This window comes from Sporosarcina sp. FSL K6-6792, assembly GCF_038004885.1.
Taxonomy (GTDB): Bacteria; Bacillota; Bacilli; order Bacillales_A; family Planococcaceae; genus Sporosarcina; species Sporosarcina psychrophila.
Genome location: NZ_JBBOSA010000001.1, coordinates 3,704,214 through 3,761,884, shown reverse-complemented (window position 1 = coordinate 3,761,884; position 57,671 = coordinate 3,704,214). Strand labels below are relative to the sequence as shown.

Annotated in this window: 43 protein-coding genes (2 of these 43 cut by a window edge); 9 read left to right on the top strand and 34 right to left on the bottom strand. The window is 38.4% G+C overall.

Translation table 11 applies throughout. From position 1 onward, the window contains the following. From esaA to MKZ26_RS18205, 14 genes are all read right to left on the bottom strand, one after another. Positions 1-1,982, bottom strand: partial view of a type VII secretion protein EsaA gene (esaA, locus tag MKZ26_RS18270; protein WP_340767068.1) — the 5' portion only. 847 nt of this gene lie to the left of the window's left edge; 1,982 of the gene's 2,829 nt are visible here — the first part of the coding sequence; its start codon is at positions 1,980-1,982; its stop codon lies off the left edge, out of view. After that, complete coding sequence (gene essC, locus MKZ26_RS18265) at positions 1,979-6,460, bottom strand: type VII secretion protein EssC (protein WP_340767067.1); 4,482 nt, start codon at positions 6,458-6,460, stop codon at positions 1,979-1,981. The genes esaA and essC overlap by 4 nt, the downstream gene beginning before the upstream one ends. 45 nt (positions 6,461-6,505) lie before the next feature. Continuing rightward, the gene (gene essB, locus MKZ26_RS18260) at positions 6,506-7,861 is read right to left on the bottom strand and encodes a type VII secretion protein EssB (RefSeq protein ID WP_340767066.1); all 1,356 of its coding nucleotides are present in this window, start codon (positions 7,859-7,861) and stop codon (positions 6,506-6,508) included. A 13-nt stretch (positions 7,862-7,874) separates the two neighbouring features. Then, positions 7,875-8,114 (bottom strand): EsaB/YukD family protein, encoded by a 240-nt coding sequence (locus tag MKZ26_RS18255; RefSeq protein WP_067212643.1) that lies wholly within the window; start codon positions 8,112-8,114, stop codon positions 7,875-7,877. 80 nt (positions 8,115-8,194) lie between these two features. Beyond that, the gene (locus MKZ26_RS18250) at positions 8,195-8,488 is read right to left on the bottom strand and encodes a WXG100 family type VII secretion target (RefSeq protein ID WP_067212644.1); all 294 of its coding nucleotides are present in this window, start codon (positions 8,486-8,488) and stop codon (positions 8,195-8,197) included. 145 nt (positions 8,489-8,633) lie between these two features. Continuing rightward, on the bottom strand, positions 8,634-8,984 hold the full coding sequence (locus MKZ26_RS18245; protein WP_340767065.1) for a hypothetical protein: 351 nt from the start codon (positions 8,982-8,984) through the stop codon (positions 8,634-8,636). A gap of 17 nt (positions 8,985-9,001) precedes the next feature. Beyond that, positions 9,002-10,969 (bottom strand): DUF6792 domain-containing protein, encoded by a 1,968-nt coding sequence (locus MKZ26_RS18240; protein WP_340767064.1) that lies wholly within the window; start codon positions 10,967-10,969, stop codon positions 9,002-9,004. 48 nt (positions 10,970-11,017) lie between these two features. Continuing rightward, on the bottom strand, positions 11,018-11,680 hold the full coding sequence (locus tag MKZ26_RS18235; RefSeq protein ID WP_340767063.1) for a hypothetical protein: 663 nt from the start codon (positions 11,678-11,680) through the stop codon (positions 11,018-11,020). A gap of 645 nt (positions 11,681-12,325) precedes the next feature. Further along, positions 12,326-12,988 (bottom strand): hypothetical protein, encoded by a 663-nt coding sequence (locus tag MKZ26_RS18230; RefSeq protein ID WP_340767062.1) that lies wholly within the window; start codon positions 12,986-12,988, stop codon positions 12,326-12,328. Positions 12,989-13,203: 215 nt separating this feature from the next. Continuing rightward, entirely contained in the window at positions 13,204-13,857 is a 654-nt protein-coding gene (locus tag MKZ26_RS18225; RefSeq protein WP_340767061.1) for a hypothetical protein, read from the bottom strand. A gap of 162 nt (positions 13,858-14,019) precedes the next feature. Continuing rightward, positions 14,020-14,682 carry a hypothetical protein gene (locus MKZ26_RS18220; RefSeq protein WP_340767060.1) on the bottom strand — a complete coding sequence of 221 codons (663 nt, stop codon included), beginning with the start codon at positions 14,680-14,682 and terminating at the stop codon, positions 14,020-14,022. A gap of 231 nt (positions 14,683-14,913) precedes the next feature. Continuing rightward, positions 14,914-15,795 (bottom strand): DUF1672 family protein, encoded by an 882-nt coding sequence (locus MKZ26_RS18215; RefSeq protein ID WP_340767059.1) that lies wholly within the window; start codon positions 15,793-15,795, stop codon positions 14,914-14,916. A gap of 678 nt (positions 15,796-16,473) precedes the next feature. Next, positions 16,474-17,754, bottom strand: a complete 1,281-nt coding sequence (locus tag MKZ26_RS18210) for an aminotransferase class V-fold PLP-dependent enzyme (protein WP_187045874.1) — start codon at positions 17,752-17,754, stop codon at positions 16,474-16,476. Positions 17,755-17,779: 25 nt separating this feature from the next. After that, positions 17,780-19,042 carry a dicarboxylate/amino acid:cation symporter gene (locus MKZ26_RS18205; RefSeq protein WP_187045875.1) on the bottom strand — a complete coding sequence of 421 codons (1,263 nt, stop codon included), beginning with the start codon at positions 19,040-19,042 and terminating at the stop codon, positions 17,780-17,782. Positions 19,043-19,172: 130 nt separating this feature from the next. On the opposite strand from MKZ26_RS18205, the gene MKZ26_RS18200 reads away from it, so the two are divergent. Then, positions 19,173-20,081 (top strand): LysR family transcriptional regulator, encoded by a 909-nt coding sequence (locus tag MKZ26_RS18200; protein ID WP_187045876.1) that lies wholly within the window; start codon positions 19,173-19,175, stop codon positions 20,079-20,081. A 507-nt stretch (positions 20,082-20,588) separates the two neighbouring features. Here the strand turns inward: MKZ26_RS18200 and MKZ26_RS18195 are convergent. Continuing rightward, positions 20,589-22,157 (bottom strand): glycoside hydrolase family 10 protein, encoded by a 1,569-nt coding sequence (locus MKZ26_RS18195; protein WP_340767058.1) that lies wholly within the window; start codon positions 22,155-22,157, stop codon positions 20,589-20,591. A 244-nt stretch (positions 22,158-22,401) separates the two neighbouring features. On the opposite strand from MKZ26_RS18195, the gene MKZ26_RS18190 reads away from it, so the two are divergent. Next, on the top strand, positions 22,402-22,500 hold the full coding sequence (locus MKZ26_RS18190) for a YvrJ family protein (RefSeq protein ID WP_340767686.1): 99 nt from the start codon (positions 22,402-22,404) through the stop codon (positions 22,498-22,500). 478 nt (positions 22,501-22,978) lie between these two features. Here MKZ26_RS18190 and MKZ26_RS18185 read toward each other — a convergent pair whose 3' ends face one another. The 3 genes from MKZ26_RS18185 to MKZ26_RS18175 form a co-directional block, all read right to left on the bottom strand. Continuing rightward, positions 22,979-26,731, bottom strand: a complete 3,753-nt coding sequence (locus tag MKZ26_RS18185) for a DUF6359 domain-containing protein (RefSeq protein ID WP_340767056.1) — start codon at positions 26,729-26,731, stop codon at positions 22,979-22,981. A gap of 41 nt (positions 26,732-26,772) precedes the next feature. Continuing rightward, positions 26,773-30,264 carry an S-layer homology domain-containing protein gene (locus tag MKZ26_RS18180; RefSeq protein ID WP_340767055.1) on the bottom strand — a complete coding sequence of 1,164 codons (3,492 nt, stop codon included), beginning with the start codon at positions 30,262-30,264 and terminating at the stop codon, positions 26,773-26,775. A 909-nt stretch (positions 30,265-31,173) separates the two neighbouring features. Next, positions 31,174-32,517, bottom strand: a complete 1,344-nt coding sequence (locus MKZ26_RS18175) for a cyclic 2,3-diphosphoglycerate synthase (protein WP_340767054.1) — start codon at positions 32,515-32,517, stop codon at positions 31,174-31,176. Between the two features lie 874 nt (positions 32,518-33,391). Here MKZ26_RS18175 and MKZ26_RS18170 point away from each other — a divergent pair. From MKZ26_RS18170 to MKZ26_RS18160, 3 genes are read left to right on the top strand one after another with little or no spacing between them, the layout of a single operon-like run. Then, complete coding sequence (locus MKZ26_RS18170; RefSeq protein WP_340767053.1) at positions 33,392-35,608, top strand: EAL domain-containing protein; 2,217 nt, start codon at positions 33,392-33,394, stop codon at positions 35,606-35,608. Positions 35,609-35,631: 23 nt separating this feature from the next. Then, positions 35,632-37,266, top strand: coding sequence for a thiamine pyrophosphate-binding protein (locus MKZ26_RS18165; protein ID WP_340767052.1), 1,635 nt, complete (start codon positions 35,632-35,634; stop codon positions 37,264-37,266). A 1-nt stretch (position 37,267) separates the two neighbouring features. After that, positions 37,268-37,642, top strand: coding sequence for a carboxymuconolactone decarboxylase family protein (locus MKZ26_RS18160; RefSeq protein WP_340767051.1), 375 nt, complete (start codon positions 37,268-37,270; stop codon positions 37,640-37,642). Between the two features lie 216 nt (positions 37,643-37,858). Here MKZ26_RS18160 and MKZ26_RS18155 read toward each other — a convergent pair whose 3' ends face one another. From MKZ26_RS18155 to MKZ26_RS18135, 5 genes are all read right to left on the bottom strand, one after another. Next, the gene (locus tag MKZ26_RS18155; RefSeq protein WP_445683466.1) at positions 37,859-38,782 is read right to left on the bottom strand and encodes an ABC transporter substrate-binding protein; all 924 of its coding nucleotides are present in this window, start codon (positions 38,780-38,782) and stop codon (positions 37,859-37,861) included. Between the two features lie 186 nt (positions 38,783-38,968). After that, the gene (locus MKZ26_RS18150) at positions 38,969-40,552 is read right to left on the bottom strand and encodes a helix-turn-helix domain-containing protein (protein WP_340767049.1); all 1,584 of its coding nucleotides are present in this window, start codon (positions 40,550-40,552) and stop codon (positions 38,969-38,971) included. 1,095 nt (positions 40,553-41,647) lie between these two features. Beyond that, positions 41,648-42,088, bottom strand: coding sequence for a cell wall hydrolase (locus tag MKZ26_RS18145; protein ID WP_340767048.1), 441 nt, complete (start codon positions 42,086-42,088; stop codon positions 41,648-41,650). 217 nt (positions 42,089-42,305) lie between these two features. Next, positions 42,306-42,626 carry a histidine kinase dimerization/phospho-acceptor domain-containing protein gene (locus MKZ26_RS18140; RefSeq protein ID WP_340767047.1) on the bottom strand — a complete coding sequence of 107 codons (321 nt, stop codon included), beginning with the start codon at positions 42,624-42,626 and terminating at the stop codon, positions 42,306-42,308. A gap of 28 nt (positions 42,627-42,654) precedes the next feature. Then, on the bottom strand, positions 42,655-43,860 hold the full coding sequence (locus MKZ26_RS18135; RefSeq protein ID WP_340767046.1) for a hypothetical protein: 1,206 nt from the start codon (positions 43,858-43,860) through the stop codon (positions 42,655-42,657). A gap of 1,109 nt (positions 43,861-44,969) precedes the next feature. Here MKZ26_RS18135 and MKZ26_RS18130 point away from each other — a divergent pair. After that, entirely contained in the window at positions 44,970-45,419 is a 450-nt protein-coding gene (locus MKZ26_RS18130; protein ID WP_340767045.1) for a DDE-type integrase/transposase/recombinase, read from the top strand. A 196-nt stretch (positions 45,420-45,615) separates the two neighbouring features. Here the strand turns inward: MKZ26_RS18130 and MKZ26_RS18125 are convergent, their stop codons facing one another. The 6 genes from MKZ26_RS18125 to MKZ26_RS18100 form a co-directional block, all read right to left on the bottom strand. Beyond that, complete coding sequence (locus MKZ26_RS18125; protein ID WP_340767044.1) at positions 45,616-46,797, bottom strand: amidohydrolase; 1,182 nt, start codon at positions 46,795-46,797, stop codon at positions 45,616-45,618. Between the two features lie 68 nt (positions 46,798-46,865). Continuing rightward, positions 46,866-47,003, bottom strand: a complete 138-nt coding sequence (locus MKZ26_RS18120) for a hypothetical protein (protein WP_340767043.1) — start codon at positions 47,001-47,003, stop codon at positions 46,866-46,868. A 365-nt stretch (positions 47,004-47,368) separates the two neighbouring features. Then, the gene (locus MKZ26_RS18115; protein ID WP_340767042.1) at positions 47,369-48,379 is read right to left on the bottom strand and encodes an ABC transporter substrate-binding protein; all 1,011 of its coding nucleotides are present in this window, start codon (positions 48,377-48,379) and stop codon (positions 47,369-47,371) included. A 10-nt stretch (positions 48,380-48,389) separates the two neighbouring features. Further along, positions 48,390-49,151 (bottom strand): ABC transporter ATP-binding protein, encoded by a 762-nt coding sequence (locus MKZ26_RS18110; protein ID WP_067212740.1) that lies wholly within the window; start codon positions 49,149-49,151, stop codon positions 48,390-48,392. A 3-nt stretch (positions 49,152-49,154) separates the two neighbouring features. Beyond that, a complete protein-coding gene (locus MKZ26_RS18105) occupies positions 49,155-50,204 on the bottom strand; it encodes a FecCD family ABC transporter permease (protein WP_445683465.1) in 1,050 nt (349 codons plus the stop codon). A 361-nt stretch (positions 50,205-50,565) separates the two neighbouring features. After that, positions 50,566-51,162 (bottom strand): class I SAM-dependent DNA methyltransferase, encoded by a 597-nt coding sequence (locus tag MKZ26_RS18100; RefSeq protein WP_340767040.1) that lies wholly within the window; start codon positions 51,160-51,162, stop codon positions 50,566-50,568. A gap of 286 nt (positions 51,163-51,448) precedes the next feature. Here MKZ26_RS18100 and MKZ26_RS18095 point away from each other — a divergent pair, with 286 nt between their 5' ends. Continuing rightward, complete coding sequence (locus MKZ26_RS18095; protein WP_340767039.1) at positions 51,449-52,228, top strand: acetoin reductase; 780 nt, start codon at positions 51,449-51,451, stop codon at positions 52,226-52,228. A 223-nt stretch (positions 52,229-52,451) separates the two neighbouring features. Here MKZ26_RS18095 and MKZ26_RS18090 read toward each other — a convergent pair whose 3' ends face one another. The 5 genes from MKZ26_RS18090 to MKZ26_RS18070 all read right to left on the bottom strand — a co-directional run bounded on the left by MKZ26_RS18090 (position 52,452) and on the right by MKZ26_RS18070 (position 55,960). Beyond that, positions 52,452-52,778, bottom strand: a complete 327-nt coding sequence (locus tag MKZ26_RS18090; RefSeq protein ID WP_340767038.1) for a nuclear transport factor 2 family protein — start codon at positions 52,776-52,778, stop codon at positions 52,452-52,454. 30 nt (positions 52,779-52,808) lie between these two features. Then, positions 52,809-53,612 (bottom strand): SDR family oxidoreductase, encoded by an 804-nt coding sequence (locus MKZ26_RS18085; protein WP_340767037.1) that lies wholly within the window; start codon positions 53,610-53,612, stop codon positions 52,809-52,811. A gap of 85 nt (positions 53,613-53,697) precedes the next feature. Beyond that, the gene (locus tag MKZ26_RS18080; RefSeq protein ID WP_340767036.1) at positions 53,698-54,615 is read right to left on the bottom strand and encodes a helix-turn-helix transcriptional regulator; all 918 of its coding nucleotides are present in this window, start codon (positions 54,613-54,615) and stop codon (positions 53,698-53,700) included. Between the two features lie 461 nt (positions 54,616-55,076). Continuing rightward, entirely contained in the window at positions 55,077-55,784 is a 708-nt protein-coding gene (locus MKZ26_RS18075; protein WP_340767685.1) for a DNA alkylation repair protein, read from the bottom strand. Further along, the gene (locus tag MKZ26_RS18070; protein WP_340767035.1) at positions 55,784-55,960 is read right to left on the bottom strand and encodes a hypothetical protein; all 177 of its coding nucleotides are present in this window, start codon (positions 55,958-55,960) and stop codon (positions 55,784-55,786) included. Before MKZ26_RS18070 ends, MKZ26_RS18075 begins: the two co-directional genes overlap by 1 nt. Before the next feature lie 446 nt (positions 55,961-56,406). Here MKZ26_RS18070 and MKZ26_RS18065 point away from each other — a divergent pair, with 446 nt between their 5' ends. After that, the gene (locus MKZ26_RS18065; RefSeq protein ID WP_340767034.1) at positions 56,407-57,576 is read left to right on the top strand and encodes an acyltransferase family protein; all 1,170 of its coding nucleotides are present in this window, start codon (positions 56,407-56,409) and stop codon (positions 57,574-57,576) included. Between the two features lie 54 nt (positions 57,577-57,630). Further along, positions 57,631-57,671, top strand: the start of a protein-coding gene (locus MKZ26_RS18060) for a YveK family protein (protein ID WP_340767033.1). The gene runs 706 nt beyond the window's last position; the window shows 41 of its 747 coding nt (coding positions 1-41); the start codon lies at positions 57,631-57,633; its stop codon lies off the right edge, out of view.

Here is a 57,671-nt window from a genome sequence, read left to right as displayed (position 1 = left end):
CCTTCACTTGTTGCTGCAACAGGTTCGCCTGCAGTATTTTGAATCTGGCTAAGCAAAACGTTTGCTTGCTCATCAATCAAACTCAAATCATTCAATAGCGCAGCATGCTGCTCTTGCACTGTTTCTTTGTAACCGGACATGATTGCAGCAAACGTTGTACTCAACTCGCTCATACCGAGCTCAGTTTCAGGGATACCGTCTCCTACAGAAGTCCAGCCTTCGAGTTCAATTTCATTCATCTCGACAACGTTTTTCAATAATGCGGTTAAGATTTCATCTTTTAGAACGCCATCTTTATGCGTACTTTGCCCCTGCTCGTCAAGGGTAAAACCAAATTGTTCGAGCGTTGCATAATAGGTCAACAATGTTTTTGTATCCGTGCTAGCAGCACCTTTCGCAAACAAGTCTGCTAATCTATTCCGTTGATCCCCCGACAATCCATCGTGCTTAAGAAGGGATGCTTCTTTTTGCTTTATTTGATAAATCATCTGCGCTGTATCTGCAGGGGCTGAATTCAAAATTTGTTGAATCGATTCATATTCCTTGTTCAATACATCATAATCACCAACTAGATCCTTGTAGTCGGTGGATGCTTTTACATAATCATCCGTTCCTTCTTTCTTTGTACCGCTCCAAAGTGCTTCCTTTTCTGACATGACTGCGTTCATCGATGATAGCTCGCCTTCAAGCTGTTCCAATTCACTTATGAATGTAGAATCGGGAGTCGCTTCGGCAACACTAGCTTTCATCGCGGTCAATGCTGCTAAAATCGCAGTCACTTTATTTTGCTCTTCTTCGAGCCCTGGCAATGCAGCTGCGAGCTTAGCACCGGCTTTGCGGTCCATTTCTTCTTTGATCGCGTTCATTTGTTGCTGATCAGCTGTTGGATTAGTTGTACCACCTACAGCCGATCCGTCTTTTCCAGCCGCAATTCCTTTTTCCAAATTACCTAAAATCGAATTATTATAGCGGTCAATCGCAGTTCCTTGGACGACAAGAAGGTCCACTAGTTGTCGATCGACTTCGTTTTTACGCAAATCGGACAGTGCATTGAATTTTTCTTTATTCGCGTCAATTTTTTCATTCACTTTGACAATTTCACCGTTTAACTTTTCGTTATTTTCTTCAAGCACCTGGACCGATTCGTTAAACTGGCTCGATTGAGTTGCCGCAGCAGCGTGAATCTTAGCTAAACTGTCATCTTGGACTTGTTGAAGAATATTTTTTTGCTGTTGCTGAAATTCTTTATACTGCTGTACATATGTGATGAAACCGTTCATTTGCTGTCCGAATGAGTCTGCATTTTCAATTCGGGCATTATGACCATTATTTGCATCACTGATTACGGAGCGCAGTCCTTCCATTTGTTTTTTCTGGCTCTTCATCTCTTCCGCTAGCTTCTCGGACCCTGGTTTATAATAGTCGGACATCGCAGTAAGGAATTCCGTTTCCTTGCCAAGAATAGTTGTGAACTCTTTTTTAATATGATCCATTTCTTGTGCAACATAACTCCAATAGAGTGTCGAAACCTTTTCGTTTACACGGTTTGTGGCCGTTTCAATTTCATGGAGTACTTTTTCTTTTTCTGAACCCGCTTTTTGGCGTTGTACTTCATAGGAGAATTCCGCTTGCTCAGGATTCTGCTGATCATATGACATGATGCTTTCCGAGAAGTCTGAAGGAATATACACAATCGCTTCATGCTGATTCGATTTTAATCCGTTAACGGCAGTACCACGGCTCATGACTTTCCATTCATACTTCGAATCTTCGGCTAGAATGGAAACAACCTCTTCTCCCATATCGACGGTTTCATCATCCTTGGACATACCTTGGTCTTCATTGACAATCGCTATAATTCGTTTATTGGAACTATCCGCGTTAAACAGATTCACACCTAGTAGTTGAAAAAACAAAATGGGAACAGCTAGTATCAGTACAATTCCCGCACCAATTTTCAGTAAACTCTTATTCGTTTTCATTGCAGAATCTTCCTCTCAATCTCACTTAACGGAATTTGTATTTTACTAGCATTGCCATTCAAAATATAATGTGCAAATCCTAACGGAAGATCCATTTCTTTGCGTTCGTACGCAACAGTATATAATGTCTGCTCCGATTTTTTCATGAAGATAAGCGCTTGGCGAACCAGCTTCAATTCATTCGTAAATGCGTCGTAGCCTTTCGTGATTTCCGCATTATTTCCTGAGATAATGACATTAAACCCTAAGTGGGAATACTTTTTCATCAGCTTCGATAAGCGATCTTGTATGCCAATATCTGCTACTTGTAAAAACCGTGTATAGCCATCGATGATGAAATAAGAGGGTACAAGTTCAGCTGCCCTATTTCCTGACTGGACGGTTTCCAGATACGCATTTTCAGCCTGAATGTAGAATTGTTCAGCTTGCGTTAACCACTCCATGAGACGTTCTTTCGTTTCCAAGTAGTCGACTTTCGGGTCTCCAGAAAACATGGATAAGCCCCGGTCAAATGAGTCAAATATCGCGATGAAGCCAACGTCTTGCTCCATCAGCGTATGAAGGATCCACTTCAATGTATTTGTTTTCCCACGCTGTACTTGTCCAACTAGCAGACAATGGCGATTTTTCCTGAAGTCGATCTTTATCGGCCGTACTGTTTCTTCATCCAATCCGATTGCAACAAGTCCATTTTCCTGTTCCCCTGATACATAAGAAGGGAAAATGGTTGACGTCAATTCGAACGGCAACATCGGAATCGGTTGAGGAAGTTCCTCGCCACGGTATTTCTCCTTCAGTTCTCGAGCAATCATTTTAATCGCTTCCAGGACTTCGAAATCATTTGCCCCCGGCGCCGGAAGGAAAACTTGCGCGAAATGTGGATCCTCTTTTTTGATAATGGCCCTGCCAGGGAACGGCTCCAACTCAAATGGGACACGTCCAATGACTGTAAATGATTCTGTCGCATCCATTAAATAATGAACAACTTTCGTTTTCAAATTATTCATGAGTGATTGTCTAACTGACTGCACGCGCGTCGCAGCGATAAACAGATAGATACCAAGCGACTGTCCGTCACGCCCGAATTGGATCAGTTGCATTTCGAGCTCTTCCATCTCTTCACGGATGATATCGTAATTATCGACAACCATGTAGATCAGCGGCAAACGATGCGCAGACAATTCGTTGTACATATTAATATTGCTGACTTCCGCTTGTTGGAATGCTAATTTCCTTTTCGTAATCTCATCTTTCATCAACTTAACGAGTTTTTCCCGCTTCAACTCTTCATCCAGCGTGAAATAGTCAGCTGTATGTGGTAGTTGCCGGAGTGGTAGTAGCGATCCATTGCCGAAGTCCAAAATATAAAAGTTCGCTTCGCTCGGCGGTAGATGATCAGCTATTCCCAGAACTGCCGTCAGCAGTGTATACGACTTTCCATACCCTGATGATCCGAAAACACCCAGATTGCCATCCTTCGTCCAATCATAACCAATTGGTGTTTGACTTTGTTTTTCTGGCTCATCAATCATCCCGAGCGGAAAGCCAACTTGTATTGCAGAACGATCTTCCATCGTTTCGATTCGCATTGCCAGCGGCGGTAACCACGGACTCGCTAACTTCCGGATGGACATATCCGCTTGTGTTTGTGCAATTTTTGCTGTTACGGCTTCCATTTCCGTTAGACCGCTTCTTTTCTTGCTGATATTTGTTTCGATACCGGAAAGAGAATGCAGACCAAGGTCCGTGACAATCGCAATGTCATCTTCGCCCTCCAATGTTTCCTCCATATACGGCGCGCCGCTCCAAGCAGATTGAAACAATTCATAGACTTCATTGTTCCCCACTTGTAAATAGCCTCGACCGGTTACAGTAATTGTGGCAGCATCGCCATTTTTCAAAATCTCTTTACTATCCGATGCATCCTGTACTTTCAATGCGACACGGAAACGGGCATTACTCCAAATCTGTTCGTCGATGATACCGCCCGGTTTTTGTGTTGCCAAAATAAGATGGACACCCAGGCTTCGGCCAATTCTGGCGGTACTAACTAGCTCGCGAATGAATTCAGGTTCTTCACTTTTCAACTCTGCGAATTCATCTGAAATCAGGAACAGATGCGGTAAGGGTTCAGCTGCATTTCCTTCCTTATAGAGCGTCGTGTAATCATCGATATGTGTGACAACATATTGGTCGAATAAACGCTGCCGCCTTTTCAGTTCACTATTAATAGAAGTAAGTGCACGCATACTGAAGTTTTTACTGCCTTCAATGTTTGTGATGGTACCTAATAGATGAGGAATATTTCTAAACGGTTGTGCCATTCCTCCACCCTTATAGTCAATCAATAGAAAAGCGACTTCATGGGGATGGAAATTGACGGCAAGCGATAGAATATACGTTTGAAGAAATTCACTTTTCCCTGAACCCGTCGTCCCTGCCAGCAAGCCATGAGGACCATGCGCTTTTTCGTGTAGATTCAAATGGACAAGTTCCTCTTTTCCTTTGAAACCGATTGGAACGGCAAGTGACTTCGAAGATTCGTTCGTCAGCCAATTGCGTCCAATCGGAACATCTTTAACATCCTTCACCCCGAACATTTCAAGGAAACTGACCGAACTCGGTATCGAATTCTTCATACCAATCTGATGATTGAGCGACTTCAGCATTCGGGCAAAGCGTTCATTCGTTTTCTCATCATAGGCATCCAGTTGAAATGGCGTATTAACTGCTTTTCCAGCATTGATGAGGATATCGCCTTCCCAGTCATTTACGTAACGGACAAGCGTATGAACATTTTCAGTCATACGCTCTTGTGCCGACTCAGCAAATATGACAGAAATGCCGAGATCCTCATTACTTTTCCCTTCCAAGTACTCTAGAATGACATGCTCCGCAATTAACGGGTAATTGGAAACGATGAATACGAGATGTGGTGTGAATCTCACTTTCCCTTTCATGTCATCCATATCGCGTTCGCGAATTATTTCATAGAGTGACGACAGCAACTGATCGCGCGTCTCTTCATTATGAATCAATCCTTTTGCATGCATATTTGGAAGTGTGAAATGTGGCAACCATTTCATCCATTCAATGTCTGCGTAGTCCTTGTTGTTAAAGATGTAGATGAAACGTGTATCATGGTAACTATGAGAAAAAGCGAGTTGCCCAACAATCTGGCGTAATTCACGCTTAATAATCGATGCTTTTCCGATAAGTCCTAAAATCCCTTGCGATATACGGGCAGTGATTGGGGCACCTGGAATTTCCTTATAGACCGTTTCCATGCGCTGTGCTTGTTCCAACAAATCATCGACTTCTCTATTCGCCAAATCCCCCGATGACAACTTAATGTCATAACTAGCGGGCACATTGCCGGTACCAAGTCTAAATTCCAGAAAGTCATGACTTTCCAATGTCTTTTCCCAAATTCTACCCGACAACTGATTCGTCAATTGCTTCATCTGTTCAAACGGTGGAAAATGATAGTCCAATACTTCTTTTTGCTTTTTGGATAATTCATATAGTTCTTGACGCATATTTTGCAAGTAGATTGTGTAGACACGGCGTCTTTTCGCTTCATTTACCTTACGTCTTTTCCGATCTTTAAAAAATTGCACAGTTGAAGTGACCAAGGTCATGAGGAACATGGAAATAGAAATGATGATGAAAATCCCACGGGGTATCAAAATGGCAACAAGCCCCATGACGATGAGCATAACTAGCGGCGGTGCAATAATAAGCAAAAGACCGCGTCCTGAATCATCACTTTCCTGCGTTGGAAAGGATAGTGACACTTTGTCTTCAGGCAAGTCGTAGATCATTCTGGGTGTCCGTCTGTAATCGGGATACATCGTAACGAGTTCAGACTGTGGTACGTCAATTTCTGACAGTCGGGTTTCGTACTGGGCAGCAGTAACGACTTCTAAAATGTCTTGTTCGATTAATTTCATTTCCATGAACGCCCACTGAACTACATCTCCGATTTGAAGGGGCTCATTCATGTCAACTCGTTTGCCATTCACATAGAGCGGGCAACTGTAATTTTTCTTAATAATCCAGCCAGCCAATGTCTTATTCAATGAAAAATGACCGGATTCTACATTTGAAAAAGTAACTTCTTCCCGATTGAATGTTGCAGTTTCAAGTCGACTATCAAACGAAACTTCATTTTCATAGTCGAGATAGTACGTTTTTGTAGAAGCGGGAGCAGTTAAGACATATAAATGAAGAATTAGTTCTTTTTGTTCAATCGACAAACTCCCTTTGTCCGATATTCGACCGACGTGATCGACTCCATCATGAACCGTAAAACCATCCTTTTCCTTCGCTACTGTGAAATGGCCCGATGTAAATGGGTACGACAGGATTGTGATATCATTTTCGATAGCTGGCCCGATAGTTAGCGAAGTAAAAGAATTTTCATCCAAATCGATACGTTGATAATGTTCCCCGTAAAACACCCATAGTTGTTTCATCATGTACACCTTCTTTTTTTAGTTCCTAGTTTTCGCTTACAAATTTCATTCCTTATCTACTGTTTCAACTTTGTCTACCTTCTCTTGCTTTTCAACTTTGTCTGCTTTATCTTGTTTTTCTACTTCGGCTGCCTTTTTTTGTTTCTCTACTTTGTCTAGCTTTTCTTGTTCCACTACTTTAGCTGCCTTTTCTTGCTTTTCTATTTCTGCTTCGGCTTCGGCTTTTTCTGCCTCGTCTTCTTCATTCTGCTCCATCAATTTTTCATACTCTTCCACTTCTCTATCTACTTCTTCTAACAGATATTGTTTCTCTTCGCCTGTAAGCGTGTGATCAGCTTGGATTTCTTCACGTCTTTTAAGTAATCCAAAAGTGATGAGTTCACCATCTTCCATTGACCTAGCCAAATCAACCGCATTCGCGGCTTCCCCCCGGCCAAGATAAATCCAATACTTCAAGTAGTCCGAATCTGTTTGCAATGTGATATTCGACAGCACATTTCTTTTTTGTTCTTCATCCAATTTTTCGTTTGTCACGAACGAATGAGCCAGTTCATACAGCATCACATAAGGCATCGACTTTATGCTGTACGGGCTTAGTACGGTGACGACCTGACTATAATTTCGCTGCAAAAAGTATTCATGGCTATCAATGTACGCTTCATTTTTCGGCTTTTCGTGTATGAAATAAATAAATGCAAATAGTAGTGCTGGAATAAGTAGCACGCTAAGACCGATAGATAACCATTTAGTCATTTTCCACTTTTTACGCGGTAATTTCACAAAGCTTTGTTCTTTGATATCCAAATTTTCAAGTTGTTGCTCAATATAGTCGAGTAGCGCTCGGCTATTCTGAATGGACATCACTTTCGCACTTGTCTCATTAAGCTCCAGGACCTCGTTATACTTTAAATATTCTTCATATGTGAATGAGCCATCTACTGCCGCAGCTACTGCCGCCCTCGTTTCCAGCCAGACGCGCTCTGCATCATTTCTAAATGGCGGCAAACTCTCCATCACCCCGTAATAGATGAAAACAGGGGCCATGCCTTTGCTATACACTATATTTTCGGGACAAACGATCAGATTTAGACGGGGGTATGGATGGGCATCAACCTTTTCTACAAGCTGATGAGCAAATATCCATCTTGACTTAGCATCTTCCGATTGAATTTCATCAAACTGCTTCAACGAACTTGGTATGTCTGCTTGTATGATTAACTCGTCATCTGTTATGACAATTTCTTTTCTGATTTCAGGATTGACTTCTTTTAAAAAGACAATCTCAGTACTTCTTTTAAAACCGAAACGTTCTTTTTGGAAGATGAATGTTCTTTTGTTCTCTTCTTCATTGATCTCTACACCTATCAAATCTTTTAAATATGTATGTACATGAGTCGGCATCTTTTTTTCTCCTTCAAATGATTTCAATACGGTCACCTGTCCTAATCCCACAATGTGCCAGTGTCAAATGCCCTGGAAATAGCTTGTCTTTATTAACTACCCGTATCCAGTGACCTTCACGCGGATTTATTGAAATAGAATTTGCCTGCCAAGCAATGTCTATCATTTTTTTCATAGTATAGTAATCGGATAATCTAAGATCGATTATATCGCCCTCGTAATTTGAAAGATCTACAGTAATTTCGATATACATAATTTCCACCTCAATGAAGGAAAAGCGCCTTCCTTTTAGGGAATGACGCTCCACTATTTTCAACTTCTGAATCTGAACAATTAGCCGCGAATTTGACCAGCGATTTGCTGATCCGCGTCTTGTAATGCTTGTCCTGCACGGCTTAACTGTACGCCGACTTCGCTTAATAATTCACGCATTTCGTTAAAACTTGGCTTAAGGCGCTCATATTGCTCCGCAAACGCTGCACTAGAAGCCCCTTCCCACATGGATTGCAATTCACCAATCATTCCGTCCAAACGGCCGATTTGTGAAGCAACCTCCCCTGATTCGTGATTGTAGCGTGATGCCATTGCATCCAGTTCTGCTGGTGTTACGCGAATAATTCCTGACATTCCAAACATCTCCCTTTTCCTTGAATTTTAGTGCATGTATAAAATAACTGTATAAATAACGACAATTTCTTATCGCAATACAGAAACTTCTGAATTTAGACTCGCGTTTTTTGCGGCATCACCTCCTTTCCGTTTCGATGAGCGATTATGGTGCAAGAATCATCGATGTAGTCTCTACTGTTTCCCTAATCCGATAAGTGATTGTGATTGGTTGAGTCGCAAGGTCATTGTAAATCGTGTTATATTCCCGTGTTGCACCTGTCACAAAATACTTTTGAAAGTTGCTGATATTAACTTGTTCAATCGCTCGTTCATCGACTTCAGCTATTATTTTTTCAACAATAGTGCCTTTTGCATGCTGTAATTCCGCATCAACCAACCGATTCAATCGAAGCGCCAATTCTTCCATTTCGCCCAGCAGACCATTCACATATACACCACTGGGCTGCATGTCTTCGTTTGGTAAAAAACAATAATCCATATTGATTTGTCCCAATTTCAACTCCCCCTCCATTAGCGAAGCTCAAACATCACAGTAAGTTGCTGATCTTCAGTAAAAAGTTGAATAATTGCATCCTTCATTTGACTGAATAACAGCTTCCCTTTTTCTATATCGGCTGCGTAGAAACTTTGAATTCCATCCATCACATTTGTAATTTGTGACGGCATGGGCGGAATGTGTTCTTGAACAGAAATACCGATCATCTCGCGATCACCACCGCCAAGCAAATAACTGTATGAATGAGGATTCGTTTCCATATAGCCTATTTGAGTTAGTATGTCTTTTCGTCTGGACTCGTAAGGTTGTTCAAACTTCTCGATATAAGCACGTTGTATACGCTGGATGACATGGCTCTTTTCTTCGTAGTTATCCAATCCCATCCAATACAACCGGGTCGCAGAAGATACATTCACCTCGATAATGGAAGCTCCCCCTCCTGCGGAATAAATGAGGTCATTCCCTACATAGCGCCGATTCGGTTGGGAAAGCCCGTTGATAAGAGCCTCTAATGCATGCGCATCGAATGATCCTAATACATCTGCTAGAAGGTCCTTCCCTGATTCCCATAAAAGATGAAAGTCAGATACGATACCATCCAATTGTTGAATCGCATACTTAATTCCCTTGAAGCTATCATTGAACCCTTTTATTGTCGTGATATCAAAAGTCGAAATTGCAAGCAACACATTCGACACCTTCTCCGCACGCTCCTGTATGCTTCTCAAATAATCTGAAATCCGTTGTCCCTCTTCCCCCGACATTGCATCGGCAATCACTATAAGCGTCGGAAGCTGCTTGATCAACGTTAGCAGCCGTTCTTGAATAACAGGAATTTGGTTAACAATTCCCTTGAAAGCCGCATGCCGATTCTTTGCCGCCTTGAATGGATTGGAGATTGTAAATTTCGCAATGTTTTTCAGGCTTAAAGCCCCTTCACTTTCGGGATCTCCAGTCAGCAAGACATTAACATTTTGAAGGAAGTTATTATCGATGCCCGTTGCAAAGTAGAATAACCCATCCATCCCCGCCTCCTCATAGTAAGGTGCCGCTGTCGCTACGTACTTTTGCAATGATTGCAACTGCTTATCCGGAATTCTACTGATTACATCGTGAAGTCCTGTTATGTTAGGGTCCGTATCGACTACTTGTTCATTTCCAAAACGTATAAATCCTCTGGTAAGATGTAAGGGATAGAGCGCATCTTCTTCAGATGTAATATGCTCGATGTGTTTGCCCTTTGATTTGTAGTAATTTAATGCGAAAGTACGGAGTTGATTTGGGTCGAGTTCGTATAGTTCATCGACATCTTGGAAGTGTTGTCCGAACCTTTTTTGAATTCCATTAAAAAAGTCCGTGTCATTTGCAGCAAGTTGATAGACGGTCGGCGCTGCATCATTTAATGCATAAACTCCGTCAAAATCTGCCCCCATTAAATTCAGCATTTGAATGTGGTTGCCGCCTAGCGAATGGCCTATGCCAATTTTTCTTAGTTCTGGAATACTCATATCGTTTTCACTCGTATTTCTCGTTTTAATTACCTTATTTATTTCTTCGCTTGCCCATTTCTCGAAATCCTTCGCATCTTGCAATTGATCATTTACTTTCCCAGTGAAAATACCTAACCCATTGTATATCCAGTCGAGTGGTTGCCCGTCTCCCTCTCCACCACTCTCTGCGTGCTCAGAGCCACGAGGTATCGTATAACTTTGATTAACGCCCTTCTCTGGATCGTAGAAATGAATGACCGTCCCATCGAAACCGCTATCTCTACCCTCTCTTTTGAAATCATCGGATTTATATAAAGTAATCGCACTTGGTGGTTCTGCACCTGTTTCTTCAATATAAATACGACGTATTTCCTCTACCGTAATTGAAGTGAATTTCCCATCATCTATAGTTCCATATTCTAATTGCGCAATTCGCGCTTTAAGAATAGCGGAGTTGAGTACGTCTAATTGTTCGTCATTTGGTTTATTCATCTTGTCCTCCCCTCTAGTAAGACTTGGATAGTAAATACACGATCTGCTTTAATTCTCAAATTTTACTGATTTGACTAGTTTCCAAAAATGTTCTTCAATACTTTTTGTATCTGCATTACAATTTGTAGTCCAGTCACTGCAATGGTGATTTAAAAAAACACCTAATGCTTTATCACTGTTTTTATGTTTAATGAAGCCTATATGTGAATAGACCGGAATTTTTTCTTCTCCTTCTTCTCCAACCTCAGAAATTCTTTTACCATAGTAATAAATATTATTCTTATCTTCACTTTTACTATATTCCCCCTCAAATTTAGAGAAGTCAGACAAGTGTTCTAAACCTATCTCCTCAGAGTCTGGGCGATCTTCAAACTGCGCAAATAAGCCATAGGAAAGATTTTCTTCGTTATCTAGCCATGCATATGAAAAGCGTTCCCAGTGCTTTTCTCGCTTTTCATAAAACCCTTCGGATAGTTTAGCATCCACAGGTATCCACATCGTATATGCCTCTGTCCATGGCTTAAAAGCATAATGCCCTTCTGCCACTTCGTCAGTTGAAACGAGGAAAGTACGTGTAAACCCATCTTGTGCTGCAATTGTATCTGGAAGTTCCGTCGTTGTTTCCTCATTATCGCCCGATTTCTCCATACCTGTGCAGCCCCCTATCAATATCGAAAAAACTATCAAGATTGTCATTTGTAATCGTTTCAACTCATAGTCTCCTTCCAATTGAACCCTTCATCTCTTAGTTGGTTGCATGTGTTTTTCATGATGGAATTCAATCTTGCCGGAATACGGCTTCGTATAAGAAATCTTATAACTTCGGAGGACGCCGCTTAGATTATCCAGCCAATTTTACTAAGTCTTTATCGCTAGCCGACGAATATGTTACTCGATTGATTTTTACTGACTCTTTTATTTGCTAAAAATTCATTTTAATTAATTCCCATAGGTTTCCATTATATTAATAAATAACACTTGGATAAGCCGCTGTCAAAGAACACCAATTTTCAGCAAATTAGACTCAGCCCTTTAAGCCCACTTAACTATTTAAAATCTATTTTTCGGAGTAATAATTGGTTGATATCAATCTAGTTAAGTGGTTATTATTTAATAGATAATCAAGATTTCCATTCCGAATCTATTACTTTAGATTCATTTTAAGTTTTTGAAAATTAAAATAATATCTCGATATAAAGATGCTTGAAATGAAGGGATGTATTTGATTTGGAAATTGACTGAGGGTTTTTATTCATGGGGCATAGCGGAATTGAGTTTATCTAGTTGTTCGTCATTCGATTTATTCATCTTGTCCCCCCCTCTAACAAGACTTGGATAATTAATTTATGATCTACTTTAATCCTCAAATTTCACTGATTTGACCAGTTTCCAAAAATGGTCTTCAATACTTTTTGTATTTGCATTACAATTTGTGGTCCAATCACTGCAATGGTGATTGAATAATATCCCCAATGCTTTATCACTGTTTTTATGTTTAATGAAGCCTATATGTGAATAGACGGGGATTTTTTCTTCTCCTTCTTGACCAGACTCATAAATTCTTTCACCATAATAATAGATATTGTTTTCATCTTCGCTCTTACTATATTCACCCTCAAACTTTGCAAAGTCAGACAGGTGTTGTAAACCTACTTTCTCGGAGTCAGGTCGATCCTCAAATTGACCGTAAACTCCATAGGATAAATTTTCTTCGTTATCTAGCCACGCATATAAAAATCGTTCCCAGTGCTTTTCTCTTTTCTCATAAAAGACAGAATCCAATGTTGCATCTGTCGGAATCCACATCGTATATGCCTCTGTCCAGGGCTTAAAGGCATAATGCCCATCCGCAACTTCGTCAGTTGAAATGAGGAAAGAGCGTGTGTATTCATCTTGTACGGCAATCGTATCTGGAAGGTCTGTTTTTGTTTCCCCATTATCGCCCGACTTCTCCACGCCTGTGCAGCCCCCTATCAAAATCGTAACAACTATCAAGATTGTCATTTGTAATCGTTTCAACTCGTAGTCTCCTTCCAATTAAACCCTTCGTTTCTAAGTTGGTTTGTATGTATTTTTCATCATGGGAATAAATCCCGCCGGAACACTATATTCAATAGACATTCTACGAACTACGGCGTACACTGTTGGATTTATTTATCTAATTATTCGTCATTTGATTTATTAATCTTGTCCTCCCCTCTAGCAAGACTTGGATAATTAATTCATAATCTATTTTAATCCTCAAATTTTACTGATTTGACCAGTTTCCAAAAATGATCTTCAATACTTTTTGTATCTGCATTACAGTTTGTGGTCCAATCACTGCAATTCCGTTCATATATTATTCCAATCGATTTATCACTTTCTTTATGTTTAATAAAACCCATATGAGCATATACAGGTATACTGTTTTCTCCAACTTCAAAAATATCAGTTGCATAGTAATAAATATTATCGCCTTCTTCGAAACGTTCGTAGTTTCCTTCATATTTTGCGTAGAAAGACAGGTGATCCAAACCTACTTTTTCAGAATCAGGTCGTTCTTCAAAAAGGCCATACAATAGGTAGGAAATGTTTTCTTCCTCTTCTTCCCATGCATATAAGAATCGTTCAAAATGTTTTTCCCTTTTTTCATAAAATGTAGAATCCAATGTTGCATCTGTCGGAATCCACATCGTATATGCCTCTGTCCATGGCTTAAAGGCATAATGCCCTTCTGCCACTTCGTCAGTTGAAACGAGGAAAGTACGTGTAAACTCATCTTGTGCTGCAATTGTATCTGAAAGGTCCGTTGTTGTTTCATCATTATCGCCCGATTTCTCCATGCCTGTGCAGCCCACTATCAAAACCGAAAAAACTATCAAGATTGTCATTTGTAATCGTTTCAACTCGTAGTCTCCTTCCAATGGAACCCTTCGTTTTTTAGTAGGTTTGTATGTGTTTTTGATGAAGGGAATACAATATAGCTGAAATACAAATTTGCAAAATAAATCTAATAACTGCTGAGTTCATCCTTTAGATTCCTCATGCTAGTTAATCCATGATTTAGCTTAATCCTCAAATTTTACTGATTTGACCAATCCCCAAAAATGATCTTTAATACTTTTTGTATCTGCATTACAATTTGTTGTCCAATCACTGCAATGGTGATCAAATAATATCCCCAATGCTTTATCACTGTTTTTATGTTTAATGAAGCCTATATGTGAATAGACAGGAATTTTTTCCTCCCCTTCTTGTCCAGTCTCATAAACACTTTTACCATAATAATAGATATTGTTTTCATCGTCACTTTTACTATATTCACCCACATACTGAGCGTAGTCAGACAAATGTTCTAACCCTACCACTTCAGAGTCAGGTCGATCTTCAAACTGCGCAAATAAGCCGTAGGAAAGATTTTCTTCGTTATCTAGCCATGCATAAGAAAATCGTTCCCAGTGCTTTTCTCGCTTTTCATAAAACCCTTCGGATAGTTTAGCATCCACAGGTATCCACATCGTATATGCCTCTGTCCATGGCTTAAAAGCATAATGCCCTTCTGCCACTTCGTCAGTTGAAACGAGGAAAGTACGTGTAAACTCATCTTGTGCTGCAATTGTATCTGGAAGGTCCGTTGTTGTTTCTTCATTATCGCCCGATTTCTCCATTCCTGTGCAGCCCACTATCAAAATCGTAAAAACTATCAAGATTGTCATTTGTAATCGTTTCAACGCGTAGACTCCTTCCAATTGGCCCCTTCGTTTCTAAGTTGGTTTGTATGAGGTTTTCATCATGGAATTTAATCTTGCCAGAAATAAAAAATCCAAAATACAAGGGAGTACTCAGCTTAGATTAACCAGTCAATTCGACTAAATCTTTATCGCTATATAAAGTTAATCTTCAATCAGAGGGAGGGTTCTTCATCCACCGAATATGAGACTTGAGGGATTTTTTCTACCTCCTCATTCTTTCAAAATTTCATTTGGATTCATACTTTCCAGCGTATTATCCTTTGTTCCGATACCTCTTCTTTTATCAATCAAGTTATCATTCAAAATAATTGTATACGCACCTCTAGGTATACCTTCCATCTCATTAATATCTGAAACGATTTTATCAAAGACCGCCTGATCGGGTTCCGTGTCAGATTCTTTCATAAATAATTCTATGAGAATCAACATTTGATCGGGCTTGAAATCAGCTTTACTCAAATTCTTTTTTATTTCTTCTTTACTAATTTCCGGGTTTTCTAAATACATATCATATATCCCTTGAAATTCGTTACCGAGCTTGCTTGTTCTGTACACTGAACTCGAGAATCCAGAACCTCCGACTTTTTCTATTGCCTCTATTGGTACTCCGACAACAGGGTATTTTTGAAGTATACTATCCAAGTATTCATCTAGCGTTGTAAATTCTTGTTCATAAATCATTGCATATAATGCGCCTTGAATCGCATTTTCAACTTGCCCTTCTTCGGACCAGACTTCATCACTTTCCACGGTTTCACTATCCACATCGATTGGTATAATTGCATACGTATAAAAATGGGGTTCACCTACTGATTCCACAAATACGGTTGCACCATCGACTGCCCCGATGATGTTATGGACAATCACTTCTGTTTTATAGGTGCTTAAGAAATACTTTTGGACCGCTTCTTCGATTTCTCCCCGGTGTTCTTCAACCAGTTTTCCTGTTTCTGGTCTGCTGTCGCGCAATTTATAACCTTCACCGGTGTAGTCCTGTACACGTACGAAGTTCTCTATTTCGTACGCATTTCTCTTGTTTTCAGTCGACGGTTTCTTGACCTCAATTTTTTCATTGTTGGTTAAATTATCCATACCCGTACATCCTCCTACTAGTAATGAGGAGCTCAATGTTAGTGCCAGTATGTTTTTATAGCCAATATTCAATGAATACACCTCAAATGTCTATAGTAGATTGTTGTCCCTCTTCTATATAAAAAGCGCTATCAATGATTTACATGAATTTTCCATAATACTAATAGATACCACTAGGATAACCAACTGTCAAAGAAAGACAATATACAATGATATAAGCTTAGATCATTTAACCCACACGAAATATGCCATTCCATTTAAACAAGTAACAATTGTCTGCTATTAGTTGATACCATTCTAGTAAACTGTTACTAATACAGTAAGATACCTTACGGACTGCCTCGTAACCATTACTTTAGGTTCATTCTCCCTATTTTCAAGAATCGGAAAATACCTTGATATGAAGGTATTTATGTGGTTAGTAGATAATTGGATTTCTGTTTGTTGGACACTTTACTGATTTGATTGGACACTCCAACCTTTGCTGGACGCTTCCGCGGATTCATTGGATACTAACCCAAGAATGGTTAGATTCTTACGGTGTCACCTAACCAAATTCGACATTATCACATCTTCGAACCCTAATAAAAACAGCTTCAATCCAGATATAAAGTCTGAATTGAAGCTGTTTTTATTTTAGCGCCCTCGCGTAATACAGAGTTTATTTCCAGTCCCCTTTCACCGTATTATTTCAGAAATCTTCTGTGTGATTTCAAGGAATTTATCTACATCTGTAGACGTATGGCAATGAATTGGAGAGACTCGAACAATGGCATCCAAATTCACTGCATCCAGAATTCTTTTGGAGTAGTGGCTGCTCGACTCCCTTGCGTAGACCAAAATATTTTGTTCTCCATATAATTGGACAGCCTCCTCGCAAGATATATTATCGAAGGTCAATGCCAAAATAAGATCTTGTCTAATTCCATTCGCTTCTTCGAAATGTACTGTAACATTCGAAATATCCTTTATACCTGGCCTTTCATTCGATCCGTTAATCAGCCGGTTTAAGATAGCCTGCTCTTGCAAATGGATTCGATTCATCCCTTCCGTAATTAATGTTCTACGATCGTCAGACGAGTTGAAATAACTGCCTATTTCGCAAATATAATCAATTACTTTAGAGAAACTTGCAAATTGTGCAGGTGTCGGACTACCAATATTCCAGTTATCATCATCTGTCGCAAGTAATCTATGATGCGGAAGCGAAGCAATGCGATTAGAAAGATACGCATATCCTACACCGCGATTGCCGAACATTTTATATGGAGCAATATTTAGAGCATCAATTTTCCATTTATCAACATCAATTGGACCATGGGGGGCTCCCTGTACGGCATCTACCACTATAATAGTATCAGGATTTTTCAGACGTATCGCATCCGCATAGCCTTTAATATCATGCATGGCTCCTGTAATATTGGAGGTTAAAATAACGGATACAAGAACTGTTTCTTCGTCAATCAGCTTCAGAATATTTTCCAAAGGAATGCTGCCTGACTTTGGATCAGCCTTAGCAACCCGCAACTCATGTTTGTACTGCTCTGCTGAAAACTGACATGCGTCATAAGATGAAGGATGTTCAATGTCTGTTGTTACAATGTTACCACTAGACTTATCCATTGCAATGGTCGTAATTATTTCAAACATCAACTTGGATGCAGTGAGGGACGTTGCAATCGAACCATCCTTGGCATTCAGAATAAGTCGGATATCTTCCGTTCCTTTTTCAATTACTTTCCGAATGTCCATTGCTATATCATGCGTACGCTCAGGACAGTCCGGCAACGAGGATAACTGTGTTTGTGCGTCAACAGCAGATTTTAATCTTAACGATCCCCCTGCATTTTCAAAAAATAGCCGATCATTCCCGTAAGCATCCTCATTTACGTATAAGAAACTGTCAGATATCAACTTTTGTAATTGTTGTGGAAAAAAATTAGTATTGCGTTCTAACATAACAGCACGACCTCCCAGTGATATATTAAAAGACTTCTTGTTCATCCGTCTTTATTTTATTATTTTTCGCATTGAATATTTCTTCATCCAAATCGTCGTTCTTCTTGGCAACGATTGTTGTACCTGTCAAATCACCGGCAATGTTCAATGTTGTATGTCCCATATCAATTACTGGCCAAATTGCTGCTAAAATTGGAATAATCAATAGTGGCATCCCTAATGCTTCCAAAAGGACAATAGACATGACAATTCCCGCACCACGCACTCCTGCGGCACCTATTGACAAGACCAATCCTAATAAAACGAATTGTACTATTAAACCAAATGTAATTTCTATTCCATATAGATTTGCGGCAAATACAGAAATGATCCCAATTGCAACCGCAAAACCATCCATATTCGCCGTTGCACCAAACGGAATTGTGAATCCAGCAGTTTTTTCAGAAATTCCCAAGTTCCTTTTTGTAACTTGGAGTGAAACCGGAATGGTAGCAGAACTTGTAGATGTCGTAAATGCAAAGAGCATCGATGGATATATGTTTTTATAGAATTGAATCGGATTTAAACCGGTTGTAAATTTTAACATGATCGGATAGACAACTAGCAATACAACCATCAATGCAATATAGTCTGCAACTACAAATTTCACAACAGCAGATAACATTTCTGACCCGAATGTCCCTACCAGATTTGCAAGCAGTGCAAGTATTCCATAAGGCGCTAATTGAATAATATATCCCGTTAATTTCAGCATGAGGTTCGCACCTTCATTAACAAACTTTGTAATAGTCGGAACCTTTTCTTCACCAAGGGTAAGCATGACAAGTCCAATGATCACTGTAAATACAATGATTTGGAGCATCTCCATATTCGCCAATGATTGGAATATATTATTAGGCACCCACGATAGAAAGTGTTCTACGAAATCGAACTCCACCGTTTCAACCTTTTCTCCATGATTTAATAATGATTGTAATCCTTTACCTGGTTTTAGTATAAGCGCAACAATTACCCCAATCGTTGTTGCAATGATACTCGTAATGATCAAATAGACTAAAAAAGAACCGCCGACTTTACCAACTGATTTTGCATCTTTCATACTTAATATCCCAGCCAGAACCGACGTGATAACCAGCGGTATAATTAACATTTGGAGCAAGCGAATAAATAACGTCCCCAAAGGTGCTATGTATTTTGCATTCTCCCCTAAAATAAATCCAAGGATTATTCCAAGTATCCCCCCGATTGCGATTTGCGTGTACAATGGTAATTTAAGCCACCGTTTCATTTCAATTCCCCCTTTTTGAAATATTGTGAAAGCCCTTTCATAGTTTTAAGTGTAACAAGCAAGATATATATAGTAAAATTAAATATATAACTATTAATTATCGATAAATTAGATATATAGGGGGCATTATATGAATCTTAGTCAAGTCGAAACTTTCTTGTCTATTGTCAGACTGGGTAGTCTTTCGAAAGCGGCGAATCATCTTTATGTTTCTCAATCAACAATAAGCCAGCGTTTGAATAACATTGAAAAAGAATACAGTGTCATATTATTGGAACGTGAAAAAGGTGTAAAAAGCGTTTCACTGACAAATGAAGGTGAACGATTTTATCAAATTGCATTGAAGTATGAATCCTTATTATTGGAAGCGAAAAATTTGAAATCGATGAGCACGGAAGCTACCATCACAATTGGGGCTGTCGATAGTGTGCATAATTATATATTGAATACCATATATCCATTGATTTCTCAGCAAAACTCCCATATCCGTATTGCTATTCACACACATCAATCCAATGAAATTTATTCCTTGATTGATCGTAGAGAAATCGATATAGGCTTTTCTTTACAAGATCGTATTCTGCGTAACGTAAAGGTAAGTCTATTGTTTGAAGAACAAATGGTATTGATTCGAAGTAAGGAAAATGACTTTATCGATCGCATTATTCCCAATAATGAACTTATCCCGGAAAATCAGCTTTATATTAATTGGGGAATCGATTATCATATTTGGCATGAGAAACATTGGGGGCCACCTACTAATACATATATTCAAATCGACACTGCAAAAATGCTACTGGAGTTCCTATCTAAAGGGGATTATTGGGCGGTTGTTCCTGTTTCAATTGCCAGGAATTTTCATAAACAAGGGTGGATTGACGTCTGCTTACTCGAAGATCCACCGCCATTTAGGAATTGCTACCAGGTTGAAAGAGAAGGTCTAAACATCCATGCACAACAGGTCAGTGAATTCATTTTTCAATCAAAAACAAGGATTGAGCAAATAGTAAGACCTTGGGAAAATCAAATTGGTTACTAACTATTGTCCGATTACATAACTGGGACTGTTTGATATTGGTTTCAATCTACCGAAGGATTATTTTTTATTTTGTCGAGACTAAAGGAAACAGGAATCAGATATTGACTAACATGATTTTTCATGGGATGAATAACTAGGTTATGTGGAACACCTGGAGGGATTTTTCTCTTTGGAGTTTTTGGTGTGGATTGATGACGTCGGGTTGGGAATGGTTGGAGGCTTTCCTGAGTTTGTTGGACACTCCTTCGTTGGTTGGGCGCTTTCCGTGAAAGATTGAACACTTTCGGCGATTCGTTGGAGACCCCACCAATTTTATTACTCACATTAACTTGTCTCTATCATCAAAACACAAAAAGCCCTTTGATTGCTAAAAGGGCTTTTCTGTTTGCTATGAATGACTAACTTTTCTTTGGTTACCGAAACACCTGTAGGCTCAATATAGCGTACCTACACTTCGTTTATTCCAGGTATTCATCTGTCCAACCTATACAAATTAGCGTTATTTCCCTAGCGCCTAACCTCTTCAGACGTCACAACATATGCATTCTCACTCTCAACGCCAGTGGCGGATACGGAAGTAATTCCATAGGTGTATTGTTTGTTGCGGTTTGCTGTCTTATCTAAAAATACGGTATTCCCTTTTGTATTATAGACAACATCTACTATGCTATGAGGATTTTCATAGGATCCTACTTGGTTTCCTTCAAAACGGTAGATCACATATTTTCTTGGTTGCGTAGTCGTTTGATCCTGGATAACTAACTTCATTCCAGCTATATCCTTGTTAGCTTGTACCCATGTTGGTTCTGCTGGAATGGCCGCGTTGCTCCAAGAAGTTGCTGGCGTTAAAGCAGTATAATTATAAAGTTGTTGCTTCAGGATTGTTGCATAACCAAGCTGATTTTTTTGGATGCTCTTTAAAGAAAAGTGCATTTGACCCGTAGCTATTTGGTTTGCTCTGTTAGCTATTACTTGGTTTGGTAACTCCATTTTGTTCTTCCATGCTTTATCGGCGTCAACGCCAACTTTATAATCAGCTAGACCAATATATAGATTAACAGGATGTTTGTCAGCATAGGTGTCTACTTCTTTACTCCACCAATCTAATAGAGTTGAATACTTAGCCACTGACAGTGTTTTAGACCAGTAGATTTGTGGCGTAATATAATCAATACTGCCGTCTTTAATCCATTGTCTTGTGTCTGCATATAAGTCATCATAATTTGTTACACCAGCTCGCGTACTGCTGCCAGTAGGATCCATTGATTGATTGCGCCACACTCCAAATGGAGAAATCCCAAATTGCACATGCGGTTTAGTTGTTTTAATTGATGAATAAACCTTTTTGACGAGTTGGTTGACATTATCTCGACGCCAATCGGCTATTTTTTTGAAAGAAGATCCATATTTCTTAAATGCAGCTTGATCGGGAAAAGTTTCATTTTTAATTTTATAAGGATAAAAGTAATCATCCATATGAACAGCATCAATATCATATTTAGCTACTAATTCTTTAACTGTAGCTATTAAATAATTTTGTACTTCAGGAAGTCCAGGATTCAAATAATATTGCTTACCATATTTAACTACCCAGCCAGGATTTGTACGGGCTACATTACTAGGCGCAAGGCTTGCCAATGTTTGGCCAGGCATTGTAACTCGGTAAGGATTGACCCATGCATGTAGCTCCATACCACGCTTGTGCGCTTCATTAACCATTATTAATAAAGGATCGTAACCAGGGCTTTTCCCTTGTTTCCCCCCTGTTATATAGGATGACCATGGCGCCAATTTAGAAGGATATAACGCATCATTTGTTGGTTTTACTTGATAAATAACTGCATTGAATTTATTAGCTTTCAAGTGATCCAATGTTTTCTGTACCCAAGCAGTATATTGAGCTGCATTCATGCCTGGTTTCATATCCACATTTTGAACGGTTGCAATCCAAGCCGCACGCATCTCGTTTTTAGGGGGAGTCACGCTTGCTCCTTTAACCTGTAACGGTAGGAGTGAAATAAGTAAAACGAGTGTTATAGCCGCTGATAATGTAGCTTTAAATAGATGTTTTTTCATTATAAATAACTTCCTTCCTTACCCTATGTAATGGTTTTTCTAGTATTTCGAGTAGTTGTCCATCTTTTTGACTTCTTTATTTCCATTTCCCCCTGTATCCTTATCCTATTCTAATTGTATCCAATTATAGGTAAATATGAAAGGAGTAATTCCCCAATTAAAGTATCCACAAGAACTTCCGTATTTTATCTACTCAAAGAAAGAAGCTGACGAGATGGAACAATGGATGAGTTTTATATAAGAAATCGGTTTTCCGATATTTGTATCATTCTTTCTTTTGCACCAGCTCGAAAAGAAGCTTGTGGCGATTCATGATGCACTTCTTGCGTTGAAAGTAGAGTGAATTTCAAGAAATACGGGGGAATCGTTTACTCGGTTTCAAAACAGCCCTTTTATTAATTTCCTAACCACTTTCGTTACTCGGTCACTATCCCATCTACAAAGATCGATGCCAAATAATATGGCCCCTCAATCATGAAATCAATTGAAGGGCTTTTTGGTATTTATATTTACAGTTATGGTGAAATTATTTCACTGAGAAGTAGTCCAATATTTTTCTATCTCCCCGCAAAAAAGTGCACGACATAAAGGAAATCAATTCATAGATATAGGGGATCGTGCAAAAGGAGATTAGACAAATACGTAGATGTCTAATCTCCTTTTGCTTGTTTAACTACCTACGTAAGGAGTGATTATAACAAGTCACTGGATTATATATAAAAGGAAAAATTCAGCCCAAGAACAAACTTCTAAGTTCTCTTTTTCACTTTATGCAATTGCAGGAATTCCACCAATTAATGTTCCAAACCAATAATATAGCATCAAGATGCAATTTGCATATCAGCTGGACCAACCTGATTCCATATAAATTCCGCCCATTCAGGGTGATCAATATCTGTTGGCGATCCAATATCAGCAGTTACCGTTACCAAAAAACTAGTTGTAACAGAATTGGTTCCGTCTGAAGCTGTCACTCCTACGATATGGCCGCCTTCAGAGAGTATTAAATTTAATGAATCTCCTTCAATTATACCCAGAGTAGATACAAATACCAGCTCATCATTCTCAGGGTCAGAGTAGTAGTCAGTCAATACAAGAGTAATTGATTCTCCACTTTTAACTGTTTGGTTCGGAATAGCATTCTTGACAACCGGCACATTGTTTCCAGCAGGCAAAAAAGGAACCTCTATGGGTTCCCCTTTCGCATTTGTGAATATAATGTTTTCCTTACTTGCACCGTTGATAAATTTAATGTCTTGAATGTTTTCAGCGTCTCTAACTTCTTTTACGTTCGCTCCATCAATGATGACTTCTTTTACATGAGTACCCTTGAAATCAATAATCGCTCCAGACTCAACCGGCTTAAGTGTTACTGCTGTGCTTGCAAATCCTACACCATGGAATTCTGCATAAGCACCTGTGAACACAATACCTTCGATAATAACTGACTTGTCGTCGAGTGTAACAGAAACGCTCGGCTTACCAATTGTTAATTTTTTCGTTTCAAGTTTTTTAATGTTGTATATTTTTTCTGCAACGATTGGAATAATAACATCCTTACCTGCAAGGTCAATTTGCACAAGAACTGGATCGTGATCGCTTGCACGTCCTGCCATATCAGTGAAATCCGCGTTGATATGGAGGATATCTATTTCTGTTTTATCAACTAAATTATTGGTAACTAGAATGTGATCCAATACTTGTGAGTTACCTCCAAACACGTATGAGTAACGATCAGCCGTGTTCACTTTGTTAATCATATTTGTCATATTATCACCCTCATGAATCTTTAGGGTCTCAGAGAATTGGAAGTCGTTAAAATCACCAAGAGATACTATGTTCGCCTTCGGATTTTGTGTTTTTACATCCTTCACAAAATCATTTACGATGTTTGCTATTTTATGGCGTTGTACTTCACTACCGTAGACCGGTGGTTGTTTTTGTCCAAATAATGGAGTATCTCCATTTTTTGAATTCCAATGGTTGGCAATGACGATAACACTTTCCCCTTTGAAATCGAACTGCGCTGCTAAAGGCTTACGGCTACTGTTAAATGCGGCATTTGCCGGATCAATACGACCAGGATTTACTGTTAACTTACCATCTTTGTACCCGACTGCCGTTGTTGCATCCCCCTCGGGATTACCTTTCGTTAACGTTACTCGCGCTGGATTGTAGAGGAATCCAACGCGAATATTCGCATTTGGTGCGCCGCCATCTTGATTGTTAACGGGGTCGATATTTGCGTATTCATAGTTTACGCCGCCTGCTTTTTTAATCTCGGCAATCAGTCTCCCATAACTTTCGGACGCGTCTGAGTTTCCCGCATCTTGACCATTATTGTCTTGTACTTCTGTTACACCAACAATATCAGGACTTTGCATGTCTGTAGCAATAGCTCTTGCCAATTTTTCAGCTTTGTCATCGGTTGTAGATTTTTTATTATTTGAGAAGTTCTCCAAGTTGTAAGAACCAATCGTTAACTTGTCATCTGCTTTTACAATGGTTGTTTCCTCTGGCTTCGCATTTCCTTTTGAATGCTTCGCTTTCATTTCATCCAACGAAGCATAAATTTTGTAGTTTTGGTATGAGTAGCCGACTACACCTACAATTGGCCCTTTGAATTTGTCACCAGTCGCAACTTCAAAGCTACGTGCCGTACCATTTGGCTCTAAGCGAAATTGGATGCGGTCCGCATTTTGGTTATTTTCTTCTAATAGGAGTCCACCGTGTAAGGAGTTCGTTTTCTTGCTTTCAAGAACGGTTACAAGGTCCCCATTATCTTGTGGTGCTACGGCTTTTACATCGCCAACTTGTACACGCATACCTTCTAAGCTTTCCCAGAAATCAAGTGCATCTACGTCCGGGTTGAATACTGCTAAATTATCGCTATCAATATGCTCTGTTGGCAAGTTATTTTTGTCAATGATGATTGGTGCCGGTAATTCTACATTTTTCTTCACAACTTTTACTTTTCCGCTTTGATCGTCTCGGACATTAATTTGCGTTGTTTTCATGTCAGTTGTTTGTCGATCATCATAGCCATCGATTGCATATTCGCTAACTTTTCCGCTTACGGCTACTAAATCTCCCACCTGGATTGGCCAAGCACTTTTACCACTGTAAAGGAGAATCGCTTCTGATGTATTCGGATTATTATCCGCTAATGCGTCCGGTGTTTGGATAGTATAATATGTTGAACCGCTTAACTCGAAAGAATAGGTAACAATTCCTTCTATACCTTCTACTGTTTTATTTTCAAATGTGGACGTATGTCCCTCACCTTGGATATCATGAATTTGAAGACTATCCGTAATTGTATAGTCAAATGTTTTCACTTCACTAGTAGTTCCATCTTCAGCTTTTACAACTGCTTTAATCGTTGTATTTTCTTTGATTTCAATTGGCGTACCATATTCAGTACCATCAACGATTGGATCTTTACCATCAACTGTGTACAGAATTTGTGCTTTCGCCGTACTAGTTGATAATGTTACAGTCGTCCCTCCGACAAACGTTCCACTCCCTGGATTCGCAGTAACAGGTTGCATAATTGAACTATCTACAACAATGTCTTGCTGTGAGCGTGGAATGATTTGATAAGCCGTACCAAATTGCTGGACGATTCCTGCAATCGATTCGTAGTTACTTCCTACAATTAACCCTAATGTACTATTCTCATCACGGACAATAAATTCCGTTGTCCCGTCAGTCGCTGTAAAGTTATTATTCGCATCTACCGCAGTTAATGTGACTTTATTCGCTTGAACTAGAAGTGATTCATGTGCTTCATTTACTTCTGCTCCAGTGACAACTTTAGGCGTTGGTGCTCCAACGTTTTCGACTTTCTCAACGATTGTAGCTGCATCCAATTGAAGAAGGCCATTGTAATCTGCTAATGAACCTTTCAGTGTCACTTCATCTCCAACTGTTGCTGCCAAACTCGCAGGTCGTACTGCGATACCGCCAGTTGCATCTTGAACTGACACTGTATTTTTTAAGTTTGCTGCCACTACGGCTTTGATTGTAACTGTTTCGCCAATTTTTGAAGCACGGGCTTCTGAGATTGAAATAATTCCTGTTGGTTCTTCAGGCTCTTCAGGTTCTCCACCTGTTGCGAACTTCATTTCTGTCGGCGACTTTAAACCAGCTAAACCATTGTATGTTTCTAGGTTTCCTGTAATAATTAGCTCCTTACCAATATTGCTAGGATTAGAGTTTAAACCAAATTCAGCTCTAAATGCCGCTGAAAGTTGAACTGAAATTACTTTACCACTATCAGATTCATCAATACCATCTGCTAAGACAAGATTAAAATCATCTTTAAACTTACTAGGATCATTTGTTATCGATTTACTTCCAGTGGTATATCCTACAACATATCCTTTAACCGTTGCTTTTCCTGTATTATTCGCAATTGCATCTGACACATTTATTACTTCAGCTGCTTTAGCTGTTTGGGTAGTCATCGGAGTAATCAGGCTAAGTAGTAATAGGAATATTAAACCTATATTCATTACTTTCCGCTTATTTTTCTTCATAATTCCGCTCCCGTCATTTCTAAAGTTTTTCATGGAAATACTCCCAGCCGAAACTGGAAGATTCTTTACTAGATTTAAAAATTCGTTTCTCCATCGACAGTAATACCATCAAGGTCAAAGTTTTTCCCATCAACCCCTGAAACATCCAAATTTCCTTCAACGGTAATGTTTGCAAATGACACATCTCCCGTTGGAATACCTGTAAGGATCAAGTTTCCTTTGACAACTGCATTTTTAAGGGAAGCTACGTCTGTAATGAATACTTTCACATCCCCTTTGTACACTTTTGGCGCATTAACTGTACCAGAGAAATCCTCGCCTGCAACATCTCCACCAGGAAGTTCAGTACCCGGTTCTTCGACAACACCGGCTAGATCTACAATACGACCTTCAATGACAGTTGGAATTGTTTTTAGTGATACTAAATGTTCTCTTAAGTTTTCCCAATCTGAAAGTCCAAGATCCGTTACACGACCTGCTTCATAAGCTTTTTTAAGAACATCATAGCCGTCTCCACCTTTAGCAGTAAATGCATTTGTTGCTACTGTGTACATCTCAGAATCTAGGATTTCAGTATACGTACCATCTGCATTTTTATAGGCAATTGAAACGATACGCTCTCCAGTAGGTTTCGAAGAATCGAATTCTACTTTCGCACCAGCTATGTGTAAAAACCCACCGCTTTCTTTTGGATACTCTTTAAAACTAATTTCAAATGTATCTTTTAGTTCGGAACCTGTTAGATCCATTGTCGCTAATGTGTTACCAAATGGAAGTACTGTGATTACTTCACCTACTGTGATTGGACCTGCTCCAATACCAGCGCGAATTCCACCACCATTTTGGAATGCCATAATTACTTTTTTGTCTTTTGCATAGTCTTGCGCTTTTGCTAGCATGCCATCTGTAATTAAGTTCCCTAGAATCGTTTCACTAGCTCGTACACTTGTGCCTGGCACATAATCTTTATCAGTTATTCTAGGACTTACTAGTGCACTATCAAGTGTTACTCCAATTTCCTTTTCATTTACAGCTGCGATTTGATCCTTATAAGGTTTTAAGAGCGCAACTGCCTCAGGATCTTCTGCTTTATCTGCAGTTTTAATTAACTTTCCTGCATGTCCTATAACGACACCATTTTTATCAAATTCAACATCTAACGTCCCAAGGTAATCTGAATATTGATAGGCTTGTACAATAATTGTTTTATCTTTCGCTTTTCCATTTCCATCTTTGTCTACAACTACAGGTTTGTCTAATTGCGTATGACTATGTCCACCTACAATTACGTCAATCCCAGCTACATGTGCAGCTAGTTCTTGGTCGTTGTCCATAGCAGCATTGTCATCAAAACCAATATGTGTAAGTGCGACGATTTTGTTTACACCCATTGCTTCAAATTCAGCAACCATTTTTTTAGCATCTGCAATATAGTTTGAGAATGTAATTTTTCCTGGGCTTGCAATGTCCGCCGTTTCAGCAGTTGTAAGTCCAAAGATACCGACTTTTTCACCGTTTATTTCTTTTACAATTCCCGTGTAGATATTGCTTTTTTTAGGTGTTGTTGAAATTTTCGTATTGAACAATCCATCAAACAATGGATCTTTCGAGAAATCTACGTTTGATGATACAAAGGGGAAGTTTGCTGCTTTAATGAAGTCGACCAATGCTTGATGACCTTCCGCTGATGAACCAAGGTCAAACTCATGGTTACCAAATGTCATAGCGTCGACCTTCATTAAATTCATAAATGCTAAGTCTGCTTGGCCTAGAAATTCATTAAAATATAAAGTACCGGAGAAAACATCCCCTGCATTTAATAACAATGCATCCGGCTTAACTGTACGTACTTCTTTCACTGCTGTAACAAGCCTTGGTGCTTTGTCAGTATTAGCATGTATATCATTTACGTGCATCAAAGAAAGGTTAAACGCTTTTTCTCCACCGCCAATTGGCGGATTCGGGCTTGTGTTTCCACCATTAGAAGTACCACCGCTATTGGATCCATCAAAATTCACAATAACATCTTTTACTGTTACCCCTTTTGGCAGTTCAAAACTACCAACCTTTGTTCTAGCACCTAATGTAATTGTCGTACCTTTAAGTTTAACAATAACTTTTTCGATTTCCCCTACTGTTAAGAGCTTCAAGTTAATCTTAAATTCGACGACAACATTTTTGATAGTGGCTGTTCCATCAAACGATAATGCATTAGGCGTGTCCACTGAAAGGCTTCCAACTAACGCATCAAGCGTAACGCTCGTCGCACCTTTTTCGACAGTCACTTTTGGCAATGTAATTCCCTTATCAGCTTTTAAATGGACGTTCGATAAAAGGGTGAATCCTTGTACTGTTGAATTCCCTTTTACTTCAATGATTATTTTTTTGCTCTTAGACAATTCAACAGATTGTATGATAGCGTTCGTGAATACAACACTTGGTTCTTTCTTTCCTACAGCAGCTGTTCCGAACACTTTTCCAACTCGGTTAAGTGAGGTATTATCAGTAATACTTACTTTTCCTAAAACCGTCATTTCATTCGCTTTAAAACTATTTTCTACCTCTGCCCCTATCTCCAAATTGCCTGCAATCGTTAAGTTTTTCAATGAAACATAATCACCATTCACACGTACTGTTCCTGCAAATTTAGATCCTTGTCCATCTAGTACAACGTCGTTTGATTCATTGCCATTCGCTGTAAGTTCAATTGAAGCCATTTCAACGAGTACGCCGTCTTTAACTGTATAGTCTAAGACTGCTCCTGAAAGAGCTGCCGAATTGGAAGCATTTAAAACTTTCTTCATGTCCGCGGACATTGCATATGTTCCAGTCGATAGCTTAACGGACTCATTTGTTACACTCACCAATTTTGCTGTATTTTTAATAATCGAGTCATTTTGATCAACAAGGGAAGCCGATTCACTTCGAACGATCAATGAAGCCATTTGCCCTCTTGTTACAAAAGCATTTGGTTCAAATGTAGTTGGAGTAGTTCCAGTTGTAATTTCATTGGTGATCAAAGCTTGAACATAATCTGCAAACCAGTGTTCAGCTTTTACATCTTTAAATGGGCTATTCGTAAGCTTGGCTTCTTCTAGATTAAATCCGATACTTAGCATCTTGGCTATATGCGCACGTGTCAGTGACCCACCAGGCTTAAATGTCTTATCGTCATACCCTTTTACTACACCTGCTTCAACAAGGGCAGCAATTGATCCATAATGCGGGTCTGTCACTTTCACATCTTTAAATCCCGGATTTTTCACATTTTTCGTGTCTAATCCAAGTGTTTGCGCTAATACGCTTGCGATTTGTCCCCGGGTTACTGACTGATTAGGTTTAAAAGTACCATCGCCAAAACCTTTTACTATACCTCTAGAAGCCAGACTTCTAACACTGTCATAGAAATGATGACTTTCAATATCCTTTACATCAGAAAACGTGGGAATTTTTACCTCATCAGCTTTTATATATACTGGTGCACCTACTGCAAGTGTTCCAGTTGCTACCGCTACAGCTAATGACGCCCCGAATATTTTTTGATATGAATTGGTATGTTTCTTCATTTACTGACCTCCTTTAATCATGTGTAATTTAGGGATTGAGTTAATCCTTAAATTAAGGTTACCATTCTAAATCCCTTTAAATGTTAAGTGATTATTAATATTGGCGTGTATTGTTATTTCATTGTAAAAAGTGTTAAATTTATCACATGTGTTGATTAACCAAAGATAACCAGCAAAAAACTGAATCAATACTAGGCGCTTCGTGTACAGTATGATTGGAATTACTTTGGATTAATACGATTACCCTGATGTCTGGATGTGTAAGGATACGTATGGTTCTTATTCATCCCTCGCGCTTCAAATAGTTAGCATACAAAGTGCTAAAGCTTTTCGGGACGAAAGATTAGCGAGGCGAGTTTTTCAAGCCTTTCTTACCTGCTCTTTATGCAAGAAGATGGTTAGTCAACAGACGTGTAAATTTATTAAGATTCCTGTCGGGCTGTCCATTTTATCCGAATTTCTCAATCCTCTCCTAGTCATAAATTTCATCGAATATGACATAATGTCAATATTTTATCTCTATCTCACATATCCCCATTCTAAGCATACAATTCTATTGGCATTATATTAATTTAAATATTACGACATATTAATTGATTTTCGACATACTAATAGGTTCTAGTAGTTCATATCCTATTAACTTACATAATATTTTAGGTGATTATGTATAATGGTGTAGAAAAGTTTCTCTATATTTCAAGCGAGTAATGGGACATAAACAGTATTTAGACAAATCTCAGAAAGTAACACATGTAAGTGACAAATATTTAATTCAAAACCTGCAAAATGAAAGAATAACCTAAATGAACGCAAAAAAAATCAGACATTCGCCAATATGTCTGATTTTCATTGTATGTTTATGAAATTGAAGTGTAATTTCAGAACAGCGTCGCGCAGAGTGAAATTTGTTTACCGTACAAGTTTATGTTCTTGGATAAAACCTTTTAAAATATCGCTTAAATTTGGACTACCCACTTCATCTAAATCATAGTGTACACGTGTACAAGGTTTATTGATTGAAATAATTCGAGTTAAATCCATCGGTGTTCCAATGATCACGGCATCACAGTCAGCATTATTGATGGTTTCTTCAAGATCTTTCAATTGTTGTTCGCCGTATCCCATCGCTGGAAGGACGTTTTGGATATGTTGATATTTGTTGAACGTTTCTGCTATTGTGCCAACTGCAAATGGACGTGCGTCAATGATTTCCTTCGCACCTAAACGTTCGGCTGCAACTGTTCCCGCACCAATTTTCATCTCTCCGTGTGTCAACGTCGGGCCATCTTCAACGACTAATACACGTTTTCCAACAATAATCTCCGGCTGATCGACCGTAATCTTTGATTCAGCTTTAATAATGCTACTTTTAGGACTGACAAGTTTAATATTATTTTCCACGATTTGAATGGATTCTGCTGTTGCGCTATCAATTTTATTAATAATGGCAACATCGGCTGTTCTCAAACTAACTTCGCCAGGATAGTATTTCAACTCATGACCTGGGCGATGTGGATCCAAGACAGTAACGGCTAAATCAGGCTTAAAGAACGAGAAATCATTATTTCCCCCGTCCCATAAAATAACGTCACAACCAGCTGGATCATTTTCAGCTGCTGCTAAAATATCTGCATAATCTACACCAGCATAAACAATATTTCCACGTTCCACATGCGGTTCATACTCTTCCATTTCTTCGATCGTACAATTGTGTTTCTTTAAGTCCTCCACTGTTGCAAAGCGCTGTACACGCTGTGCATTTAAGTCGCCATAAGGCATAGGATGTCTAACTGCAATGACTTTTAAATCATGCTCAAGTAACGTTTCAATAATTTTTCGTGACGTTTGACTTTTCCCGGTTCCAGTTCGTACAGCGCAAACAGAAATGACAGGTTTATTACTTTTTAACTGCGTGCCTTTTGGTCCTAGCAGTGTGAAGTTAGCACCCGCTGCATTCACGATCGCACCTATGCCCATTACGTATTCATAACTAACGTCACTATATGCAAACACGCATTCATCAACTTCCAACTCTTCAATTAACGCCGGCAATTGATCTTCTGAATAAATAGAAATACCTTCTGGATATAGTTCACCAGCTAATTCACTCGGATATTTACGTCCATCGATATCAGGAATTTGTGTTGCCGTAAAAGCAACAACACGATATTCTTCGTTATTACGATAAAACGTATTGAAATTGTGGAAATCCCTTCCTGCAGCGCCTATAATAATTATATTTTTTCTGTTCATAGCATTCACTCCTATAATTACAATTATTTATCTATAATTATATATCTTTATGCATTTTTATACAATCTAAATTTCAAAAATAGTAAATTAAGTTTTGTGGGTGGTACTTATGGAAATCAATTTTTCCTTCTATAGCTAAACGAATTCACTAAAATGCCTTTTTGGAAAATGGAATCCTTCTTTTCTTCAACAATCGGAGAAAGTAAATTGGCACGTAATTTTTACTGCGTCTACCGCCACCAGTCCATGCAAATGTTCAAGTTTAGTATTCATGCAGATAAAGGTGAGCTATTCAAACAATTAGCCATGTAAGCCCTCCTTATTGCAATTCAAACATCCAAACAGAAAAAATCCTGAATGCCCCTGGCTATTATTCCGGTGTCTTGCGCGAACTCATCGACAAGGCATTATTCAGCGTCGCTTTTATGGATTATAATGTGGCAGTTGAGGGGTATACTATCGATAGATAGCAATTAGGAGTGGTTTTCTAACCGCCAATCAACACTACAAATTAGACTTATAACCTTTAAGGACTAAATAGTTAGAGCGATGTTTAAAGGTAATATCCATGACTAAATGATTATACCAATAACTTCGAAATGGCTAATTCGCCTTATTTACATTCTATTTTTATACAACTTTAGCACTTTTTAATAGTAAACCAACTTAGCTAGCTACTATGCCAATACTCAGATTGATATTAAGCTGAAATTACGGTAAAATTGGTATTATAAGAATCCTTTCTACTGGTTATTTTTATTGATTTAACCTCGGCAGAAAAGGATTTTTTTTACTTATTCATTAATAATCCAGCTAGTAATTTAGGCAAGGAAATATAGAATTCTTACAAGGACATTGGGAGGGGGACTTAAATATGACGGAACCATACTATATTACTGAGTCTAAAAGAATGTGTAAAGCGTCCGGAATGGATCCGAATGAGGTATCGAGGCCAAAGAACTTTTTGAGCGAAGTGGAGTTTGCCGAGAAAAGAAAATCATATAGTGAAATTCTATCAATTGTGAGTTTTTTCTCGAATAAGCTACTGAACTCCTTAAAGGGCACGCCGATACTCGTTGTTGTTTCGGATGCAAACGGTTATCTTCTTGAAATTGAAGGAGATGAAACTATAAAGTCTACCATCGAACAATTTGGGATCAGACTAAGCAGCCTGTTCACCCAGGAAGATACAGGCACGAGTGTCGTCAGTCTTTCATTGCAACAAAAACACCCAATCAGTCTAATTGGCGAACAACATTATCATACGTTTCTTCATAACATTGCGTGTTATGGGGCTGCATTTCACTATACTGATGACAATAACCTACTTGGTAGTGTGTCCATCATGATGCCCATCTCATTTCAAAACCCGCTTTTTCTTACGATGTTAACCCAGGCGGTTGATTCGATTGAAAGGGAACTTTTATTAAGAAAACAAAATAAAAAACTTAATATTATGAATCAAATCATGTTAAGCAGAACAAGAAATGGGATTGTTATTACAGATGAGTTCGGAATCACTACTGAGTTTAATGATTTTGCCCAAAAAATATCGAATAACAGCAGAGAATCGGTTATTGGAAGAAACATTTATGAATCGTCAATAACGGGAGACTATTTTAAAGAAGTATTGGAACAGGGAAAAATATTCGAAAACGAAGAAATCAAATTTAAAGATAACGAGGGTAACCTAGTTGTCTGCCTGTTCGATGCCCAACCCATTTATGAAGATGATAAAATGATTGGTGCCTTCGGCCAGTTCAGGGATATTTCAGACCGTTACCGACTGCAGGAAAAGTTTAACTACTTAGCTTATCATGATGATTTAACAAACCTACCAAACAGACGATATATTAATAAGGAACTAGCAATCATCATCCAGGGACTAAAAGCTGGCCAAAATCGGACGATGGCTCTTTTGTACATGGATCTGGACCGCTTTAAAGTCATTAACGATAACTTTGGTCATTCATATGGGGATGAACTCATTACCAAGGTAAGCGAGCGTTTATGTGGTTGTCTTGGGGAACAGGATGTACTTGCCCGAATGGGTGGGGATGAATTTATCTTCCTGCTTACAGATTTCAGTAGTCCTGATTATCCGACGAAAAAGGCCGAAGAGATACTCAATCTGTTTCATGAACCTTTTCAAGTCGGCAAGAAAGAGTTGCATACGACAGCGAGTATCGGAGTTGCGATTTATCCCGCCTATCCCGTTTCAATGGAGAGGTTCATGGTATACGCAGATAATGCGATGTATCAGGCAAAATCACGGGGTAAAAATCGTTATGTCGTACATACCTCTGAATTACTAGAAGATATGATGGACGAATATAGTCTCGAGATCGATTTAAGGAAAGCACTTGATAATAATGAATTTGTACTTCATTATCAGCCGCAAATTCATAACCAGACTGGTAAATTGATTGGGTTTGAAGCGTTAATACGCTGGCAGCATCCAAGGTTAGGCCTGCTCCCTCCTGGGAAATTTATCAAACTGGCTGAAGAAAACGGATTGATCACCCAAATTGGAGAGTGGGTCATCAATGAGGCATGTTCCCAAAACAAAAAATGGCAGGATGCTGGAATGGTGCCTGTAAAAGTTTCAGTTAACCTATCTACACAGCAATTTCTTACTAGAAATCTCATTACGTTTGTGGAGGAAGTTCTGGAACGTACAGCACTCGACCCGCACTATTTCGTAGTCGAGATCACCGAATATATGGCGATGGAGTACGAATACTCTATTCTCGTATTGAATAAGCTGAAATCGCTCGGCATCGGCATTAGTATTGATGATTTTGGAACGGGCTATAGCTCGCTGAACTATCTTAAAAACTTCCCGATTGATTATATTAAGATCGACAAATCCTTCATTAGTGAATTAATGAACGATCCGAATGATGCCATTATTGTAAACGCCATTATCACGTTAGCACACAACCTTCATAAGGAAGTGATTGCAGAAGGTGTTGAAACAAAGGAACAGCTCGACTTCCTGACAAATCACCAATGTGATATAGCGCAAGGCTATTTCTTCAGCAAGCCACTTCCAATTAAGGAGATTGAGGAAATTTATTTAGTACAATAAGGATAATAGGGGGAGCAAACAGCATGACAACGACTGCATCCGTATTAGTAGCAAATTTCAAATATTGGGGTATTAATCACATTTTCGGCATTCCGGGAAAGGCAATTTCCCCCATATTATTCGAGATATTAGCACATGATCTGGAATTTGTATTAAGTAAACACGAAGCAGCTGCTGGGTTCGAAGCTTCCGGCTATGCCTTAATGAATCAGAAGATCGGGGTTGCAGTTGGTACGTCTGGACCTGGTGGGACCAACCTACTAACAGCTGCTGGTCAGGCGAAAGCCTCCAATCTCCCTCTATTAATTATCACAGGGCACCCTTCACTGAAAGATACTGGAAAAGCAATGGGACAAGACTCCAGCATATTCGGTACTGATCTTGTGGATATGTTCAAATCTGTCACCAAGTTCAGTGCACGGGTAGAACGCGGTGATATGCTACAGCCGTTCCTGCAGCATGCCCTTGAAAAAGCATTATCAGATGTAAAAGGACCTGTGCACCTGTCCATTCCGTTTGATATTTTATTGCAAGAGATCGAACCATTCCAATTGGAATTTCCAGTTTCCAATGCAATGATTTCACTCAAAACCGATGATGTAATCGAAACACTGAATGCGGCCAAGCGTCCCCTCCTATTTCTGGGAAAAGGCGTTCATTCCAGCAAAGCCTACGAAGAAGTGCAGCATCTTGCTGAGCATTGGAACATTCCTGTCATTACCACACCAGGTGGAAAAGGTACATTTCCATCCAATCATAATCTCTCTTTAGGAGCATTCGGTTTGGGCGGTACCGTGGAAGCAGCAGAATACTTTAATGAGCAGGTTGACCTACTTATTATCATCGGATCAAGATTAAGTGACATGTCGATCGCTGGCTTATCCGAAGCGATGTATCCGGAGCATATCATCCACTTTGATTATGACCCAACCTTTATCGGGAAATCAATTCAAGTACCAACTACTCCTGTGCTTGGCGACATAAAATCTAATCTAACAGCGATTTTAAAGGATATACCGGAAACAAACAGCGAAGCATTTTTATCAGCAATCGAAGTGAGTCCACTTCAGGATAATCAGCCAGGAGAGCGAATGTCTGCAGTCCAAGTATTACGGGCGATGCGAAATACACTTCCAGATGACGCGATTATTTTTGGAGATGATGGAAGCCATTCATTCTACGGCATTAAATACTTTGATATTTACAAACCAGGGACTTTCTTCTTTGATGATATATTCGGTGCGATGGGTAACGGAATCGGCTATTCCATAGGTGCAAAACTAGCAGCCCCCGAAAAAACAATTATTTGTTTAGTTGGTGATGGATGTATGTTCATGCATGGTACGGAACTTTCGACAGCGTACAATTATAACTCCCCTGTCCTGTTCATCGTTTTGAATAATGGACGATTAGACATGGTGGAAAAAGGAATGCAAAAAATGATTGGCACGTCCATCGGTGGTATTTATGAAACTCCACTCGACGTAGCTAAATTTGCCGAATCAATGGGATTAACAGCAACTACATGTCATACCCCTTATGATTTAACCGATGCTATAAAAGAAGCGTTACATATGATTAAAGAAACCAACAAACCGATTGTAATTGAAGCATTAGTTCTTGAAAATGAAATTCCACCAACAATGGGGAGGCAATAATATGGAAAATAACAAGCGGTATGAGTACGGTTTACATGCAATGGAGGAATTATTCTCGCAAGAAGTACGGACGGGCATGGAAGGCATAAAAAAAATCTCACCTGACTTTTGGGAGATGATTGTATCCTTCGGCTTTGGTGATCTTTACACTAGAGAAGGTCTTACCCTTAAAGAACGGGAATTCATAACACTCACTTCCCTCATCACACAGGGAGCTTTTGAACAATTTAAAGTTCACCTGCAGGCAGCCTTAAACGTCGGCCTCACAAAAGATGAAATTATCGAAATCATCATCCAGTGTGCCGGATATGTCGGTTTCCCTAAAGCCGTTCAGGCAATGGGTATCGCTGGAGAGATTTTCGCTAAGAATGAATAGATTAGCGTAGGAAAACTGTGCTTGACGACAAAACAAATAGTTTACACATTTTATTTAACATAAAAAGACCAGACATTCGCCGAATTGTCTGATCTTCCTTCTATTTTTATATAATTGTAGTGTAGTGAATAGGTACCTGAAATTAATAAAATAGAAGTTGAAACAATTAGCCTTAGTGTAAGGGCCTTTTGAATAAACTTCTATCCTGGATTATTATTATTTTAATCGCTCGACTACGTCATCTAGTAATAAGTTTGCTGCTTTAATACCACCTGCTGTGTTCCAAATTGTTTCATTTACTTCAAATACTTGATTTGTTTTTGAGACATTTAAGCTTTTAAATACTGGATTTTCCAACCATTGGTTAGCCTTTTCATATACATCTGCTTCCGTAACCCAGTAAAACAGTATATCTCCATCCATCGTTTCCATTGCCTCTTCGGAAACAGTTTCCATAAAATTATCTACATCCTGAGATTCTGGGCGACCCACACCCATTTGTTCAAGTAGTACCCCACTAAATGTGTCCTTCTGGTATATGCGGACATCTTTAGCAGAGAATCTTACGACGGATACTTTAATTTCTTCCTTATCACCTAATGTTTCTTTTGCCTCAGCAACACGATCATCGAATGCTTTCATGACCAGCTCACCTTCAGCTTTTTTATTTAATGTGTCTGCATACAATTCAAAGTTGATCTTCCACTGCCCTGATAAATCTTCAGAAAACACAGTTGGTGCAATTTTGCTTAATTGTTCGTATGCTTCTTCATGCCTTACTTTATTGCCAATAATTAAGTCTGGGTCTAATTCAAGAATAGCTTCAAAATTAGGCTCGTTTTCAAAACCAAGCTCCTGGACACCAGTCATCTCGTCTTTAATATGATCATACCAAGGTTCTCCAGTCCATGACCTCACAGCACCAACTGGTTTAATTCCTAATGCTAGTAATGCTTCTGTTCCTTCATTCGTTAAGATTACAACACGTTGCGGTGTCCCCTTTACTTCTGTAATACCCATTGCATGCTGAATTTCTCGAACTTCTTCAACTTCTTCAGCTTCAACAGTTTCTACATCAGCACTTACCGCTGAAGTATCCGTATTATTCTCCTTATCTCCACAGCCACTAAGTACGAGCATGATTATGGCTAAAATCGAGAATATAAAAATCCTCTTTTCAAATTTACTCTTTATTTCTTTTAACAAACTGATAACCTCCCTAGAAATAGGATTGATAATGATAATCAATCTCATTTATAATGCTATCAATTTGCCCTTTACTTATCTATAGACAATTTTGCCTTATGGATATGGACAAGTTTGTCCTCACAAGTAACGCTCCTGAAAATACTTCACACATTCATTTATAATATATCTCCTACCAGATGGCCCCCACGGATCCCAAGCAAAACTCTCTGGTATGTAAATATGGTTTTTCTTAACGGCTTGTAATTCCAGCCATAATGGATTTTCAAATAAATCATTTAGTGACTCTTGCTCACTCCAAAGAATAATTATTCTTTCGGGATTAAGCTCAACCATTTCATCTACTGAATAATTTCTACAACTCGAATAGTTTAACCTGTCATCACATTGGAATCCCAAACCTTCATAAATTAAATCACTTATGGGATGGCCCGTCACACCATGGATCAGTATACGATCCTTCAAGATGCGCATAATTGTCCATTTACCATTTCTCGTAATTTTCTTTAATTTATCTTTGGCCATCTGCTCCACTTTACCAATATCATTTATAACATTTTCCGCTAGTTCTTCTCTCCCCACTACTTTCGCAATAAACCTTTGATAATCTTTCCAGTTAAGAAATCTATCAAAATGGATAATTTTCGTATCTGTATGAATAAGAACTTCATTATTATTATCGTTGTTATTCCTATCATTTAGTTTCAGAAGAAAATGAGGTTCCATAGTCAATCCATCTTGTAAATCTAATGGAATCTCAGCATTTAATCTTTTGGTCCCCTGCAATTGATTCTCTAAGTATTTGGGAAATCCAGTTTCAGTTGGACATTCTGTTGGAAAACAAGGAGCTGCTACAGGTTTAATCCCAAGAGCAAGTAAGTGATCTTGTAGAAAAAGATCACTAAAAATGGCAATTCTCGGTTCATACTTCTTGCGGTAAATAGTAGGTGATATACCTTCCGAATTTTTAAATAAACGACTAAAATATAACTCGTCTGCAATTCCAACAGTGCGTGCAACATCTTTAATCGAATAACTGGATGTTTTTAGCATATCTTTTGCTTGTGCTACTCGTAAGTTGCGTAAGTATCCACTTGGCGTTAATCCAGTTTCACGTTTAAAAGCACGGCAAAAGGAACTCTGTGTCATAAATGCTAAACGAGCAAGATCACTTATCGTTAACTGTTCTTCAGAATGCTTAATCATATAATCAATTGTGAGCTTAATTGGGGAATTTTTATTCTTTTCTTGTATTGCTTTGTTTTTAGAAATCACATACAGCAATTCGTAAAGCAATGCCTGTTTCCTTAACCATGATATGTATGGGTCATCACTCACTTTTTCACTCATTTTTTCTAACAAAGATATCACTCTTGCTTGCGCGATAATTTGTATGCTTATCATGTTAAATGAGCTGCTTTCATCTAGGTTAGATGCAGGTATATTCCTATACTTCAAATAATAAAAGTGGATTTCGTTCATTATCGTAGCGCCAATTTCTATTGCTGCGTTAGAATCCAGAAAAATGCTAGTACCTGGTTCAATATGATGTTTTACCCCGTTAATGCTGACTACCGCCCTACCGCGAGTAATATAAAATAATCCATTCGTTTGTACAGTAATCTTCTTTAATGCAAATCCAATTTTAACTGTATGTTTCTTGCATGACACAAAAGATAATGCATGATCATATGTTGTTTTCAAAACCCAGCTCCCCCTTATCTCCGCTGTGTAAGTAATTCATTTTAAAAAGACTATCAGTCAATAATCGATTAGCAATACCTTTTTTCGGAACTTCCACTCTACTAGTTTACCTTTGCATACATCATCATTATCCCATAAACTTTCATTTACCGTCTAAGCGCATGAGCACTATGCAGGAATCCATAAGGAACCATTTATTCGATTAGCTCATTAAGATGTCACATGGATGTTTCGATGATTGTCTTTCTTCAAGCAACAAAAAACGTTTATACCAAACCGGTTGTATATACATCACTGAAATAAGCGCTTTCACCGCCAAGTATGATTCTTACTATCCAGTGTTCAATACTTTCCTTTTCCTATTTCCGTTTTCAAAACTGCTTTTGTTCAACGACTTAAGAATACGAAATTTTAACTCGGCGAATTTTCACAACGTTTTAACAGCAACATTGTCATTGATTTTCGAGTAGATAGTCATCTTGTTTCTACGGGTTATTATTTTGAAAAACAGTTCTGATTTTCCTCTTCCGTAATTAGACAATAAAAATAACACGCTTCATTCAATAACTGAATGGAACGTGTTTTGTTGGCTATATATGTTGAATAAATGAATACGGCGTATACTCATTACGAGGGCTTTTGGAAGGCCACTGAAAAAGCCCTCGTACTTGGAACGGTTTAGAATTCCCACTAATACCGCTTCGGCGCTTTGTGGATGCCTCCTGCGATAAGCCAGAAAGAAGATCGCTTTCAGTCTTATCGCTCCGGCTACCACGAAGTCGCGCCTTCACTAGATGGTCTATGTGAGAAAGAGCATTTCATTATCTGTGATGAAATCTGCAACCTGGAGTACATCTTTCTTGAATATAAGTAGTATCAAGAGTAATCACCTTATAATCTCGCCATATACATCTCAAACTCACATTTCTCTCGATACTGAACACCCTAGCGCACACGCGGCAAAGGGGTCGCCGAAGCGCCAAGCGTTCTACAATCCACACCCCGAATTAAGAAGCGACTAATAGTGTTGTATTTGTATTTCCAAAAAGCACAACTACAATTAAACTCCAGAATTAATAATCTTCATTAGTCAACCTAACCGATATAAACACTTTCACATGTTCCAGCTACTGGTTCATAAAAACAATGTTCTTTAAACTGACCAGTAAAAGGTTGACCGTACCATGTTGAAGGGCATGCACCAGACGGATTAAAATACCAAAGGGCATATTTCCCTGGATGGTCTCTCCAGTAATCCAAAGTCTGTTTTGCTAATCTCTTTTCAACAGGTCTTGCTCTTTCATAAAATAAATTACCTTTTTGAACAGCCTCAAAAGAATAATTTCCTCCTTGCACATGAAAAATGACATTATCAATTGATCTTAAATCTGTAAAGTCCAAGCAATCTGCCACGAGACGATTAACAATTACATTGCCAACGTACAGCATTCCTTGTTTACCTTCACCTTCAGCTTCCGCTCTCATCATCCTTGCCAGTAAGTCGATGTCTGAATCTCGGTATTTCACTCTTGGCATTTTTTCACCCCAAAATATAGTATGAAAAAAAGCCTACAATGATGTCAGTGTTTATAAATTAAGAATGGTTAAATTGACCGAAATAGTATCATGCACAGCATACCTAAAGTTAATAGCAAAAGTTCATGGTTGATTTATGACAATTCTATAGTAAAAAAACTCAAAAAAAAGGCAACCAAATATTATTACGGTTGCCTTTCACTTTATGCATGGGTGACTACATTTCCATATAATTATCGAGAACCTTTTGTATATCCAATTCTTCAAAAGTGGAAATTTGCGGTTTAGCTAAAAGTAACAAATCATTTATTATTTCTTCTATCTTTTCAATTTCCAACATAACTACATCAAAATTTTTAGTTGGTGCCTCCTGCTTTCCTAATTGCGTGTACCCTTTAATAGTTGTTAATGAATTTCGTATTTCATGGGCAATACTTGCCGCAAGTTGTCCAACAACATCATGTTGGTCTGTACTTTGTATCATTTCTTTAATTTTTAATCTCTCCGATAAATCCCTAATTTCCACGATGTTATTCATTTGTTTTCATCCCCTTTTATAATGTTTATCACACATTCAAAAAAGGAGATTGTTGTGGCGGTTTCCCGGGAGGAGCATGTGCCCATTTAGTAATTGCAACCTCATTCAAATGTATCCACTTTCCGCCGCCTGAAGATTTTAGCATGAACACATCAACGATTCCCAAAAAACTTAAATCGGTTTGTCCGCCCATTTCTAAAGTTAAGGAGGCTGTAGGCGAAGGTGCTCCCATAATGATAGGTGGCGGTAGGCTCCCCTCTTCCTGGCTTGATTTAGTTGAATGATTAGGATTATCAACATCTTTCTTTTCTAACTCGACAGTTTTAGAATTAATAATTGGTTCAATCAAACCATTCGCCTGTTCAAGCACTTTTAATTTCTTATCAATCGATTGCCGATTTACAGAAGTTTCTACTAAAATAGAATCTACTTTTAGGTTAACCTCGTCATTCATACTACTTTCACTCTCATTATCCAAGCCGATATCACTATGTTTCTCTAGCTCACTAGTACCAACTTGTTTACTTAATACATCTGTCTTAATTTCAGGCGCTAAAGGCGTAATAGGGTCCCGTTTCGGCACTGGCCTGACATCACGACTACACTCTTTTAGTTTAGTGAAGATATTTACATTCCCACTACTGATTTTTTTATCTTCCTCAAAGATTTCAACAGGAAGTTCTATAACTTTAGGAACGGTATCCACTGTTTCAACAGGTTCAATAACCTCGTCTTCTGATGCATCGATTGTAGATTTCAGAGTTTCATTAACAAATTCCCCTGTGGTTTCTACAATCGTTTGAACAGAAGAAGTTGTTTTCTTAACTGTTTCATTTATATCCTTAACGACCGGGGGGACGACAGGAACGGTTGGTAATCCATATACGACCGAATTCACTGTGTCATTGACCACATTTGTCACTTCAGAGGTTGTTTTCTCCACAGTATCGGTAACTGTCTTACTTAGTAAATCCCCTGTATTCTTAATTCCAGAAGTAACAGAATTTATTTCTGTTTTTTGCATACCATTCACTGTTTCTTGAAGAACTGTATCAATAGACTCCGTTTTATCTTTCAATACATTATCTACCTTCTTTACGTTGCCAAACAAAGTGATTCGTGATTTTCCAACATCCTCACTAATGGAAGCATTCGGATTTTCACCATGAACAATAGTAGGTACGATTAGGAATAAACTAAAGCAAGTCACACATAAAAGGAATATCTTCCTCAATTAATTCACCCCCACTCTTGTTAATTATTAGAAGTATTATAACATTCACCCATTTTTAGTGCTAGGTATTAATTCCATGCGAATATGAAGTTGGGTTATCTTAATGATGGAAGTGAAAATTACTGCGCAGTGTCCACTACCATCCTGGATCAGTAAATTTATGTAAGTTTTTTCAGCTAAAAAATATGAAATGCACCTTCATTTGTAGTGTAGATAACTGATTTGGTTGTCAATCTCTATTCTAAAGAAGTAGCATTTTTTGTATAATCATCATTATTAGTATTCATATGTAGTTTCAAATTACTTTTATTCACTCTCACGCAAGGCTATTCGGTACCTGAAATTCAAAAAACAGCTTCTAATTTTCAGTAAAATAGCCGTCACACTCCAATGAATATGGAGTAAGGACAACCTAAAAGAAGTTGATTATTTATTCATTTGATCAAGATAGTCACCAAGAAGATCTAGTTCTTTCACCTCCGCTTTTCATGTTTAATCTTCTTAAGTTTTTATTACAATGAAACTCACAACGAGTCGTAACAGATTAAGCTACTTCATAAGCACTCGCCATTTGTAAGGATTCATTAGCAAGCTCTGTCATATCATACTGGTTCAATTGTTGGATTTGTGTTGTTTAACAAAAAAGTTCTTTACTGAACCCACCTCAAAAACCAATGAATACGTCGTCATATATTTATTAATAAGATAAAAAGTTCTTTACTTAATTTCACATAATTTGTAAAATAACTTTTATGAAATGCAGTACTGTTGTTACACTAAACCACCCGTTAGCCATACATGTAGCACAAAAACAGCACTACACCACAGAGGATGAAAATGTGTGCGGAATGGGTGTAGATTAGAACGGCTGGCGAAGAAGGTCGATGAACTATGGTGCCATAGAGCCCATCCGTTAGTCTGACTCCAACAACTACGGTGCATCACAGACTGTCGCACTCTACACGAGTAGCACTCATGGGAGTTTAAGTACAATACCTAAAAAAAATTATTTGTTGTCCACTTTGTAAACTTCTAACAGGTTATCTGAGTTAATTACAACTCTACTGTTATTTGTGGTTATAATTTCGAGACGCCGAATTGGAAGATTGATGAGCGAACTTGGACTTCAATCAAAATACGCCAAACCTTCCTATAAACCAATGGCAACAAGACCAAATGAAGAATCCGTTCGAAACGTATTAAATCAAGAATTTGAAGTGGACACAGAGATGTCCGTGTTAGTAAGCGACTTAACATACGTAAAAGTAGGATACCGCTGGAGTTACGTTTGTTTCTTAATCAATCTATACAATCGTGAAATAGTCGGGTGGAGCGTCGGAGCACAAAAAGACGCTGTTTTAGTTCAGCGTGCCTTCGATTCTGTTAAATATCCATTGGGAAATGTGAACTTATTTCATACAGATCGCGGTTCTGAATTTAAAAACGTTGGTATCGATGAATTATTAAGTGGATACAAAATTAAAAGCTCACTCAGCCATAAAGAGAATCCGTATGATAATGCGGTGGCCGAGGCAACATTTAAGATTATAAAATTGTAGTGTATATTCCGAGTTTTTTCGCGCACAGTGTACCTGAAATTCGACGCTTCGATGGTTTCGTTGCAGAGCCCCTCATTGGTTGGACGCATTCCCGGATTGGCTGCAGACTACCCGATGTTGGTTGGACCCCCCCCCATTCATTGGACAAATCACAAAGAAGTCGTTCAATAAGTATACATTGAACGACTCTACTATTTTATTCCTGCATACTACAAACAACTTGTCCAACGGCTTTTGCTGCAACTAGGAGTGCATCTTCGTCGATATCAAACTTTGGATGGTGGTTGAAATATGGGGTTTCAACGCCTTTTGGTGTACACGCAATATAAAAGAAACAAGCAGGGAATTTTTCTGCATAGTGAGCAAAATCTTCCGAAGGCGCCATTGGTGGCAGTTCTTTCACCTCTGTAATTTCTTTCACATTTGCATTTTTAAGTGCTTCGGCCACTTTTTCTGTAAGTTCTGGATTATTGTATAAGGGTGGATAATCTGGTGTATACGTAAGTTCACAACCTACATCGAACTCTGTTTCAAGTCCTTTGACAAGACGTTTTAATTCTCGTTCAATCGTTTCTTTCGTTTCAACAGTCATATAACGGATATCACCTTCAAGCTCTACACTATCTTTAATCACATTAAATGTACCAGCTCCATCAAATGAACCAATTGTAATTACGCCAATGTCAAATGGACTTAATCGACGGCTTATAATCGTTTGAACTGCGGTTACAAAATGAGCACCCGCGACAATGGCATCATTTGCTAAGTGAGGAGAAGAACCATGCCCACCTCTGCCTTGTATTTTTAATTTCATGTAGGCCCGTCCATTGAAAGCATATCCTTTATTGTAACCAACCATTCCAACGGGAGCAATTGGCAGCAAGTGAATTCCATACACTTCATCCAAATCATCCAACAGTCCAGATTCTACAATACTTTTTGCCCCACCTGGTGGAGCCTCTTCAGCATGCTGATGAATGATTTTAATGGTTCCGGATAGTTCTGATTTCAGTTGAATTAAACAATCTGCAAGAATTAACATATATGCTGTATGACCATCATGTCCACATGCATGCATAACACCCTCATTTTTCGATTTGAAAGGTACGGGTGTTTCTTCTACAATTGGAAGCGCATCAAAGTCTGCACGCAATCCAATTGTTTTTCCAGGTTTCCCTCCTACTATTGTTACAATAATTCCGTAACCATTCCCGACATTCGTTTGTACATCGACGTCTTTTCCTTTGTAAAAGTCAGTAATATAGTGAGCCGTTTTTTCTTCTTTAAATGATAATTCGGGATGTTCATGTAAAAAACGACGAATTAGAATCATTTCATCTTTACGTTCATCCAACATGTCCATTAATTTTTCTTTCATACCTCAAACACCCCTTATTTAACGTCACTTTTGTCAGCATTATTTGGAACTATGAAGATAATTGATACTCATTCGATAACTGCGAATTTCAAATTGGCAATACTACCTCCAGTTGCCTTTGCACTTACACCACTATTGGTTGCGATCATATCATAGACAGTCGTAGAAATAGCAACCCAGAAAGCAGAACCGAGGAAACTTGCCATTATATATACCCGATGCTGCACCCATTTTTTGAAGAATCTTTTCTCCATCACGGATCATTGCAAGTATAGCAAATAGATAACCTATGGAAAGCATACCCGATTGAAAAGATGTAAAACCTCTTCCATACTGTTGCACCAGTGTATGGCGCGTTTTCAAATTAAAATCAGTACATGTGGTCAAACAACGGCAAACAATTCAAAAGTCTGATTATCCATACAAAAAAACCAAACAGTCGTAACTTGTTTGGTCTTCCTTCTATTACTATGCAATTGAAGTAAATTAGTAGAGTAGTTTTGTACCTGAATTAAGACACCAGTTTTAAAAATAAGTCTGAAGTATTTTCAAAACTGGCAGCTCTCATATGTTATTTAAACAAGTCTGGATAAATTTCTTTTGCTAATAGTTCCATTCCATCGATCGTGTTATAACCATAGCCAAACATATAATTGTAATCCACTACATAAATCTGCTTATTTTTGATGGCCTTCATACTTGATAATTTCGGATTTGCATAGATCCCTTCTTTCACTTTTTCAAGGTCTGCGTCATCCCATTCCGGTAAGATTAATACATCTGGATCAGCCTCAATAAGCGTTTCAATACTTACATCAGCAGTCTCCTTCTTGAATATGTTATCTAGCTTGACCATATTAAAGGCATCGTTGAAGAATGTTTCATCGCCTGCTGGATAGACATAAATCTCATTTGGGTCATTTGTATGCAAATAAGCAAATGTTTTATGGTCTTGAATGCTTTCTAATTTTGATGTAATCGATGTTTGTTTGTCTTTAAGCTCTTTTATAAAGCTATCCGCTTTGTCTTGGACACTAAAAATGTTACCGATGTTTTCAATATCTTTATAAATAGAATCATACGTTCCGCCTGTAACAGATGACTCTATTACGTACGTTTTAATATCCATATCATTGAGTGTATCTACTGTACCTACACCCCAATCCGCATTATCAAATAAGCCGCCTCGACCAAAAACTAAATCTGGATTGGTTCCTAATGTCACCTCTTTGCCGACATATTCATCACTTAGAATAGTTAATTTCGAGTATTCTTCCTCTACTGATTTGTCAGGAGCTCCGAAGTTTGCCCCTACCCCAACGATTTTATCGCCTAAGCCTAAATGCAATAATAATTCTGCTGCTGGACGCGTATTAGCCATGATTCTTTCAGGTGCTGCATCAAATACTTGGTCTTTCTTATCCCAAGTTGTTCCGCCTTCCGCTTTCGTATAGTTTTGAATCGTTAACGGGTAATGCCCTTTCGCTTCGGCTTCCTTTGAAGTATCCTTACTCGAATCTCCACAAGCCGTTAATGTTAGAAGTGCAGCTAAACCGATACCAAGCAATAATTTTCTTTTCATGGTGCTCCTCCTATATGCCATATGCAAAACCTAATCCATTTGTAACGGGATTGGTATATGTTTGACATTTAATTTGATATAATGCTTCAACTGTAGTTGGCGTTAAAACCTCTTCTGGTGTTCCATGTGCATAGATTTCCCCATCTTTTATGGCATACAGGTAGTCGCAGTAATGTGCTGCCATTTCTAAATCATGGAGAGCTGCTAATACACCTATGTTCAAATTTTTAACACATGATAAAATTTCAAGCTGATAGCGTATATCTAAGTGGTTTGTCGGTTCATCTAACACCATGATTTTTGGCTGTTGCGCAATGGTTCTCGCTAAAATAACCCTTTGCTTTTCTCCACCAGACAACGATAAGAAACCACGCTGTTTGTAATCGAGTAAATTTGTGGTTTTCAAAGCTTCCTCCACAATCACATAGTCTTCTTGTTTGTCTGACTCCAACATTCTTTTATGTGGCGTTCTGCCTAACATCACCATTTGCTGTACAGACAAATCAAAACTCATTTCATTAAATTGCCCCACCACACCTAATCGCTGTGAAATTTTTTTCTCTGAACTTTTCAGTACATCCACATCGTCTAAAAAAACCATTCCTTTTTGAGGAACAAGGCTCTTATAGATAGCCTTTAACAGCGTTGATTTTCCGCAACCATTTGGTCCAATCAGCCCTACAAATTGTTGTTTTTTCACAAGGATCGAAATGTTTTTCACAATCTCTTTTTTCCCGATAGTAATATCTATTCCCTTTGCAATTAATTCCATTTTCTACCCTCCAAAGTTGTAGCCTCTTTTTACAATCATGTAGATAAATAATGGAGATCCAATAACAGAGGTAATGATTCCGATGGGCAATTCAACATTATGTATTAACGTTCTTGACAAAATATCGGCCCAAATCATGAAAAGTCCTCCTAAAAGCAGTGTTCCAAGCATTAAACGCTTATGATCTGCTCCGAAAATCCCCCTAGTGATATGCGGAATAATTAACCCAACAAAGCCAATCATTCCTGAATAGGCAACCATTGTTCCCGTAACAAGAGCAGTGATGATCATATAAAGTTTTCGGAATGCACTTAAGTTAATGCCTAGTGTAATAGCTGATTCGTCACCTAGCAGCATCGTGTTTAACACGCGATGTTGGAAAAGAAATAGCGCTGATCCAAGCAGAACAACTATGGCTAAAATCGGTGTTTTATCCCAACTTGCTGAAGCTAGACTTCCCATTGACCAAAAAGTAACGGTCTTAATCCCTTCTGCATTATTGGCAAAATAGATAATTAAGCTAGCAAAGGAGCTACACAATGCACCGATTACAACTCCTGATAAAACGAGTTTTACCGATGTTGCTTTACCGCCGATGCTCGATAAAATAAGTACTGCCATTGACGTTATCATCGCACCAACAAAGGCTCCAAATGCCACGCCAAACTGAGACAAAAATGCACTACTGCCAAATCCAACGAGAATGGCAAAAGTTGCACCTAATGATGCGCCCGATGAAATACCAAGTATGTATGGGTCAGCAAGTGGATTTTGCACGACTGCTTGCATAACCGTCCCACATAAAGCAAGCCCTATGCCGATAAGCAGTGCGAAAATAACACGTGGCATCCTCACCTGTAAAATAATATTTAAATAGGATTCGCTTTGGACATGATCGAGTGATCCAAGCCTTCCATTTGTTAATGCATGCAATAATATGTCCATAGCCTGCGTGAAAGGAATATTAACTTGTCCAATTGATACTGAAAAGACAGCCGATAGCAAAATGATGCCTACGAGAAGAAAAATAAATAGATAATAACTTTTGCCCATCCCTAGCTTGCTTAGATCCTTTTTCTTCAATATTTCACCTCCGTTACAATCACCTGCTTAACTGATAACGATTATCATTATCAACTGCTTCTGTATTGTAGAACATATTCAGAAGAAAAACAACAACAATTTTATTGAATAACTTGTTAATCTGATTGTTTCGTTGGAGACTCGCCTGTTGGTTGGACGCTTTCCATGATTTGTTGATGGCCAAGTTGAAGGGTAACTGACGCATGACTGCATTCCGTCAACTCAAGGCTCCGAATAAAAAAAAGAGGGATGCAACCATTTGTAGATATGGTTGCATCCCTCTTTTACTTTATGGAAATTTTGTGCCTGTGTTTCAAGAAAAAACAAGAAATCACTTTATACTGCTGGATATAAACATTGAGGCATCTTGATTCATAAAAATACGATTTCCATGATGAAATGTCTTAATTTCAATTGATTTAAATCCAACTTCGGATAATCTATTTTTCAATTCTTCATGCGAAAAACCGTTATGAACTTTCGGATGATATATTTCATCGTTTTTGTCAAAATCAATAATAATTAGCTTGCCATCATCATTTAAAATATTGAACAATCCTTGTAGAATTTTTTTAGTATCCGGAATATGAAGAAGGACTAGTGACATTAAAACGATGTCTGCCTTAAGTTCAGTAGTTTCTTGCGTGAAATCTGAATAAAGTACTTTTGAGTTGAGGATTCCTTTGTGAGAAATTTTAGCTTTCGCAACCTCCAACATTTGTTTTGATGAATCTACCAGCAAAATAGAATCTACTAAATCTGATAGTTCTAAACTAACTAGACCAGTACCACTTCCATAGTCTATTAAAGATTTCGATTTACTATTTCGTAATTCTGGTCTTACTTCCTTAACTAGTATTTTAGCTAATTCAATTCTTTCCTCTGTGTCGTATCTTTTTGCCATCTGTTCAAAAACGTTATTTTCCATATTCCGCTCCCCTATTTAGTACATAATTTAAGCTACATATTCGTCATTATAACAAACATCAAAATCTAAAGGGACAATTCCCCCTTTCAATGCTCTGAATCATGTTGAAGTAAATACCTAGTCCATACCTTATATATTAGATTTCATAAATTCAATTCCTACTAACTAAAGAATCCTCTATTGTGAAAAACACTATATTCCATATCGTTTGAGGTTTTAGTTTTTGGGGAATGCAATTGAATGTAGCGTTTTGAAGGTTCGTGAAAAAAATAGGGAGGAATTCATAATGGGCAAGAAAAAAGTAGCAGTCATTACAGGTTCAGGTCAAGGTATCGGGAAAGCGTTAGCTGAACGTTTAGCGAATGAAGAATTTTCAATTGTGTTAAGCGATGTTAACGAACAAATTCTAACTGAAACCGAAAAAGAATTTAAAAATAATGGATTTGAAGTTACATCGTTCGTTGGTAACGTAGCCAATCCCGACGATCAAGAAGCACTTGTTCAACATGCGGTTAATACGTTCGGCAGTGTTGATGTATTTATTAACAATGCAGGTGTAGAAGGACAAGTTGCACCGCTTACACATGTTGATCCGAAAGCGGTTGATTTTACGTTTGACGTTAACGTTAAAGGAACGATTTATGGCATTAAAGCGGCAGCAAATCAGATGAAGAAACAAGGGACTGGCGGTAAAATCATTAACGCTTGTTCGATTGCTGGTCAAGAAGGATTCGAAATGTTAGGTGTTTATTCGGCAAGTAAATTTGCGGTTAAAGGGTTGACACAAGTTGCTGCAAAAGAACTTGCGAAAGATAAAATCACCGTCAATTCTTATTGCCCTGGGATTGTTGGGACAGGTATGTGGGATAGACTAGATGAAAAAATGATGGAACACATGGGGACGAAAAAAGGAGAAGCGTTTGCGAAATTCACTGAAGGAATTGCACTTGGTCGTTCACAAACTCCTGAAGATGTAGCTAATCTTGTATCCTTCTTGGCTTCATCAAACGCTGATTACATCACTGGGCAAAACATCTTATCAGATGGTGGTATGGTGTTCAATTAATTCACTACCTCAAGAAATATCGTATAAAAATGAAGATATCCCCATTTTTTAAAAGCCTAATTTCTCATTTAACATCGAGAAATTAGGCTTTTTTGATCCTCAAAATAGTGTAAGGTTTCCCCATATTTGTGTGGGTGCCTGTACAAAAAAACAATAGAGATTAGATTAGCAGACACCTGAAACTTTCAGTATTACCGCATTTTTTCATCAAGCTGGACGCAGTTTATCCACAGCTTAGCGATGTAATTTTTTGATCTTTGATTGTGAAATGAAATCTAATAGCTGTAGGACTCCCTGGAAAGTTGCCGGAAGCTTGGGTAGTAACAATGGTCTGTCCACCTTCTTCAACTGCTGAGATTAATTCTAGAGTAAAGTCATATTCTTTACTGGATGCTTCGTTCCATTTCTTGATTGCTGCAAGACCGTGGTAATCTTTCCCTTCGTCGTGTACAACAGCATCCTCAGTAAAACAGTCTGCCAGTAGACTATTGTCATGACTATTTGCTGCCTGGAAGTAAGTTTCAATGGATTGAGGTAATTTTGTAATCATAATCATTCTCCTTTGTATTTGAGGCTATTTTTAGATCGTGCGAATAATGCCGCCGTCAATGATATGCTCGCTGCCAATAATATAGGAAGCGCGGTCAGATACCAAAAAGGCAACAAGTTCTGCTACTTCTTCCGGGCGTGCGGTACGTCCAATTGGAATACCACCGAGGGAATTCATCAGAGCTTGCCGTGCACCATCATAATCAGTGCCGGAGTTTTGCGCTATTTTCTTGATAAGCCCCTGTGCGCCTTTTGTTTCCGTAAAACCTGGTGCGACAGTATTTACACGTATTCCTTTTGGTGCAAGTTCGGTTGCCAATCCCTTGCTATAGTTTGTCAGTGCTGCCTTGGCTGCCGAATATGCCATGGTATTATCACCGGGAAGTAGCCGCTGAATAGATGTGATATGAACGATAACACCATGGTTCTGTTTGAGCATTAACGGCAGAAATCCTCGGTCCAACCTAATCGCCGCAAATAAATTGGTTTCGAATGCATGCTGCCAATCAGCATCGCTTTGTGCAAGAACTCCACCTGATGGGGCAGAGGATCCCCCGACATTGTTGACAAGAATATCCACACCACCAAAATGTTCTATTACATGATTAATAATCGTTGTCGTTCCCTCCGCTGTGCTAATATCCGCCTCGATGAATAAATGTGAACCTTTCAGCTCATCAGGCGTCTGGCGTGCAGTCGTTATAACCGTTGCCCCAGCATGAGTTAGACGTTCCACAATCGCTTCACCAATACCTCCTTTTGTCCCGCCTGTGACTAGAACGTGCTTGTTGTCCAGCTCCTTCGTATTGAAGACGTTATTAGTTGAATTCCCCATTCTCTGATCCCCTTGTTTTCATTTTTTTAAGGTTGCTAACCCTATTTCGATTATAGCGAGCATAACCTGACTACATCACGTCAAGTTATGATTCTTTATTTTTATAGTTGCCAAGTATCTCTTCTGCTCGATTTCGAATCTTATCGCGGATATTCTGAGGCGATAAGACCTCAACATCAGCACCATAGGAAAGGAGATAGCCAATCAACCACTTGCTTTCAGGCAACGAGGCTGCAATAGTAAAAGAACCGTCTTGATTTTTCGTAATTTCTTTTTCACTAAACTCATCAAATACCCTGTAGGCTCCTTGAGAAGAAATCTTCAATTGCACATTTATCCACTGCTGTGCCCCCTTCTCTTGAGTGTCTTCAACTAGCTCTTCTGATGCTCTTTCTATGAATTGATTCGGTGTCATCTGAACCTTTAACATACGTGAAATTTTAAAGGTTCTATATGCATTCTGAGATAAACAGTACCCTCGCAAATACCATGCATTCACTTTGAAGACAAGCTTTACAGGTTCAACCTTTCGATTGCTTTTTTCTCCGGATGCATTAAAATAGTCAAATTCAATTATTTGGCGGTTAAGGATGGCATTCTTGAGGATAGTAAATTCACATGCTTGATTTTTATCGCTACCCCAAGAAGAAAAGTCTACTTCAATCCAATTGGCCTTGTTTTTATTAAACAGACTGCTTAATTTTGAAAGCACTCTGTCGGTCTCCGGATTTTGTGTTGTGGTTAGGCTTTGCAATGCGTATAGTATTTCATTTTGTTCATTTTCTGAAAGAACCATTTTGTTAAGGACATATCCATCCAGCAGTGAAATGCCACCGCCTTTTCCTTGACGCGCATAGATGGGTATTCCCGCTGAAGACAGCGTATCAATATCCCGGTAAATCGTTCGTACAGATACCTCAAATCGTTCTGCCAGTTCTTTAGCTGTTATATTTTTTTTACTAAGCAAAATATATATAATTTCAAAAAGCCTACTTATCTGCATACACTCACCTCAACAATAGTATAAAGCGTATAACTCGACAATAGTATGTCATGTTATACGCTTCTTTATAATTTTCTCGCTATATTTAAGCTGTAAACGTAATGATAGTGGTGCCTGTGTGATGTGAGATAATAAGCGGATACAATGAAAAAGACAATAAATATCCTAAATTGATTGGTTGTTTATTTCTTCATAAACGTCCAATAACAGGTTCACTTGTTAGGTGCAAAATAGTAAATCTCAACAATAATCACGTTACTTTCATCATTAAATCAACATTTAAGTTCACGTAAAAACGGATTGGATTTTCCACTGAATTCCTTCATACACAGATACCTCAAATTAATTAAGATCCAGTACCGTTAGCTGCTAATTTAGTAAAAAGCCCGAAAACCTGACACTTTTAAAGTATCCGGTTTCCAGGCCTTTTGTATTTTCAAAACAGGTACCTATAATTAATTTCAACATCTTACATGCTTGCGTTTAAAACCAAGCTTGCCTCTATCGACTTCTTTTTGAATGCTCTCGGAAGCATTTAGGTAACTGTTTTTCTTCTTGTCCCGCTTTATTTCTACTATTCCAATCGCCTTTGCGGTCTCGATTGCCTTTTCATGAAGGGGCAAATAGGAAATCCCCACGGTGTATAGAAAATTATTCATAGCGGATTTCGTTCGTTCTGGCGAATCATGAATCGTATTTTTTACCATGTCAAGCATATCGGAAATCTTGGTTTCTGAAAACTCAACATCTAGTCGGTTCCCTAACAGCCAACAGTAACAACTCCAGCCCGCCGACATTTTCAGTTCCTCACCACTTGCGATCCATTTATCAGCAACTTCTTGTGCGATATCTGACTCTGATAAAGTTACAGCCACTACATAATCAGACAGCATATAAAAATACGCCGCATCGATCCAACGATTATAATCCGCCTCCGTCATAGCATTTGGTTCTGCAATAATGCCTGCAAAGTACATTGCATCATAGTTCCCTGTGGCATACAGCTCTTCAGCTAAAGGTTGATTCATTTTAATTTTCTTTACGATTGGTTTCATAGCACCTGTAGCCACGCCAAAAAGCGGCTCATGCGCACCATTGGACATGTACATTTTCTTCATTCGTTCCTTGCCAAGGGCTTCAAGCTCCTGCATAATCAACTCTACATTCATCATTTAACACTTCCTTCTTTTTGGAGTTTACCCATCACATATATCACCATTATCTTATAACCACCCGCTGTTTGACAGCAATACACAAATCTATCATTCCCCTCAAATCGTTCAGCAATGTGTTTTGCAACATACTTTTCATCCTTATCACCAGCTATAGATTCCATACGCTTCATTCAATGGTACCGCATTATGCGCTGTCAGGCGGTGCAACATGCGCCATCGACTCAGCAACGATAATTTCTGCATCGTCAATTGCCACTTTTATATATGAGATTTTTTAGGGATGACTGTTACTAGAGGATATATTAAGCCAAACAAAATGAATTACTACAAAATGAAATATTCCACAGCTTGTCTGAATATAATTTAGTCGGGGGTGTTGTTTTGGATTATTTGAATCAAGTTAAACGTGGCAGTATTTGGCGCCTCCATCCGAATGGTAAACAGATAAATTCCAAATAGTTTTATACAATTTGTATGATAACTAGAACTAATTAATAATATGGTAGTTATATGATGGTTTGGAAAATAATGAAGAAAGGGGGGAACTAATTAATATAATCGAAATGCTACAAATAACAAAAAATAAAATATACAGTTCAAAACGAGGGATAATAGGATGATTAGATATGGAGAATTAGACTCTTTAAGAGGAGTAGCAGCACTTATTGTACTAATTGGACATTATTTGATGATATTTCCTACCTATGAGAGTTACAGGTATGAACTAAATAGTCCTTTCATAGTCTATTTGGTTAAGGAAACCCCTCTTCGCATGTTCTTCAGTAGCGGCAATGAATCTGTCATTTTATTTTTTGTATTGAGTGGCTTTGTTTTGTATGTATCAATAAATAATTCCAAGTTCCATTATCCCACATATATAATTAAAAGAATTTGTAGAATTTATATACCGTATCTCGTAGCCATCATAATTGCTATTTTAGCTAAAATGCTTATAAGTCATAATAACCTACCATTTATTAGTAACTGGTTTAGTAAATCCTGGACAGTATCAGATTCGCCAGCCATATTAGTGCGCCATCTTTTTTTTATCGGGCAGTACAATACAGACATCTATAACAACGTTATATGGTCTCTTGTTCATGAAATGAGAATCTCAATAGTATTTCCATTCTTAATACTCCCTTTTATCGGAAAAAATCTCAAAAAATCCTTAGTCTATTTAATTGCATTATGTTTTTCTTCTGTTTTGGGATTATATTTGCTTGGCTCAGGTATAAAACTAACTAGTCTTTTTTTAAGTTTTCACTACGTAACTATCTTTTTAATAGGCGCTTTACTAGCAAAATATCGCCATATACTCATTACGTTTACTTTGAAAATGATAAAACCAATAAAATTTATACTTCTATCATTAGCGATTACTTGTTTTATGTATGAAGGATTGATTGGTGAAATAATTTTTTTAAATAACTATATATTTAGAAACTACGTAGTCTCTTTCGGCGTCTGTATCCTATTTATAATGAGTGTTTCTTCGGAAACTTTTGGTTCATTATTGAAGCATAGAATACTCATACTTCTCGGAAAAATTTCATATAGTCTTTATTTGTATCATCTAATCTCCTTATACTCATTCATCTATCTCTTTTATGATAAATTATCTATCACCGTAATTTTGATTCTTTCTTTTATATGTTCTATCCTATTGTCTTCATTGTCTTATCTATTTGTAGAAAAACCATGCATAAGTCTTGGGCGGTATTTAACTAAGAGTGCTAAGAAAGTGGATTTAGTAATACCAGCGGATCATCCCCTAACAAGATAGATAAATGTGAAGGAGTGCAAATTCTCCTACTAACTCAAAAAAGAGGTAATAATGATGAATGAAAAAGTAGAGATAAAAGATTTAGTACTTATTTT

Coding starts and splice junctions, on each gene's coding strand:
- essC (WP_340767067.1), bottom strand. CDS start 6,460: ATGAAACAACTATGGGTGTTTTACGGGGAACATTATCAACGTATCGAT.
- essB (WP_340767066.1), bottom strand. CDS start 7,861: ATGCCGACTCATGTACATACATATTTAAAAGATTTGATAGGTGTAGAG.
- MKZ26_RS18255 (WP_067212643.1), bottom strand. CDS start 8,114: ATGTATATCGAAATTACTGTAGATCTTTCAAATTACGAGGGCGATATA.
- MKZ26_RS18250 (WP_067212644.1), bottom strand. CDS start 8,488: ATGTCAGGAATTATTCGCGTAACACCAGCAGAACTGGATGCAATGGCA.
- MKZ26_RS18240 (WP_340767064.1), bottom strand. CDS start 10,969: ATGAATAAACCAAATGACGAACAATTAGACGTACTCAACTCCGCTATT.
- MKZ26_RS18215 (WP_340767059.1), bottom strand. CDS start 15,795: ATGGATAATTTAACCAACAATGAAAAAATTGAGGTCAAGAAACCGTCG.
- MKZ26_RS18210 (WP_187045874.1), bottom strand. CDS start 17,754: ATGTTAGAACGCAATACTAATTTTTTTCCACAACAATTACAAAAGTTG.
- MKZ26_RS18205 (WP_187045875.1), bottom strand. CDS start 19,042: ATGAAACGGTGGCTTAAATTACCATTGTACACGCAAATCGCAATCGGG.
- MKZ26_RS18200 (WP_187045876.1), top strand. CDS start 19,173: ATGAATCTTAGTCAAGTCGAAACTTTCTTGTCTATTGTCAGACTGGGT.
- MKZ26_RS18195 (WP_340767058.1), bottom strand. CDS start 22,157: ATGAAAAAACATCTATTTAAAGCTACATTATCAGCGGCTATAACACTC.
- MKZ26_RS18185 (WP_340767056.1), bottom strand. CDS start 26,731: ATGAAAAACTTTAGAAATGACGGGAGCGGAATTATGAAGAAAAATAAG.
- MKZ26_RS18180 (WP_340767055.1), bottom strand. CDS start 30,264: ATGAAGAAACATACCAATTCATATCAAAAAATATTCGGGGCGTCATTA.
- MKZ26_RS18175 (WP_340767054.1), bottom strand. CDS start 32,517: ATGAACAGAAAAAATATAATTATTATAGGCGCTGCAGGAAGGGATTTC.
- MKZ26_RS18170 (WP_340767053.1), top strand. CDS start 33,392: ATGACGGAACCATACTATATTACTGAGTCTAAAAGAATGTGTAAAGCG.
- MKZ26_RS18165 (WP_340767052.1), top strand. CDS start 35,632: ATGACAACGACTGCATCCGTATTAGTAGCAAATTTCAAATATTGGGGT.
- MKZ26_RS18160 (WP_340767051.1), top strand. CDS start 37,268: ATGGAAAATAACAAGCGGTATGAGTACGGTTTACATGCAATGGAGGAA.
- MKZ26_RS18155 (WP_445683466.1), bottom strand. CDS start 38,782: ATGCTCGTACTTAGTGGCTGTGGAGATAAGGAGAATAATACGGATACT.
- MKZ26_RS18145 (WP_340767048.1), bottom strand. CDS start 42,088: ATGCCAAGAGTGAAATACCGAGATTCAGACATCGACTTACTGGCAAGG.
- MKZ26_RS18140 (WP_340767047.1), bottom strand. CDS start 42,626: ATGAATAACATCGTGGAAATTAGGGATTTATCGGAGAGATTAAAAATT.
- MKZ26_RS18130 (WP_340767045.1), top strand. CDS start 44,970: ATGAGCGAACTTGGACTTCAATCAAAATACGCCAAACCTTCCTATAAA.
- MKZ26_RS18125 (WP_340767044.1), bottom strand. CDS start 46,797: ATGAAAGAAAAATTAATGGACATGTTGGATGAACGTAAAGATGAAATG.
- MKZ26_RS18120 (WP_340767043.1), bottom strand. CDS start 47,003: ATGGCAAGTTTCCTCGGTTCTGCTTTCTGGGTTGCTATTTCTACGACT.
- MKZ26_RS18115 (WP_340767042.1), bottom strand. CDS start 48,379: ATGAAAAGAAAATTATTGCTTGGTATCGGTTTAGCTGCACTTCTAACA.
- MKZ26_RS18110 (WP_067212740.1), bottom strand. CDS start 49,151: ATGGAATTAATTGCAAAGGGAATAGATATTACTATCGGGAAAAAAGAG.
- MKZ26_RS18105 (WP_445683465.1), bottom strand. CDS start 50,204: ATGGGCAAAAGTTATTATCTATTTATTTTTCTTCTCGTAGGCATCATT.
- MKZ26_RS18100 (WP_340767040.1), bottom strand. CDS start 51,162: ATGGAAAATAACGTTTTTGAACAGATGGCAAAAAGATACGACACAGAG.
- MKZ26_RS18095 (WP_340767039.1), top strand. CDS start 51,449: ATGGGCAAGAAAAAAGTAGCAGTCATTACAGGTTCAGGTCAAGGTATC.
- MKZ26_RS18090 (WP_340767038.1), bottom strand. CDS start 52,778: ATGATTACAAAATTACCTCAATCCATTGAAACTTACTTCCAGGCAGCA.
- MKZ26_RS18085 (WP_340767037.1), bottom strand. CDS start 53,612: ATGGGGAATTCAACTAATAACGTCTTCAATACGAAGGAGCTGGACAAC.
- MKZ26_RS18080 (WP_340767036.1), bottom strand. CDS start 54,615: ATGCAGATAAGTAGGCTTTTTGAAATTATATATATTTTGCTTAGTAAA.
- MKZ26_RS18075 (WP_340767685.1), bottom strand. CDS start 55,784: ATGAATGTAGAGTTGATTATGCAGGAGCTTGAAGCCCTTGGCAAGGAA.
- MKZ26_RS18070 (WP_340767035.1), bottom strand. CDS start 55,960: ATGAAGCGTATGGAATCTATAGCTGGTGATAAGGATGAAAAGTATGTT.
- MKZ26_RS18065 (WP_340767034.1), top strand. CDS start 56,407: ATGATTAGATATGGAGAATTAGACTCTTTAAGAGGAGTAGCAGCACTT.